We start from the raw sequence: 56,581 nt of genomic DNA on the forward strand, positions 1-56,581 counted from the left end.
CACGGGGCGCGGGACGGTCCCGGGTGCGGTGCGGTGGTCGGGTGACGGGCGGGCGGGCGCCGTCCCGGAGGGACGTCCTCGCGGGGCGGCTTCTATAGTGACCCAGATCAAGCAGGAAAAATTCCAGGGCCTCATCAGGGAGGGCGATCATGGCGACGGTGCGATCAGACGCCCCGGGCGGGCGGTACGGCCGGTCCGGTGACGAGCGCGCCGACCGGACGCTCAAGATCGTCGGCGGGGTGCTCGGCGCGCTGCTGCTCGGCACGGTCGCCTGGTTCGGTTACTCCTATGTCGCCGGTGAGGACGTCAGCGGGCGGCTGATCGGTTTCCAGGTGGTCTCCGACGATGCCGTCAAGGTCCACCTGGAGGTCCGCAAGGACAAGGACGCCACCGGGGTGTGCACGGTGCGCTCGATCGCGGAGAGCGGCGCCGAGGTGGGCCTCAAGGACTTCACCTTCGACCAGCGCTCGGAGCAGGTCGACGAGGTCGTCACGGTCCGTACCACCGAGCGGGCGACGACCGCCGAGCTGATCGACTGCAAGGCGGCCGCCGGCAGCTGACCGGACGGCCCGCCGCGCCCCGGACGGTCCGGGGCCCCGCGGGCACGCCGCGCCGTCCGGGCGCCGGGCGGACTCCGCCGCGCGCCGCGCAGCCCCCGTCATACGACGCCTCACGGCGCACCACGGCGCACCACGGAGCGATGCGCTGCCGACCGTCGCGCCGCACACCACTTCCCCGATCGATACGTCGCACTCCTCCCGCTTTGCCGTCGAAATTGTTAGGCTCGTGGTTTCGCCCGGCTTCGAAGGCGCACCCTTCTGAGTAGGGCGTTCATTTGTATTTCCCAGTACCGACGAGGAGCACCTGTGACCCAGACCAGCGAGAACGTCACCTGGCTGACCCAGGAGGCGTACGACCAGCTCAAGGCCGAGCTGGAGTACCTGTCGGGTCCCGCACGGGTCGAGATCGCGAAGAAGATCGAGGCTGCCCGCGAGGAGGGTGACCTGCGGGAGAACGGCGGGTACCACGCCGCCAAGGAGGAGCAGGGCAAGCAGGAGCTCCGCGTGCGCCAGCTGACCCAGCTCCTGCAGCACGCCAAGGTCGGCGAGGCCCCGGCGGACACCGGTGTGGTCGCCCCCGGCATGGTCGTCACCATCGCCTTCGACGGCGACCCGGACGACACCCTGAGCTTCCTGCTGGCGTCCCGGGAGTACGCGAGCTCGGACATCGAGACCTACTCGCCGCAGTCGCCGCTGGGCTCGGGCGTGAACGGCAAGAAGGTCGGCGAGGACGCCGCGTACGAGCTGCCGAACGGCAAGACCGCTTCGGTGCGCATCCTGGAGGCCAAGCCCTACCAGGGCTGACCGCCACCGGCCGGGCGCACCGGCCACCACGACGACGAATCCCCCGGCGCACCCGGCGCCGGGGGATTCCCCATGTCGTCCGCGCGTACCGCCGGCCTCCGTCGGCGCGGCGGCCGGCTCAGGCCGCGGCGGAACGGTACTTGCGCACCGCCAGCGTCCGGAAGAACGCGATGATCAGCACCGACCAGATGACCGAGGCCAGCACCGGGTGCTGCATCGGCCACGCGTCCGGCACCGGGTAGCCCTCCGGCAGGTTGCCGAACAGCTCACGGCAGGCCTGCACGGTGGTGCTGAACGGGTTCCACTCGGCGATGTGCTGAAGCGCCGCCGGCATGTTGTCCGAGGGCACGAACGCGTTGGAGACGAAGGTCAGCGGGAACAGCCAGATCAGACCGCCCGAGGTGGCCGCCTCCGGGGTGCGCACCGACAGGCCGATCAGCGCCCCGATCCAGGAGAAGGCGTAGCCCAGCAGGAGCAGCAGCGCGAAACCGGCCAGCGCGCGCGGGACGCCCTCGTGGATCCGCCAGCCGACGATGACCGCGACGACCGCCATCACCACCAGGGTCAGCGCGGTCTGCACCAGGTCCGCGAGGGTGCGCCCGGTGAGCACCGCGCCGCGCGCCATGGGCAGCGACCGGAACCGGTCGACCAGCCCCTTGTGCATGTCCTCCGCGATGCCCGCGCCCGCGCCGGCGGTGGCGAAGGTGACGGTCTGCGCGAAGATGCCCGCCATCAGGAACTCGCGGTAGGTCGACGGGTCGGTGTTGCCGCCGACGTCTATCGACCCGCCGAAGACGTAGCTGAACAGCACCACGAACATGATCGGCTGGATGAGGCCGAAGATCACCACTTCGGGGATCCGGACCATCCTGATCAGGTTCCGCCGGGCGATGACGAGCGAGTCGCGCACCGACTGCGTGATCCCGCCGCGCGGCGGCGGCGCCACCGGACCGCCGGCCACCTTGGTCTTGTCGAGCACGGTCATCGCACGGCCTCCTGCTCGGTGTCTCCCCCGGTCCGGTTCCGCCCGGAGCCGCCGCGACGGCCGTCGGCGTCCCCGCCCGGGCCGCCGCCGTTCCCCGCCTCCTCGTCCGCGCCGGTCTCGGCCCGGTGCCCGGTGAGGGAGAGGAAGACGTCGTCCAGGGTGGGCCGGCGCAGCCCGATGTCGTCGATCTCCACGCCCCGGCCGTCCAGCTCACGGATGATCTCGGCGAGGAGCTTGGCGCCGCCCACCACCGGGACGGTGACCTTCCGGGTGTGCTCCTGGACCGTCGTCTCGCCCTTGCCGAGGGCGCGCAGCACCTCCCGGGCGGTGCCGATGCGCTCCGGGTCGTGCACCACGACCTCCACCCGCTCACCGCCGGTACGGGCCTTGAGCTGGTCGGAGGTGCCGCGGGCGATGACCCGGCCGTGGTCGACCACCGCGATGTCGTGCGCGAGGTGGTCGGCCTCCTCCAGGTACTGGGTGGTGAGCAGCAGCGTGGTGCCCTGCTTCACCAGGTCCTGGATCACCTCCCACAGCGCCTGCCGGTTGCGCGGGTCCAGGCCGGTGGTCGGCTCGTCCATGAACATCACCGGCGGACTCACCACCAGGGCGGCGGCCAGGTCCAGCCGGCGCCGCATACCGCCGGAGTAGGTCTTGGCGGGACGGTCGGCGGCGGCGGCCAGGTCGAACCGCTCCAGCAGCACGCCCGCGCGCGCCTTCGCGTCACGGGCGCTCAACTGGTACAGCTGACCGACCATCTGCAGGTTCTCGCGGCCGGTGAGGTACTCGTCGACCGCCGCGAACTGGCCGGACAGCCCGATGGACCGGCGGACCTCGTTCGGGTGCTTGAGCACGTCCACCCCGGCCACGACCGCCCGGCCGCTGTCCGGTGTCAGCAGTGTCGTCAGCACGCGGACCGCCGTGGTCTTGCCTGCTCCGTTGGGGCCGAGCAGTCCGAGCACGGTTCCTTCCGGGACGTCGAGATCGACGCCGTCCAGAGCCGTTACCTCACCGAAGGTCTTCACCAGACCTTCGGCATAGATGGCGCCTGGCATGTAGTTCCCCCCAGGGGGTGTCGGGATCAGGTCGTTCAGGTGGTGCCTGGTGCTCCGTCCTCCCGTTCTACGTGCCCACGGGAGTCACGGCATCACGGTGTACCCGGCCTCGCCCAGCGCCTTGGCGACCTCGGCGCAGTGCTCCGGCCCCTTCGTCTCCAGCTGCAGCTCCACCTCCGCCTCGGTGAGCCCGAGCCGGGGGTCGGTCCGCACATGGCTCACGTCCAGCACGTTGGCGTCGACCTCCGACAGCACGCCCAGCAGGGTGGCCAGCGCGCCGGGACGGTCGGTCAGCCGCAGCCGCAGCGACAGGTAGCGGCCCGCCGCGGCCATGCCGTGCCGGAGAATCCGCTGCATCAGCAGCGGGTCCACATTGCCGCCCGACAGCACCGCCACCACCGGCCCCTGGAAGGAGTCCGGATCCGCCAGCAGCGCGGCCACCGGACTGGCCCCGGCCGGCTCGACCACCAGCTTCGCCCGCTCCAGGCACAGCAGCAGGGCGCTGGAGAGCGCATCCTCGGAGACCGTACGGACCTCGTCGACGAGATCGCCAATGATTTTGAACGGCACGTCCCCCGGCCGGCCGACCTTGATGCCGTCCGCCATCGTCGCCGGCTCGTGGATGGACACCGGGCGCCCGGCGGCGAGCGACGGCGGGTACGCCGCGGCGCCGGCCGCCTGCACACCCACGATCCGCACGTCCGGCCGCAGCGCCTTCACCGCCACCGCGATCCCGGCCGCCAGCCCGCCGCCGCCGATGCCCACCACGATGGTGCGGACCTCGGGGCACTGCTCCAGGATCTCCAGCCCCACCGTGCCCTGGCCGGCGATGACGTCGGGGTGGTCGAAGGGATGGATGAAGACCGCGCCCGTCTCCCGGGCGTACTCCTGGGCGGCCCGCAGCGTCTCGTCCACCACGTGCCCGTGCAGCCGCACCCGCGCCCCGTACTCCCGGGTCGCGGCGACCTTCGGCAGCGGCGCGCCCACCGGCATGAACACCGTGGACCGCACCCCGAGCAGCGACGCCGCCAGCGCCACGCCCTGGGCGTGGTTGCCGGCGCTCGCCGCCACCACGCCCGCCGCCCGCTCCCGCTCGGAGAGCCCGGCGATCCGCACATACGCGCCGCGCACCTTGAAGGAGCCGGTCCGCTGGAGGTTCTCGCACTTGAAGTGGACCGGTGAGCCGAGCAGCCCGGTCAGGAACCGGCTGCCCTCCAGAGCGGTCGTCCGGGACACCCCGGAGAGCATCCGCTGCGCCGCGCGGATGTCCCGCAGCGAGACGGCGGACGCGGGGATCGCCGGCGTGGCGAGAGGGGTGTCGTCCGGGGACCCGCCGGTCGGGACCCGGTTCCCGGCACCTGATGTCGGTCGTGCAGCCATGCGGCCAGTCTCGCAGCTTACGTCCCTCCCGGCGGCGGCGGCCGGACCGGAACGGCAGGTTTGTGCAGCCCTGGCACGGGGAACGCCGGGGCCGCGTACTCTGTGCCCCATTCCACAGACCACCGCACGAAGTGAGCCCCAGGCCATGCCCACCTCATCGGACATGACGACTCAACTCGACACGAACGTACTCGACGCCCTTCAGCACCAGGTCGCCCTCTTCGCCCGCCGCGCGGAACAGACCCGGCTCGGCGGCATCGGCTCCGCCCGCAATTCCATGGACCGCGCCGCGTACCTGCTGCTCAACCGGCTCGACCAGGAAGGCCCGATGGGAGTCAAGGCGCTCGCCGCCGGGATGGGCATCGACTCCTCCACCGTGACCCGCCAGGTGGCCCCGCTGGTCGACTCCGGCATGGTCAAACGGACCTCGCACCCCGAGGACGGGCGCGCCGTCGTCCTCCAGCTCTCCCCGCGCGGCAAGGCCCGCCTGGAGGAAGTACGGTCCTCCCGCCGCGACTTGATGGCGCTGGTGACCGAGGAGTGGACATCCGACGAGCGCGATGTCTTCTGCGAACTGCTGACCCGCTTCAACACCGCGCTGTCCGCCGTCCACAGCGCGCTGCCACAGGCGGCTCCCGCCTCTTGACCCCACGGCCGCGCTGACGTGTCCTGAAGACACGGGAGGCACGGTGCGGAAGCGGCGGGCAGAGCGAGAGATCCGCCGGGCCCGGGAATTCGAGACATTCGTCGCGGGCGCCGGAGGCCGACTGCTGCATGCCGCCGCGCTGCTGACCGGCGAGCCGCCCGAGCGCTGCCCGGCCGCCGAGGACCTGCTGGCCCGCGCCCTGGCCGGCACCTACGCGGCCTGGGACCGGCTGCGCGGCGAGGACCCCTACGACCGCGCCCGGCAGGAACTGGCCGCCCGCTACGCACACACCGCCTGGCGGTACCGGCCCGAACGGCCCCGCCGCCCGGGACCCACGGTCACCTCCGGTGCGGTCGGCGGCCTCGCCGCCCGGCTGCGCACGGCCCTCGCCCGACCGGTCCGCGAGGGCTCCGCGGACACCGCCCCCGGCACCCCGGACACCAGCCCCGGCGGCGGGCCCGCGGCCCGGCCCGGCGCCCGCCCCCGGGCCGCCGGCGGGGGCCTGCTGGAACCACTCGCCCCGCAGGAACGGCTGGTGCTGGTACTCCGGCTCTACGAGGGCATCGCCGAGGAACAGGCCGCCGCCACCCTCGGCCTGCCGGTGGACCGGGTACGGGCCATCTGCACCCGCGCGGTGTTCCGGCTGGTCGACGCGACCCGGTACGGAGCACCGGCCGCACGCGGCCCCCGGCCCCCGGCCCGCCCGCCTTCCGGGCACCGTCCCGGCCGGCCGGCCACGCCCGCCCCCCGGACCACCGCCGAAACCACCGCCCGCCGCGCCCCCACCACCGGCGGCCCGCCACCGCGACCGCCCCGCCCCTCCGGACCCGGGACCGCGGCCTGCGACCCGCCACCGCCACGGCCCGGCCCGTCCGGGGCCACCCGGGAGGCGGCCCCGTGAGAAGCCCGGAACGCAGGGAGGACCAGGTGCGCCGGATGCTGGACGGGCCGCCCCGCCCGGTGGTGCCCGCGCGACTGGCACTCCACGCCGCCGGCCGCGGGCACCGGATGCTGCGCCGCCGCCGCGTGGTGCGGACGATCGGCTGGTGGCTGCTGCTCGCGGCGGTGATCGCCTTCACCGTGTGGGCGGTGATCGCCGAGCCGTGGGCCACCCCGCCGATGGAGACCACCCCGCCGCTGGAAGGCTGGTGACCCGCACACCCGGACCACCCGCTCCCGGCACCGCACCCGCCGCGCGGCCACGCCGGCACCCGACGGCCCCGGCCACCACGCGGTGGCCGGGGCCGTGGCCCGCGGACCGCCGGGCGCCCGGACCGGGCACCACCCGGTCACCGGGGCCAGCCCGGCCCGTCCCCGGCCGGTCCGCGCGGGCGGGTCAGCCCAGCGCCTGCGACAGGTCCGCCAGCAGGTCGTCCACCGACTCGATACCGACCGACAGCCGCACCAGGTCGGCGGGCACCTCCAGCGCCGAACCGGCCGTCGAGGCGTGCGTCATCCGGCCCGGGTGCTCGATCAGCGACTCCACGCCGCCCAGCGACTCGCCGAGGGTGAACAGCCGGGCCCGGTTGCACACCTCGACCGCCGCCTCCTCGCCACCGGCCACCCGGAACGAGACCATGCCGCCGAAGGACCGCATCTGCTTCACCGCGGTCTCGTGGCCCGGGTGCTCCGGCAGCCCCGGGTAGTAGACCCGGGTGACCTTGGGGTGCGAGGTGAGCAGTTCGGCCACCCGGGCCGCGTTGGCGCTGTGCCGGTCCATGCGCACCGCCAGCGTCTTGATGCCGCGCAGCACCAGCCAGGCGTCGAACGGGCCGGCCACCGCGCCCATCGCGTTCTGGTGGTAGGCCAGTTCCTCCGCGAGGCCGGCGTCGGAGGTGATCAGCGCACCGCCCACCACGTCGGAGTGACCGCCCATGTACTTGGTGGTGGAGTGCACCACCACGTCCGCGCCCAGCGCCAGCGGCTGCTGGAGGTACGGGCTGGCGAAGGTGTTGTCCACCACTAGGCGGGCCCCGGCGGCCCGGGCGATCTCCGCGACGGCGGCGATGTCGGTGATGCCGAGCAGCGGGTTGGTCGGCGTCTCCACCCACACGACCCTGGTACGGGGCCGCAGCGCCGCACGCACCGACGCCGGGTCCGAGGAGTCGGCGACCGACCACTCCACACCCCAGCGCTCCAGCACCTTGGCGAAGAGCCGGAAGGTGCCGCCGTAGGCGTCACTCGGGATGACCACGTGGTCGCCGGGGACCAGCAGGGTGCGCAGCAGGCAGTCCTCGGCCGCCAGCCCGGAGGCGAAGGCGAGGCCGCGACGGCCGCCCTCCAGGGCCGCCAGATTCTCCTCCAGGGCGGTTCGCGTCGGGTTGGCCGAGCGGCTGTACTCGTAGCCGCCGCGCAGCCCGCCCACCCCGTCCTGCTTGTAGGTGGACACCTGGTAGATCGGGGGGACGACGGCGCCGGTGAGCGGATCCGCCTCCTGTCCCGCGTGGATGGCGAGCGTCTCGAAGTTCTGCGACGCGTGGCGCTGGTTGGTGTGGTCGTCGGTCATGCGCCCGAGCGTAATGCCCGCCGCCGGTCCCGGTCCGCGAGCGCCGTGCCTACGCTGTACTCCGTGGGCCGCCGCGCCAGGCGGTACCGCGGACCCGCACCAGCACACCACCACGGCACCGCAACGGGGACGGATCATGGAACTTCTCTACATCCTCATCGGCATCGTCACCATCTGCGGTGTCCTGGCGGTGCCCGCCCTGCTGCGCAAACGGAGCCGGGCGGAGTTCGAGCGCAGCGCCGGACCGGCCGAGGACACCAGCGCCTACGGCTTCCTGCCCAGGGAACGCCTCGACGTACGGCTGCCGGGCCCCGACCCGCAGCTGACCGACGCGCTCGCGGAGATCGGCCGCACCCAGGAGTGGGAGCCCGCGGCCCGGCTGCTCGCCCTCACCGACGCCACCTCCGAGCAGCGCTGGCAGCGCGTGCAGACGCTGGCCGGATCCGCCGCCCACGACCTGGCGCAGGCGCCCGGGCAGGGCGGGATGTGGCTGCGGACCTGGCGGGTGCAGGCACCCAAGGACCCCGGCGGCGCGGCCGTGCAGGCCCAGTTCCTGGTGGTCCAGGCGCTGCGCGACCCGTCCTCCCAGGACTTCCGGATGATCATGGAGGAGGCCCGGACGGTCTGCGCCGAGGCCGCGCTGCTGGCGCCGGGCGACCCGGTCCCGCACATCATCGAGCTGATCGTGGCCCGGGGGCTCGCCTACCGCCAGGCCGACTTCGAGGCGCTTTGGTCCAAGGTGAACGAGCTGGCCCCGCACCACATGGGCGCGCACCTGGCGGCGCTCCCGTACTGGTCCGAGAAGTGGCACGGCTCGCAGGACCAGGCCGAGAGCTTCGGCCGGGCCGCGGCCGCCTCCGCCCCGCAGGGAAGCCTGCTGCCCGCGCTGCCGCTGTTCGCGGTCTTCGACCACCTGCCGGAGGCGAACATGGTGCGCACCCTGTTCCAGAGCGCGGTGATCGGCGACGCGATCGAGGGCGCCCGCTACGCCGTCCACCACGCCCCGGCCGACCATCCGGTGGTCCCGCACGTGCGGCACCTGCTCTCCTGGTTCCTGGTCAACGCCGAGCGGTACGGCGAGGCGATCGAGCAGCTGCGGCTGGTGGACGGGCACGTGGGCGCGGTGCCGTGGTCGTTCCACCCGGACCCGGCGGCGGCGTACGCGGCCTACCGCACGATGGCCGTGGCCGGCTGGGAACGCCACGGCGGCACCCCGGCCCAGCTGCCGCGCTGAGGCCGGCACCCCGGTCGGCGCACCGCGCCCCGCTCCCGCCCCCGTCCGGCGGGCCCCCGCCCCGGGCCCCGTCGCCGGCCCCGTTCCGGCCCCGTTCCGGAAGGCGCCATGCCCCTCCGGAGCCGTTCGGGTGCGGAAACCGGCGCCGCCCGGAACCGGCCCCGCCGGAGTGGCCCGCCCGGAAGGACACCACCCGGAGTGGGCCCGCCCGGAATGACCCGCCGGTCCCGGGCGTTGATCCCCACGGGCCCGGCCGCCCGCACCCGGTGGCCGCCCGACGCCCCTGTCCGCCCCGCCGTCCACCGCCGTCCACCGCCGAGGAGCTCGCGATGCTGTTCAACCGGCACAAGAACCACCTCCCCACCGCCGAGGAGGCACTCGGCGGCCGCTCCGAGCCCGCGTTCTCCGTCCCGGAGCGGCACACCGTGCTCGGCAACCCGCTGTCCGGCCCGTACCCCGAGGGCCTGGCCGTGGCCGACTTCGGGCTGGGCTGCTTCTGGGGCGCGGAGCGGAAGTTCTGGCAGGTCCCTGGGGTGTGGACCACGCTCGTCGGCTACCAGGGCGGACACACCCCGAACCCGACCTACGAGGAGGTGTGCAGCGGGCTGACCGGGCACACCGAGGCGGTCCGGGTCGTGTACGACCCCGCGCTGGTCTCCTACACCGCGCTGCTCAAGGTGTTCTGGGAGTCGCACGACCCCACGCAGGGCTTCCGCCAGGGCAACGACGTCGGCACCCAGTACCGCTCCGCCGTCTACACCCACTCCGAGCGGCAGCAGCAGGAGGCGGAGGCGTCCCGCGCCGCCTACCAGTCCCGGCTCACCGGCTCCGGGTACGGCACGATCACCACGGAACTCCTCCCCGCGGGCCCGTTCTATGCGGCCGAGGCATACCACCAGCAGTACCTGGACAAGAACCCGGCGGGTTACTGCGGGATCGGCGGCACGGGGGTGTCCTGCCCGATCGGCGTCGCCCCGGCCGGAGGCTGAAGGGCCGCGTCCTCAACACGTTCGGGCGGTCGAGCCCGCACTCGATACGCTGCTCCCAGGGACCAGGATTTCGCCCATGGGAGCAGCAATGACCACCTCCAGCGCCGGGCAGCCACTCATCCCTCAGCCGCCCGCCACCGTCACGGCCCTCCGCCAGGCCGTCGCGCAGATCGCACCCGCCGCCCTGCCCGCCTTCACCCGGGAACTGGATCAGGCCGCCGACCAGTCCCGCCAGGCTTCCGACCTCTCCCCCCTCCAGCGATTCATCGCCCAGTGGGCGGTCTACATCCACATCCAGCGGCAGCCGGATCTCGCGAGGGAGTTCCGTCACTGGGAGGACACCGCCGAGACCGGCGATGCGGCGCAGGCCCGACGCGCCGCCTCCGCGATCGGCAGGATCCTTGACGACGCACACGCCGCGCTCGATCTCCCGCTGCGGTGAGCACCGACTGGCGCTGGGAGTACGACCCCGATCACGCTCACGTGGCAGGCGGTATCCCCGCTCACGTGGTGACCGAAGTGGAGCGCCTGGCCGGGCAGTTGGCCGACCTGGCCGGGATGGGGGTCGATGTCAGCGACTCCGGCAACGGCCCCCGACCGGGTGGACTGCGTCGCATGGACGCGGCAGGCGGCTGGTTCTTCTTCCTGGTGGCACCGCGAGAGCGACTGATCGTGATCGTCCGCATCATGCCACCGTTCCAGAGCCTCTAGGCGGACGCCCACCGCCGAACGCCGCAACCCGGTCACCTGGCTCGACAGCCCCGCCGGCACGGGGGTGTCCTGCCTGATCGGCATCGCCGAGGCCCCGGCGGCGGAGTAGCCCGCGGCCCGGTGACCGGCGCCGGGGCCGGGTGGGCCCGTGCGAGGTGGCGCGGCGCTGGTTGAGACACTTGCCGCATGCTCGCACAAATGATCACCGCGGCCGGTGTGCTCGCCCTGCTGACCGTGGTGCCCGGGCCGGACATGGCGGTGGTGACCAGGCGGGCGGTCGCCGCCGGGCGGGCGGACGGGCTGCGCACGGTGGCCGGGATCGCCGTCGGGCTGCTGGTCTGGGGGGCGCTCACGGTGGCCGGGCTGGCGGCGGTGCTGGCCGCTTCCGCCGAGGCGTACACGGTGGTCAAGCTGCTCGGCGCCGGGTACCTGCTGTTCCTCGGCGGGCAGGCGCTGTGGCAGAGCCGTCGGCGGGCCGCGGCGGCGGGCGGGCCGAGCGGTCCGGCGGCGCCGGTGTCGGGGAGCGCGTGGCGGACCGGGCTGGTCAGCAATCTGCTCAACCCGAAGATCGCCGTGTTCTACACCGGCCTGCTGCCGACGCTGGCTCCCGAGGGGCTGCCCCCGGCGGCGGCGATGGGGCTGCTCGTCCTGGTCCACACCGTGCTGACGCTCGGCTGGCTGGGCGGTTACGTCCATCTGCTCTCCCGGGCCAGGTCGGTGTTCGAAAGGCCGCGGGTCCGCCGGGCGCTGGACCGGGTCACCGGCGTCACGCTGATCGGCTTCGGGGCGAAGGTGGCCACCTCGGCGCGGTGACGCCCGTCCCGGGCAGCCCGGGCCCACGGCCGGCCGCCGGCCGGCCGCCCGGCGGCCCCGGGTCATCGGCGGGGCGCGCGGCACCGCGAATGGCGGCGTGCGCGCCTGCTGGAGGCGGGCGGAGCGGCGGGGGCACGGCCGCGATCCGCACGCACGGGGTGCCGCCCCCGGCCATGCCCATTTTCGGGTACGCCGGGTGACGATGCCGGGGGCCGCGCGGAGCACCGGTTTCCGGCTGGACCACCGGGAGTCGTCGCGGCTGGGCGACCGGGAGTCGCGGCCGGCGGCCGACCGGGCCACGGCGTACGTCCGCGCCGCCGGCGGTGTGGAGGCGCGGCCCGCGGCGCGGGATGACAGCGGCCGCGCGTGGCGGGACCTTCCCTCACCCCACCTCGGACTTGCCGTACTTACGTAATTACGTAATATGGAGCCATGAGCCTGGAGGAGCGCGTCGCCGCACTCGAACGGAGGCTGGCCGCACTGGAGGAGGCGGCCGGCCCCCTCGGCGAGCACCCCTCCGGCGAGCACCCCTCGGCGCCGGGCCCGGCGTCCCGCGACCAGTTCTGGGCCCTGGAGGGTCTGAAGGCGCGGCTCGGCGAGGCCGGGGCGGAGGACGGCGGGGTGCTGTTCACGGGTGCGGTGCGGCTGCCGACCGGTGAGGCGTACGAATGGCAGTACGGCCTGCCGGTCCGGGCGCTGCTGGACGACGCGTGGTCGGACGCCGCCGACGCGTTCGCCGCGCTCGGCAATCCGGTCCGGATGCGGCTGCTCCGCGAGATCCTGGGCGGCCGCCGTACCGCGGCCGAACTGGCCGACCAGGACGGCCTGGGCACCACCGGCCAGATCTACCACCACCTCCGGCAGCTGACCGCCGCCGGATGGCTGCACACGGCCGGGCGCGGACGCTACGAGGTGCCCGCGGGGCGGGTCGTCCCGCTGCTGGTGGCCCTCGCCGCGGCGCGGCCCTGACCATCCGGCGGACGCCTGTCCACGGCCGGGTGCCCGATCATTCACTAGGGGGATTTTTCATGAGTAATCCGTTTGTGCCGCTCTACCGCTGCTGCTGGGCGGTGTTCTTCGCCTACGCCGTGGCCGGCGCCGTCTTCGATCTCCCGTGGCTGTGGGGCTGGTTTCCGCTGGGCGCGGCGATGCTGCTGCAGGTCCTGGCGGAGCGGCGGCGGGCGGCCGCGGAGCGGACGGCGCCGGACCCGGCGTCCATCCCGGTGGCGGAGGGCGGCGCGGCCCCCGGGCCCGCCGCCCCGCGAGAGCCGGTCGAGGTGCTGGCACCGGTCACCGGGCGCTGGTCGGCGATGAACAGCCCGGCCGACCGGGTGCCCAGTCACGGCACGTACGTCATGGGGCAGTCGCACGCCATCGACATCGTGGCGGAACCCGCGGACGGCTCCCGGCCGCGGTTCGGCTGGTGGCCGTGGATGCGCCGCAACCGGGCGTTCCCCGCCTTCGACGCCCCGGTGCTGGCCGTCGCCGACGCCACCGTGGTCAGCGCCCGCGACACCCAGCGGGACCATCTCAGCCGCAACTCCGTACCGGCCCTGCCGTACTGGTTCGTCGAGCAGCTGGTCCGTTCCCTGGGCGGCGCCCGGCGCATCGTGGGCAACCACGTGCTGCTGGACCTGGGTGACGGGGTCTTCGCGATGTACGCGCACCTGCGGCAGGGCTCGCTCACCGTACGGCCGGGCGACCGGGTGCGCGCCGGGCAGCCCATCGCCCGGTGCGGGAACTCCGGCAACACCACCGAGCCGCATGTGCACTTCCAGTTGATGGACAGCGCCGATCTGGGGGTCGCCCGGGGTGTCCCCTTCGTCTGGCGGGGCGTCGGCGTGCCGGCGAACGGCGAGGTCTTCTCGGCGCTGGAGCCCCGCCTCGCCGGTACCGGCGGGTGACGGGACCGGCGGGTGACGGTACCGCCGCGGTGGCCGGGCCGTCCGCCGGACGCGGCCCCGGGCGACGGGACCGCCGCGGGGTGACCGGGCCGGGGTGACCGGGGCGGAGTGACGGCGCCGGAGTGACAGGTGCGACGGGGCCGCCGGGCCCGGTGGCGGTGCGGGCCGGGCCCGGCGGGGTCGCGGCGGCGGTCGGCGGGCGACCGCCGGTGACCGCTCGGGGCGGATGTCCGCCCGCCGGTGCCCGGCGGCCGGTGCCGGACGCGAGAAGCCTGGACCCGGCGGAGGCGGCCGTCAATGCGCGTGACCGGGCGGGCCGCGCGGCGCCAAGCGGCGCTTCAGAACGGGCGATACGGACGCCCGCCCCGGTGGGCCCGCGTCCGACCGGGCACTCCGTGGCACGGCCGGGACGGGCGGCCCGCGGTCCTGCCCGTCCCGTCCGGCGCCGGGCGGCCGTCACGTCCGTGCCCGCGGCCACCGGCCCGCCCCGTCAGCGGCCGGGGGACGTCCCCGGGAAGCCGCGCCGGCCGATCCGGAACCGGGCCGCCTCGGTCAGCCCGTCCAGGTCGGCGACGACGGCCAGTTCGCCGCGCGCCGCTCGTAACCACACCGTGCCGCCCCTCGGAACCGACAGCACCGGGTAGCGCAGCCCGTCGAAGGTGACCGTGTGGTCGTCGCCCACGATGGCGGGACGGCCGAGTTCCGCGGTGCGGGGGGCGTCGGGCAGCGGGTGCAGCCGCTGCCGCTCCACCGTCAGCCGGTCGTACGGCGTGCCGCCGCCCGGCGCGGCCGGGGCCGGCCGGCCCGGGGCCCCGGTGGCGCACCGGCCGCGCCACGGCCCACCGTTCACCGTGTCCCCGAAAGCGCGGCAGGCGTCCCGGAGTTCGTCCAGGGACCCGTACTCGCGGCGCAGTTCGGTGCCGGTGGGGACCAGGTCGGCGGGCGCGAGGCGCACCTCGCCCGGGCGCCCGCCGCCGGGCCGCCGCGGATCGTACGGCGCGCACACCCGGACCTGGACCCCGTAGTGCCCGGCCGCCCGGACCAGGTCGGGGTGGCGGATGCCGACGTCCCGGCGGGGGCGGGTGAGCAGATGGGTCGGCGCGCCGCCCAGTCTGCGCAGTGTGGTGTCCAGACAGCACACCAGGGTGGGCAGCGTCCGGTCCCGGCACGGGATGACCACCCGGAACCGGGACCAGGCCAGCCAGGCGCAGAACAGCGCGGTGCGGCGGCGCGTCCCGTCCGGGGCCGGCAGCAGCGGCCCGTCGGCCCAGTCGAACTGCAGCCACAGGCCGGGCTCGGCGATCCACGGGCGGTAGGTGCGCGGGTGTCCGGCGCGTCTGCGTGCCTTGGCCTCGGCGACCGCCCGCCGGGTGGTGCGTTCGCTGCCGGTGTAGCCCATGGCCAGCAGCCGCTGGTGGGCGCGGGCGGCGCTGAGGTGCCCCTCGGACCGCTCCACCCACTCCTCGATCTTCTCCATGTGGCCGTCGATCTCCCGCTCGCGCCGGGAGGGTCCGGTCACCGGCCGTCCGGCGTCGCGGGCGGCGACGTAGCGGCGCACCGTCTTCGGGTCGCAGCCGGCCACCCGGGCGGCCGAGTGTGCGCACTCGGTGGCGTCGTACGCCACCAGGATCTCGATGATTTCCTTGTCCGACTTCTTCACGCTCGCTCCAGGGAGAGGGGCGGAAAGGGTGCTGGAAAGGCCGATGCGAGGCCCGGCGTGACCGCCGCGGGAAACGGGTGCGGCGCGGGACGCGCGGGGGCGTGCGGGGTGGGGGGAGGGAGGACGGGGGGCCGTGCCGGGCAGGCGTGGCGGATGAACGTCAAGGTGCTCTGCTTCCGTGGTCGAACCGGCAGGGAAGGGCGGCGCGGCGGGCGCGCGGCCGGATCAACCCGGCAGCTCGGATACCTCGTGCGGGCGCTCGGGCAGCGGAGCACCGGCGTCCCTCGCCCGAGGACCGGCGGACCCGCCCGGGGTGGGGAAGCGGGGCGTGGAGACGGTGTGCGGGTCGAGCGTGCGCTGGGTCTGGTCGCCGCCACCCTGCCCGGCGGCGGACGTGGCGCCGGCCCCGGGCCGCGGCGGCGACGCCGGCCGGGGGCCGCCATCGGGGTCGCCCGGGCGCGCCGCCTCCGCGACATGTGGTGTGTGCGGGACCCGCGGATACGCCGCGTCGCCGGGGCGGTCCGTCTCGCGGATCCGCGCCGGGTGGCCGTGGCGGCCGTCGGACGGGGTGCCGGCCGGGGCGGCGTCCGGGTGCGGGGCGGCGGTGCCCAGGGCGGCGGACGGTCCGCCGGTGCCGGCGGGCACCGGGCCGGAGTGCCGGCCGTCTCCGGGCAGCGGGGGTCGCGTGGACGGCAGCGGGGTGCCGGCGGCGGGGAGGGACGACAGGCCGACGGGGGGCAGGGTGGGCAGCGCCCGGTCGGCGCCCCCGCGCGGCAGCGGTCGCGGCAGCCCCACCGAGGGCGGCTCCACGGCCAGTTCGGCGGACAGGACGGAGGGCAGTGCCACGGTGATCCGGAGCAGCGCGGGCGGCTCCTCGGCGGCCGCCGTGGCGCCGGGCGGGGGGCCGTCCCCCGGCTCCACCGGTCCGCCGGGTGACCCGGCCGGGGCCGGCGGCCCCCACCAGGACACCACCGCCGCGAACTCCCCGGGCGCCGGTGAACGGGGGGCGCAGGGTGCCGGTGAACGGGGTGCGCGGGGCGGCTTGTCCGCCGTGCGCGGCACGGGCGGCACCGACGCCGCTGACGGCTCGTCCGGCGCGGGCGGCTCGTCCGGCGCGGGCGGCTCGTCCGGCGCAGGTGGCTCGTCCGGCACATCGGACGGGAGAGGAACGTCCCGCGCGGGCAGCGCGCCTGGCCCGAAGGGCTCCCCCGGCGCGAACGGCGCGCCCGGCGCAACGGGCGCAACGAGTGCAACCGGCGCCAGTGGCACGGACGCGGCTGACGGCTCGACCGGCACAGGCGGCACGGGTGGTGGCGCGGACAGCTCATCTGACACGAACGGCTCGCCCGGCACGGGCGGCTCGTCGAGGACGGCGGGCGCCCTCGGTGGCGGGTCCGCCGGTAGACCAGGGGCCGCCCGGAGCGCGGCGACGGCGACGGCGACATGGGGGCGGGGCGCGGGGCCGGCGGACGGGCCGGGAGCGGACGGAGGACCGTGGGCGCCGCCGGGGCGGCCGAGTTCCGCCGCGTGCGCCCGGGTCAGCGCGGCCAGCACGAGGAGTCCGCCGAGCAGCAGCAGGACCGGCACCGCGCGCCGCGCCACGGCCGCGCACGCGCGCACGACGGTGGAAGGAGTGGCACACGCCGTCACGGTGAGGTCCCCCTTGGCTCACGTCGAACGCGCGGAGTACGCCGGTATCGAACCCGAGCCGTTCGCCGGGCGCAACCCCGCGGCCGACCGCGCACCGGGGCGCGCCGTCACCGCACCGGAACGCGCCCCATCACCACATCGGGACGCGCCACCACCGCCGACGTACCGGGACGCGCCACCGCACCGGAGTGCGCCCCGCTACCGCGCCGGGACGCGCCACCGCCGGTGCGGCGGGGGGCGGTCCGCGGTCACCGTTGTGCCGGACGTCCCGCCCGCGCGGCGTCGGCGCGCAGCTTCGCGGCCCGCTCGACGGGGTCGTAGTCGGGTCCGACGCCTTCGATGAACAGCAGGTCTCCCTCGATGTGGTCGGTGCGCAGCCGCAGGATGGCCTGGTAGGCGGGTGAGTCGTACCAGGCACGGGCCTGTTCCAGGCTCGGGAACCCGATCAGCACCATGCTGCCCGGCCACTCCCCCTCCACCACCTCCGCGGGCGGCCCGTGGATGACGAAGTGGCCGTCGAAGGGGTCGAGGGTGGCCTGGATGCGTTCCAGGTACTCGATGATGTCGTCATGGTGTCGGCGGCTGCGGAGGTGGGCGAAGCCGTAGGCGGCGGGCATGGTCGGGCTCCCTGGAGTTGCCGGTCGGGGCGGGCCGGAAGGCACCGGGGGAACGTAGCCCGGGCGTGGCCGGAGGGGCGATTACCTGGGAGGTAACGGTGTCCGCCGGTGGTCGGCACGGTCGGCCGGGCGCCGTCGGCGCGGTGCCGGGCGCGCCGCCGCAGCAGAGCTGACACTCCCTCAGTCTTACTGTGCCGCAGGCCGCTTCCGGGAAGCGGCGGCGTTCGGCGGCCGCCGCCGGTCGGCCGAAAACAGGCCCCCGCCGGGCGTCACGGACTACCGTAGGGCCGCATGGGACCAGCGCTTTTGGACACACGGACCGATCGCGCCGAGGACGTGCTCGCGCTGACCCGGCTGGCCACCGGACAGCGCGCGGTGCGGGCCATCACCCAGTGGCTGGCCCGGCGCACCGGCGGCGTGGTCGCGTTGATCGGTGCCCATGGGGATGTGCTGGTCAGCACGGTGGTGGCGGCCGGTGGCAGGGGGCCCGGCGGAGCCGGGCCGATCGTGCCCCCGGCCCGGGGCGGGACGCGACGGGACACCGGCACCGCGGACCGGGACACCGGGACCGCGGGACCGGACACCGGCACCGCGGACCGGGACACCGGGACCGCGGGACCGGACACCGGCACCGCGGACCGGGACACCGGGGCCCCGGACCGGGCTCCGGACGTCCGGCGGGCGGCCGCGGTGCCGCCGGGCCGGGCCGTGGGCGGCGAACCGGACCCGGATCCGCTCGCCGCCGCCGCGACGGCCGTGGTGGAGCTGCACCGCCGCGGCACCCCGTCGGCCGTGCTGGGCGGGGCGGCCGCCGGTGCGGACCACGCCGGGGAGGCCGCGGACACCGTCCACCTGGTCTCCCTGGGTTTGGACGGGGCCGGCGCCGAGGCGCCGTATCTGGCGGTGGTCGCGCCACGGGCCGACGAGCGGCAGCGGCTGGGGGTGCTGCTCGCCGACGCCGCCCGGACACTCGCCCTGTGCTGGCGGATCGAGGAGGCCGACCGGCACCGCCGGCAGGTGGAGTTCGCCGAGGCGCAGAGCCGGGAGGCGGTGCTGCACCTGCTGATGGTGGGCAGTGTGCCCGCCGCGCAGCGGATCGCCGGGGCGCTGGGCGGCGCGCTGCCCCCGCTGAACCGGGTGTACGTGGTGGAGTGCCCGGGGAACCGGCGGCGGGAGATCGCGGCCCGCATCTCCCGGACCGCGCGGGGCCGGGCGTGGATCGTGCCGTGCCCGGTGCGCCCGAACCATCTGATAGCCCTGGTGCCCACGGACACCGAGGCCGACCGGGACGACGAGGCGGGCCCGGCGGCTACCGGCGCGGCCCGCGCCGTCGCCGGGGCGGGCCTCGGCGGGCACCGTGCCGGCGGCGGTGGCGTGGCCGGTGACGGGGCCGGGGCCGGGCATGAGGTGCCCGCCCATCTGGACCAGCTGATCACCCGCCAGATCCCCGGCTGCCGGGTCGGGGTGAGTGCCCAGGTGCCGCTACAGGAGACGCCGGTCGGCTACGAGCAGGCGTTCCATGCGCTGGCGGTGGCGCGGAGTGCCCCCGAGGGCTGCGCGAGTTTCGGTCGGCACACCGACATCACGGCGCTGTCCACGCCGGAGGGACGGGTGTGGGCCGCGGAGTTACTGGGCCCGTGTCTGCGCCATGTGCCGCCCCGGCGGGCGGATCCCGGCGCTCAGGAACTGCTCGGCACGCTCGGTTCCTGGCTGAGCTTCGGTGGAGCGGCGACCCGGCACCTGAAGATCCACCGCAACACCCTGGCCGCCCGGCTGCGGCTGCTGGACGAGCTGCTCGGCCTGGACCTCGGCCGCAGCCTGGCGGACCAGTCCCGTGCCTGGCTGGCGCTCCAGCTCCACGCCTCCGCCCAGTGGCACGCCCCCGCGGCGCCCGACGCCACCGCCACCCTGGCGGACGTGCTGGCCACCACCGCGGCCAGGATCTGGGCGCAGGCGCAGCTGGTGCCGCTGGAGCGGTCGACGGTCACGGCCGGGCCGGAGACGGTGCGGGTCTGGCTGGCCGCCGACGCCCGGCTGCCCGCGACCGCCGCCGAGCTGGGCATCTCACTGCCCGGGGCCCGCAAGCGGCTCGCCAAGGCGGAGGAGGCGCTGGGGCGTTCCCTGCTCCGCGCGCCCAGCGCGAAGTACGAGCTGTGGCTGGCGATGCGCGCGCTGCGGCGGCTGTGAGCCCCCGTCACGGTTCGCATCGCAACCATGCGGGGCGGTCACTGTGCACAGTGTTCCTCGCCGTGCGGTACGACCCGGCATAGCGTCAGCGGTACGCCTCGGCGGGCCGTGTCGTGAGTCGACCTCGCAACCTCCCTGAGGACCGTGCGACGGACCCCCCTGTCCGCGGTCAACGGCCGACCGGTCCGCCGGGCGCACCTGATGTGCCCGTACCCGTCTCCGCAGACTCGGCAGAACAGGACCGGTGATGAGTCACCACCACGACTCGATACTCGCCCGCCAGGACCCCCGCTTGGACATCAGCGACACCTATCTGTTCCGCGGGACCCGGGGCACCGTCTTCGTCGTCAACATCAACCCGCTGTCCGGGGACGGCGGGTTCCACGACGACGAGAGCATGTACGAGATCAAGGTGGACACCGACGGCGACGCCGTGGAGGACATCACCTTCCGCTTCACCTTCTCCCCGTACACCGCGTACGGGCCGCAGCGCTGGGAGCTGCGGCGGCTGGACGGGGAGGCGGCGGCCGACCGGTTCGCCGCGGGCACCCTGGTGCTGAGCGGGACGACCGGCGAGCCGTCCGAGGGGCCGGACGGGCTGCGGGCCTGGGCGGGCGCGGCCGGTGACCCGTTCTGGATCGAGGGCACGGTGGTCACCGCGGTGAAGACCGGGATAGCGCGGGGGACGGCGCCGGAACTGGCGGACTTCGACCCCGCACGGGCGGTGAACCTGTTCGCCGACACCGATGTGCAGTCCATCGTCCTGGAGGTGCCGGACGAGGCGCTGGGCGGCCCGGGCAGCCGCATAGGGTTCTGGGCGGCGTCGGTGCTGGCCACCGACGCGGGCGGCTGGCGCCAGATCAACCGGTGCGCCAATCCGCTGCTGAACACGCTGTTCGACCTGGAGGACGCCGAGCGGGAGGTCGACTTCAACGCGACCCGCCCGGCGGAGGACCAGGACCGGTACGGGCCGGAGGTATTCGCCGCCACCGAACGCGCGGCGGCCGCCGCCGGGGCGGTGCCGGACCCGGCCGCCTACGCCTCCCACATACGGGACCTGCTGCTGCCGGACATACTCCGCTACGAGGTCGGTACCGAGGCCCGGTTCGCGGTCGACGGCCGGAACGGCCGGTCACTCACCGACTGCGCCCCCGAGGTGATGTTCGAACTGGTGCTGGGGGCGCCCGTGAAGCTGGGGCTGGACGCGAGCGCGGCCACGGGGGTGCTGCGCGGCGACTTCCCCTACCTCTCGGCCCCCAGGGCCGAGAGGTGAGCCGGCCGGTGCCCCGCTACCACCGGCCGACCTGGGCGCGCACCGCGCCGGGCTGGGTCGCGGCGGCCGCCGACGACCCGTCCCGGGTGCGCGACCTGTGGCGGGTCGATCCGGGCCGCCCGGTGGCGCTGCCCACCGGCCGCACCTTCGACGCGGTCACGGTGGATCTGCGCACCGGGATGGAGGCGGTGGACCTGCTGCGGCACGGCGGTCTGCCGGTGGCGGGGTGCCGGACCGGCGGTCCGGCCGCCCGGGGCGCGGCGCGCCGCGGCGTGGACGGGCACCCGTCCGACACCCGGCCGGTGGACGGGCGGGGAGCACCGGACGGGCACGGGGCGGCGCCGGAGCGGGCCCGGGAGGCGCGGGCGGCCGACGGCCGTCCGGCGGACCGCCGGGCCACGCTCTGCCGGGCGTGGGTGCCCGCCGGCCGGGCCCGGACCGGGCTGGCGCTCGGTGGGCTGGTCGGTGGCGGGCTGTTCCCCGCGCTGGTCGACCACGAGCGGGAGCGGATGCGGCTGCTGGTGCCGCGCGGCTCCGGCGGCTGGTTCGGCGCGCCGGCGGCGGACCGCGGCCTGGGCGCCGCCGAGTACCACGGCGACGGCGCGACGATAGCGCTGCCCGGCCCCGCCGCGGGAGCGGGTGACCGGCTGGCGTGGGCGGTGCGTCCGGGTGCCCCGGTGGACCGGATGCGGGCCCTGCTCGACCCGCTGGTCGCCGCCCTGACGGCCGCCCGGGCGACGGTGGCCTGGTGCTCCGGCTCCGGGCCCGCGCCGCTGCCGGACTGAGTCGGCCGGCGCCCCACGATCCGGTCACCGGGGCACCTGGCGGGTCCCGGTGGCCCGTCGACCGACCCGGCGGCGCGCACTCCCGCCGCTCACCGCGCGCCCCGGCCGGCCCCGGAGCGGGGCCGAGGCGGCGGGGGGTGGTCCGGCGGGAGGGACGCCCGCCGGACCACCCCCCGCGAGCGCCTGCGATCATCGGCGGCGTGCCCAGGAACGCTTCCGCCCGGCCCGCGCCCCGGTTCGCGGGCGACTTCGAGATCCATCTGACGGTGGGGGCCCGGCGGCCGGCCGGCCCGGCGGCTGCCGCCCCGGCCGCGGCCCCGCCCGGCGGCACTCCCGCCGCTCCGGGCGCTCCCGGCGCTTCCGGCGCTCCGGGCACTTCAAGGGCTCCCGGCGGGGGCCTTTCCGGAGGTGGTCACGGCCAGGACCCGGAGCTGGCCCGGTTCGCCGCCGGGCGCGGCTGGAAGTACGCGCACATCGTCCTGGACCGGGGCCGGACCCCCGCCCAGCCGATGCTGACGCTGCGGGCCTCGGGACCGCTGGCGGTGGCCGGGGCGGCCGCCGACGACGCGGCGGCCGGGCTGCGCGCGGCGGGCTTCCCGGTCCTGCGGACGAAGATCGAGGCGGCCCCCTGGGCGGCGGGGGTGCCGGGCACCGACGAGGCGGCGTACGCCCTGGGCCCGGACTACTACTTCGAGCACCATGTGAAGCTGCTGCTCGCCGCCGGGTCCGGGCCGGACGCGGTGCCGACGGCGCTCGCCGACCGGCACCGCGCGCATCTGTCCCGCAACGCCCGCCGCATCCGGCCCGACGGGCGCGCCGAACGCTTCGTCACCCAGCGCTGCCGCCTGGTCGGCGACGGCACCGCACGGGCCCGTCTGGACCTGCTCACCGCCGAGCTGCGCGCCCTCGGCCTGGAAATCGCCTCGGTGGAGCGGGAGTTCGTGGTGTACGACAGTGCCGCGTCACTGGACGCGGGCTGGATACGCGAGGAGGGGGCCGCACCATGACATCCGCGGGCACACGGGGCACACCGGACCACGAGCCGTCGTCACCGGCGGCGGAGGCGTCCACCGGTTCGGCATGGCTGCGGTTCGGCTGGGGCCCGTGGGGCGCCGACGAGCGGGTACCGCAGGAGGAACCGGACGAGGAGACCCGCGCCCGGCTCCACCTGCCGGCCACGCTGCGCCCGGTGCCCGGCGGCGACACCGTGGTGCAGCGCCCGGTGTTCGACCCGGCCGCCGTGCACCACGGCAAGGCGATGCGGCTGGGCGAACCGGAGTTCGCCGACGCGGAGACCGGGGAGCGCTGGTACCGGGCCCGCCGGCGGGCGCTGGACCTGATGCTCGCCGCCGTCGCCGGCTCCGAGTGGGCGGACCACCTGGTGCTGCGCGGCAGCGTGCTGCTCCGCGGCTGGTACGGCGAGGCGGCCCGGGAGCCCGGTGACCTGGACTTCGTCGTGGTGCCCTCCGACTGGCGGCTGCGGGACGAGCGCACCGACCGCATGCTGGAGAGCCTGGCGCGCGCGGCCGACCTGGCCGCGCGGCGGTCCGGGGACGGGGTCCGGTTGGACTCCCGGCGCGCGGTCGGCGACGAGATCTGGACCTACGAGCGGGTGCCGGGCCGCCGCCTGGTCGTGCCGTGGTCGGCCGAGGGTCTGCCGGGCGGCACCGTCCAGCTGGACTTCGTGTTCAACGAGATGCTGCCGGTGCCCGCGGTGCGCACCGTACTGCCCCCGCTGAGCGGCGCCGGTGCGCCGGTGACGCTGCTCGCGGCGACCCCGGAACTCTCCCTGGCCTGGAAGGTCATGTGGCTGGCGACGGACCGGTTCCCGGAGGGCAAGGACCTCCACGACGCCCTGCTGCTCGCCGAGTCGGGCTCGGTGCGGCTCTCCTTCGAGCTGCTGCGGAGCGTGTTCCAGGACGTGGAGGACGGCTGGTACGACCGCAATCCGGTGCTGCCGGAGCACATCGCCGCGTCCGTCCGGGAGACCGAGTGGTTCGAGTTCGCCAAGGAGTACCCGCACCTCGCGGGCGGGCGGCCGGGCCGGTCGGACGGGCCGCCGGCGGACCATGTGGACCGGCTCCTCGCCGCGCTCGCCCCCACCTACCGGGCACTCGACGACGACAGCGGGGAGGGGTCCCGGTACCTGCGGATCGCGGCCTGGATGGCGCCCACGGTCCGGCAGTGCCGTCCGCTGCTCGCCGCGGCGGGCCCGGACGCGCTGCTGGACCGCCTGTACTCCACGTATGTGCACGAGGAGGCGGCGGTGGTGGTCACCCGGGAGCTCCTCGGCCGTGCCGGGTGCACGCTGGAGCGGGCCGGTGACCTGGTGGCCGGCTACCGGGCGGCGGCGCCCGAACACCCCTCCCGGACCGGCTGGGACGCGGACCGGGTGGCCGGTGCCGTGGCGTCGCTGCGGGGCGCGCCGGCCGGTGCCGCGCCGTCGCGCCCGGAAGCCGGCACCGACGGCACCGACGACGCCGGCTGAGCCCCGGCTGAGCCCCGGCCCGCCCGGTCGGCCCGCGCGCCGCGGGGGCCGCTCGGACGGCTGCCGGACGGGCCTTCCGCCGCCGGCCGGACGGGACGGCGGCCGCCGGGCGGCGGCGGGACGGGCCGGGCCGGGCCGCCCGGAACGGGCCGGGCCGCCCGGCTACGACCCCAGGATGGTGGTGAGGAACTCGCCCGTCCAGGCGAGCAGTTCGCGGCCCACCACCGGCTTCCCGCCGACCCGGGCGGTGGTCGGACGCGGCACCAGCACCTGCTGGGCGGCGGGCTTCATGACGGTGCGCGGGTACAGCCGCTTGAGCCGCAGTTCCTGCGATTCGCGCAGCTCCACCGGCCCGAAGCGGACGTTGGAGCCCTGCAGGGTGATGTCGGCGACGCCGCAGGCCCGGGCCAGCAGCCGCAGGCCCGCCACCAGCAGCAGGTTCTCCACCGGCTCCGGCAGCTTGCCGTAGCGGTCGGTCAGCTCCTCGCGGACCGCCGCGATGTCCGCCTCGTTGTTCACCGCGGCGATCGCCCGGTAGGCCTGGAGGCGCAGCCGCTCGCCGGGGGCGTAGTCGTGCGGGACGTGCGCGTCCACCGGCAGCTCGATCTTCACCTCCAGCGGCGCCTCCTCCTCGACACCGCCTTCCAGCGAGGCACGGTAGTCGGCGACCGCCTCGCCGACCATGCGGACGTACAGGTCGAAGCCGACGCCCGCGATGTGACCGGACTGCTCGCCGCCGAGCAGGTTGCCCGCTCCGCGGATCTCCAGGTCCTTCATCGCCACGTACATGCCGGCGCCCATCTCGGTGTGTTGGGCGATGGTGGCCAGCCGCTCGTGCGCGGTCTCGGTCAGCGGCTTCTCCGGCGGGTAGAGGAAGTAGGCGTAGCCGCGCTCCCGGCCCCGGCCCACCCGGCCGCGCAGCTGGTGCAGCTGGGAGAGGCCGAAGTTGTCGCCGCGCTCCACGATGAGGGTGTTGGCGTTGGAGATGTCGATGCCCGACTCCACGATCGTCGTCGAGACCAGGACGTCGAACTTCTTCTCCCAGAAGTCGACCACCACCTGCTCCAGCGCGGTCTCCGACATCTGGCCGTGGGCGGTGGCGATCCGCGCCTCCGGCACCACCTCGCGCAGCCGCGCGGCGGCCCGGTCGATGGACTCCACCCGGTTGTGGATGTAGAAGACCTGGCCCTCGCGGAGGAGTTCGCGGCGGATCGCGGCGCCGATCTGCTTCTGCTCGTAGGGGCCGACGAAGGTCAGCACCGGGTGGCGCTCCTCCGGCGGGGTGGTGATGGTGGACATCTCGCGGATGCCGGTGACCGCCATCTCCAGGGTGCGCGGGATGGGCGTCGCGGACATGGTGAGCACGTCGACGTTGGCGCGGAGCTTCTTCAGCTGCTCCTTGTGCTCGACGCCGAACCGCTGCTCCTCGTCGACGATGACCAGGCCCAGGTCCTTGAACTTCGTCTCGGACGAGAACAGCCGGTGGGTGCCGATGACGACGTCGACCGAGCCGTCCCGCAGCCCTTCCAGGACCGCCTTGGCCTCGGTGTCGGTCTGGAACCGCGACAGCGCCTTGACCACCACCGGGAACTGCGAGTAGCGCTCGGAGAAGGTGCCGAAGTGCTGCTGGACCAGCAGGGTGGTGGGGACGAGGACGGCGACCTGCTTGCCGTCCTGGACGGCCTTGAAGGCGGCCCGCACCGCGATCTCGGTCTTGCCGTAACCGACGTCGCCGCAGATCAGCCGGTCCATCGGGACCGACTTCTCCATGTCCTCCTTGACCTCCGCGATGGTGGTGAGCTGGTCCGGGGTCTCCGCGTACGGGAAGGCGTCCTCCAGCTCCCGCTGCCACGGGGTGTCCCCGCCGAAGGGGTGGCCGGGGGCCGCCATCCGCGCCGAGTACAGCTTGATCAGGTCGGCGGCGATCTCCTTGACCGCCTTCTTGGCGCGGGCCTTGGTCTTGGTCCAGTCGGCGCCGCCGAGCCGGTGCAGGGTGGGCGCCTCGCCGCCCACGTACTTGGTGACCTGCTCCAGCTGGTCGGTGGGGATGTACAGCCGGTCCCCGGGCTGGCCGCGCTTGGCCGGGGCGTACTCCACCAGCAGGTACTCGCGGGTGGCGCCCTGCACGGTGCGCTGCACCATCTCGATGTAGCGGCCCACGCCGTGCTGCTCGTGCACGATGAAGTCGCCGGGCTGGAGGGTCAGCGGGTCGATGGTCTTGCGGCGGCGGGCCGGCATCCGGGCCGCCTCGCGGCCGGCGGCCTTCTGGCCGGACAGGTCGGTCTCGGTGAGGACGGCCAGCTTGCGGCCCGGGTCGACGAAGCCGTGGTCGATGGAGCCGCGGGCGACGTGCACCACGGCCGGGGTCAGCTCGGTCAGGTCCGGGTCGAGCCGGGCCGGGATGCCCTCGCCGCCGAGCACCTCGGCGTAGCGGGCGGCCGGGCCGTGCGCCTCGGTGACGTAGACGGTGCGCCAGCCGTCGGCGAGCCAGCCCTTGGTGTCGGCGAGCGCCCGGGCGGTGTCCCCGCGGTAGGTCTCGGGGGCCTGCATGGCCAGCTTGAGGGTGTCGGCGCCGCCCTCCGCGTCGAGGGCGGAGGCCAGGGTCTCGTCGGCCGCGAAGGGCGAGACCGACCACCACATCATGCCGAGCTCCCGGGCCCGGTCGCGGATGTCCGCGATGCCCCACAGCGAGGCCGCGCCGACGTCGATCGGCGCTTCTCCTCCCCCGGCGGTGGCCGCCCAGGAGGCCTGGAGGAACTCCTGGCTGGTGGCGACGAGGTCGGCGGCCCTGGTGCGGACCCGCTCGGGGTCGCAGACCACGGCCATGGCGCCGGCCGGCAGCACGTCCAGCAGCAGCTCCATCTCGTCGACCAGGACCGGCGCGAGGGACTCCATGCCCTCCACGGCGATCCCCTCGGCGATCTTGCCGAGCAGTTCGCCCAGCTCGGGGTGGGCCTCGGCCAGCGCCGCGGCCCGCTCCCGGACCTGGTCGGTGAGGAGCAGCTCACGGCACGGCGGCGCCCACAGGCCGTGTTCGGCGACCTCCAGGGAGCGCTGGTCGGCGACCTTGAAGTAGCGGATCTCCTCGACGTCGTCGCCCCAGAACTCCACCCGCAGCGGGTGTTCCTCGGTGGGCGGGAAGACGTCCAGGATGCCGCCGCGCACGGCGAACTCGCCGCGCTTCTCGACCAGCTCCACGCGGGAGTAGGCGGCGGCCGCCAGCCCGTCCACGACGGCGCCCAGGTCAGCGGTCTGCCCGCTGCGCAGACTGACCGGTTCCAGCTCGCCCAGCCCCTTGACCTGCGGCTGGAGTACCGAGCGCACCGGGGCGACGACCACCGAGACGGGGCCCGCGGCGGGGTCGTCGGCACGGGGGTGGGCGAGCCTGCGCAGCACCGCCAGCCGCCGCCCGACCGTGTCCGACCGCGGCGACAGCCGCTCGTGCGGCAGCGTCTCCCAGGCCGGGTACTCCACCACCCCGTCCGGCGGCAGCAGGGTGCGCAGGGCGGCGGCGAGGTCCTCCGCCTCGCGGCCGGTGGCGGTGACCGCCAGGACCGTCCGTCCGGCGTCGCCGGGGCCGCCCCGGCCGGCGGCCGCCGACGCGAGGGCCGCGACCGCGAAGGGGCGGGCGGCCGGCGGGCCCACCAGGTCGACATGGCGCCGGTGGCCGTCGGCGGCCGCCCGCACCGCCTCGGCCAGCGCGGGGTCTTCGATGACGGCGTCGAGCAGACCGTGCAGGCTCATGAGGCAGCTTTCCGTCCCGGGGTGGACAACGCGAATCACCCGACACGTGGGACGGGCCGGGTCATCCCAGCCTACGACGCCCCACCGACAACCGCGGCCGGTGCGGCCCGGCACCGGCCGCGGCGCGCTCGCGGCGGACGACGGCGGCGGGCCCGGCCCGGTGCGCCCCCCGTGGCGCTCCGGTCCGGGCCCGCCGTCGCGGCGGATTCCCGCCTAGTCGGTGGCGATGGCCTTCAGGACGTTCATCCGGCCGGCCCGGAAGGCCGGGACCAGGGCGGCGATCAGGCCCACCACCGCCGAGCCGATGAAGACCCCGATGATCGTCGGCCAGGGGATCTCCAGGACCTTCAGGCCCTCCAGGGCCAGCAGCCGCTGCGCCGTGGTGCCCCAGCCCATGCCCAGCCCGAGGCCGAGCAGTGCGCCGAACAGGGCGATGACGACCGACTCCAGGCGGATCATGCGCCGCATCTGGCGGCGGGAGAGCCCGATGGCCCGCATCAGGCCGATCTCCCGGGTGCGCTCCACCACCGACAGCGCGAGGGTGTTCACCACGCCGAGCACCGCCACGATGATCGCCAGGCCGAGCAGGCCGTAGACCATGTTGAGCATCTGGCCCATCTGGTCCTCCAGCAGCTCCTTGTAGTCCGCCTGGTTGCGGACCTCGATCTGCGGGAAGGGGTCCAGGGCCGTCTTGAGCGCGGTGTACGCGGCCTCTTCCTGGCCGTCCACGGCGGCGGCGAACATGACCTCGATCGGGGGCATCTTGTCGGCCGGTACGTACTGCCGGGCGGTGGCGATGCTCAGGTACATCGCGCCCTTGTCGAAGACGGTGTCGTCGGAGGTGACGGCGCGCACGGTCAGCTTCGCGGTGCCGCCCTCGGCGAACTTCACGGTGAGCCGGTCGCCGACCTTGACGCCGTAGTCCTCGGCGAAGCCCTCGTTGACCGACATGGAGTTCTCGGCATAGGCGTCGGACAGCTCACCGGCGACCGTCTCGGAGCGCAGGTCCTCGGCGTAGGTCGGGTCCGCGGCGGTCAGGCCCCGGGACGCGGTCCGGCCGTCCGGCGTGGTGAGCCGGGCGTCGCCCAGGTCCCGGTTGACGGTGACGTGCTCCAGGCCCTCGACGGACTTGATCTTCCGCTCGATCTGCGGGGTGATGGTGCTGCTGCCCGCCTCGATGATGTAGTCCGCGCCGACCGAGCTCTCCAGCTGCTCGTCCGCCGAGGCGACCAGCGAGGAGCCGACCACCGACAGGCAGGCGACCAGCGCGAGGCCGATCATCAGGGCCGCGCCGGTGGCGCCGGTCCGGCGCGGGTTGCGCAGCGCGTTCCGCTCGGCCATCCGGCCGACCGGGCCGAAGATCCGCAGCACCAGGGCGGAGATCACCCGGACCACGAACCCGGCGAGTACCGGGCCGATCACGATGAAGCCGACGAGGGTGAGCAGGATGCCGGCGCCCAGGGCCATCGAACCGTCCGCGGCCTTGTCGGCGTTGGCGGCCATGACCAGGCCGGCCGCGCCGGCCGCGGTCAGCAGCAGGCCGATGGCCGCCCGCACCCGGCCGGACCTGGCGCTCGCCGGGGTGCCGGCGTCGCGCAGCGCCGCCATCGGGGAGATCCTGCCGGCGCGCCGGGCGGGGATGTACGCGGCGATCACGGTGACCACGATGCCGATGGTGAGGCCGATGACCGGCGTGCTGGTCTTGATGGTCAGCTCGGAGGTGTCGAGCCGCAGGCCGGCGCCCTCCATGAGCTTCATCAGGCCGACGGCCAGCCCGATGCCGCCGAAGATGCCCAGGACCGAGCCGACGACGCCCAGCAGCAGCGCCTCGACCAGCACCGAGCGGTTGATCTGCTTGCGGCTGGATCCGATGGCCCGCATCAGGCCGATCTCGCGGGTGCGCTGGGCGACCAGCATGGAGAAGGTGTTGACGATGAGGAAGATGCCGACGAGCACGGCGACCCCGGCGAAGCCGAGCATCACGTACTTCAGGATGTCGAGTTCGCTGCTGAGCTCTTCCTGGTTGTTCTTGGCGGCCTCGTCCTGGGTGCGGACCTCGTAGTCGGAGCCGACCGCGGCGACCACCTTCGCCTTGAGTTCCTCGTGGGAGACGCCGGAGTCGGCGGCGAGCGCGATGGCGGTGAACCGGTCCTTGGTGGCGAGGAGTTCCCGCTGGGCGGTGGCGTCGTCGAAGTAGACGAGGGTCGAACCGGGGTTGGTGACCTGGAAGGTCGCGATGCCGCTGATCTTCGACCGGAACTCGCCGTGGACCGTGATGACCCGCAGCTCGTCGCCGATCTCCAGCTCCTTGGCGTCCGCGGTGTCCGCGTCGACCATCATCTCGGTGGGCCCGCGGGGCGCGTGGCCGGAGGTGATCTCGACCGCCTTGAGCTCGTTCTCGTCCCAGTTGGTGGCGATGGTGGGGGCGCCGGAGCTGGGGCCGATGTTGTCGTTGTTGCGGTCGACGACGGTCACCGCCTCGACGTTGACGTCGCCGTTGGCCGTCTTGACGCCGTCGATCCCGGCCAGCTTCGCCACCTGGGAGGCGGGGAGCGTCGGCGGGGTCCCGGCCCGGCGCAGCTTCTCGTCGTCCCCGTCCTTCGGGCTGACGGTGACGTCGGCGGCGGTGGCCTGGAAGATCCGGTCGAAGGTGGCGTTGGCGGTGTCGGTGAAGACGAGGGTGCCGGAGACGAAGGCCACCGACAGCAGGACGGCGATGGCGGAGAGCGCCATCCGGCCCTTGTGCGCGAGGAAGTTGCGCATCGAGGTCTTGAGGACGGTCATGACACCCGCCCGCGCGCGTCGAAGTGCTTCATCCGGTCCAGCACCTGGTCGGCGGTGGGGTGGTGCATCTCGTCGACGATCCGGCCGTCGGCCAGGTACAGCACCCGGTTGGCGTAGGAGGCGGCGACCGGGTCGTGGGTGACCATCACGATGGTCTGGCCCAGCTCGTCCACCGAGCGCCGCAGGAAGCCGAGGACCTCGGCGCCGGCCCGGGAGTCCAGGTTGCCGGTCGGCTCGTCACCGAAGATGATCTCGGGCCGGGCGGCGAGCGCACGGGCCACCGCGACCCGCTGCTGCTGGCCGCCGGAGAGCTGGTTCGGCCGGTGCTTGAGCCGCCCGGCCAGGCCCACGGTCTCCACCACCCGGTCCAGCCACGCCCGGTCGGGCTTGCGGCCGGCGATGTCCATGGGGAGCGTGATGTTCTCGATGGCGTTGAGGGTGGGGAGCAGGTTGAACGCCTGGAAGATGAAGCCGATCCGGTCCCGGCGCAGCTTGGTGAGCTTCTTGTCCTTCAGCCCGGTGATCTCGGTCTCGTCGAGGTAGATGTGTCCGGCGCTGACGGTGTCGAGCCCGGCGAGGCAGTGCATCAGGGTGGACTTGCCCGAGCCCGACGGGCCCATGATGGCGGTGAACTGACCCCGCGCTATGTCCACGTCGACGTGGTCCAGGGCGACCACGCGGGTCTCGCCGGAGCCGTAGGCCTTGACCACCTGGCGTGCCCGCGCGGCGACGGCCGTACGTCCTCCACTGCCCCCGGTCCTGGGAATCGATACAGCCGATGTCACGGTGCTTCTCCTTGGTCGGTTTCCACCGCGATCGCGCGTTCGCCGATCGCAGGAACAGCGTGCTGGAACGGAAGGGTGTGCCGCATTGGTGCACGGCTCCGTATTGATGCGGGGGCTAGCCCCACCCCCGGGGTACCGCCATCCGTACCGGGACGCTTCAACGGTAGGGACCGGGCACCGGCCCCCTCCTCCTCCACCGGGACGAACCGCGGGCCCGGGGAACCTCGGCATCCCCCCTAGGGGAAGGGGGGCCGGGACGGCCCGCGGCCTCAGGGTCGCCGTCGCCGCGGGCCCGCCGCGGCACCCCGTTCCGGCATGCGGTTCGCGGCTTCCCCCACCCGGGACCGCATGGAATGGTGTTCGGTACAACTTTCCCGGCGGAGGGAGCATCCACGGTGGGCGGCACCGCGCGGCGGGGCACTGGCCCGGACCCGGCACCCCAGGCCCGCCCGTCCCCGGCGGCCGACCGCCGCGGCGCGGTGGTCGCGGCCCTGATGCTCGGCATGGCCCTCGCCGCGCTGGACGCCACGGTCATCTCCACCGCGGTGCCGCAGATCGTCGGCGACCTGGGCGGCTTCTCGGTCTTCTCCTGGCTGTTCTCCGGCTACCTGCTCGCCGTCACGGTGACGCTCCCGGTGTACGGCAAGCTCTCCGACACCTTCGGCCGCAAGCCGGTGCTGATCGCCGGGATCGTGGTGTTCCTCGCCGGGTCCCTGCTCTGCGCGGCGGCCTGGAACATGGCGGCGCTGATCGCCTTCCGGATCGTGCAGGGGCTGGGCGGCGGGGCGCTGCAGGGCACCGTGCAGACCATCGCCGCCGACCTGTACCCGCTCAAGGAGCGCCCCCGGATACAGGCCCGGCTGTCCTCGGTGTGGGCGCTGTCCTCGGTGGCGGGCCCGGCCCTCGGCGGTCTGCTCGCCGGGTACGCCGACTGGCGGTGGATCTTCCTGATCAACGTGCCGGTCGGGCTGCTGGCGCTGTGGCTGATCGCCCGTCACCTCCGGGAACCGGCCCGCCCGGAGCGGGCCGCCGGGCAGTGGCCGCGGGTGGACTGGGCGGGCGCGCTGGGGATCTTCCTGTCCGGCGGGCTGCTGCTGACCGCGCTGGTGCAGGGCGGGGTGGCCTGGCCGTGGCTCTCGGCCCCGTCGCTGGCGCTGCTGGCCGCGGCCGCGGCGGGCGTGGCGCTGACGGTCCGCATCGAACGCCGGGCGGCCGAGCCGATCATCCCCGGCTGGGTATGGCGCCGGCGGACGATCGCGGCCGTCAACCTGTCGCTGGGCGCCCTCGGGCTGCTGATGATCGCGCCGACGGTGTTCCTGCCCACCTACGCCCAGTCCGTGCTGGGGCTCGGCCCGATCGCGGCCGGTTTCGTGCTGTCCGCGATGACGCTGAGCTGGCCGATCACCGCCGCGCTGAGCAACCGCGTGTACAACCGCGTCGGCTTCCGCCGCTGCGCGGTACTCGGCATCTCGGGCGCCGCACTGGTGCTGCTCGCGTTCCCGCTCCTGCCCTACCCGGGCGCCGCCTGGCAGCCGGCGCTGCTGATGCTGGCGCTGGGCGCGGCGCTGGGCCTCTTCCAGCTCCCCCTGATCATCGGCGTGCAGTCCTCCGTCGGGTGGGCCGAGCGCGGCACCGCGACCGCCTCGATCCTCTTCTGCCGCCAGGTCGGCCAGAGCCTGGGCGCGGCCCTGTTCGGCGCGGTCGCCAACCTGACCCTGGCGGACCGGCTGGACCGCGCGCCGGAGGAGATCCGGCCGGGGCTGCCGGACGACCTGGACTCGGTGTCGCACGCGCTGGAGGACCAGGACGCGCTGGACGACCGGGCCGCGGACTATCTGCGCCGGGCCGTGGACGCCGTCACCGACCACGTCTACCTGGGCGCGGCGGCCGCCGCGGTGCTCGCGCTGCTGGCCCTGCTGCTGCTCGCGCCGCGCCGGTTCCCGGTGCGGCAGGAGGGCGCGGACGCCGAGGAGGGCGGCGGGCCGGCGCGGGACGCGGAGGGCGGCGGGCCGCCGGGGGCCGGGCAGGACGGGACGGGGACCGCACGGGCCGGGGAGGGCGCGACGGCCACCGGGCCGGACCGGCCGGGGCCGGCCGGGCCGGACTGACCGCCGCCGGGGCCGGGCCGGCCGCCGCCCGGGCGCCGCGCCCGGCGCTCAGTCCTGTTCGCCGGAGGCCGGCCCGGGGACCCGCCCGGTGGGGGGCGCCGGGCGGTCCGCCCCGGCGGACGCCGGCGGCGAGGAGACCGGCCCGGGCGGCGGCCCGCCGGTGAAGCCGGTGCTCTGCGGCGGCCCGGCCGGAGCGCCGTCCGGCCCGGGGCCCGGCTCCGGGACCACGGCCCGGTCCGGCTCCTGGTGCTGCGGCGGCTCCGGTTCGCCGGCCGCCACCGGCCGGCCGGTCACCGACGCCAGCCCGGCCCGGACGTGGTTCAGGTGCGCCCGCAGCTCCTCCGCCCGCTCGGCGTGCTCGCGCAGCGCGCGCTCGGTCTCCCGCTCCACCCGCTGCTGCTGGACGCGGGCCTGGGCGACGATCTCCGCGCCCTGCGCCTCGGCCTCCTCCAGCTGGTGCCGGGCCGCCTCACCGGCCGCGGTGAAGGCCCGCTCGGACTCGGCGAGGGTGCGCCGCACCGCCTCCTCCCACTCGGCGAGCCGGGCCGCGGCCTCCGCCTCCCGGGCGGCGATCTCCCGCTCGGCCGCCTCCCGCTGCTCGGCCTGCTCCCGCTCCTGGGCGGCGAGCAGGGCGGCGGTGCGCTCGCGCGCCTCCCGCAGCCGGGCCAGCGCCTCGCCACGTGTCTCCTTGGCCTCGCGGCGGGAGACGACGCGCAGTTCCGTCACGGCGGCGTGCGCCTCCTCCAGGACCCGCCGCTCCCACTCCGCCGCCTCCGTGCGCAGCCGGTCGGCCTCGGTCGCCGCCGCCTTCCGCACCTCGCCGGCGGCCGCCTCGGCGCTCTCCCGCACCGCCCTGGCGTCCTGCTCGGCTCCGGCGCGCAGTTCGGCGGCTTCCTCCTGCACGACCGTGAGGATCAGCCGGGCGCGGTCGCCGAGCGTCTCGTAGGTCTGCGGGGGGAGCTGGGCGACGGCCTCCCGCAGCCGGTTGAGCTCGGCGGTCATCTCGTTGGCCAGGACGGTCAGCCGGGCGGCACGCTCCCACGCCTCGTCGCGCTCCCGCGAGACCTCCGCCACCCGGCGGTCGACCGGCTCGGGACGGTAACCACGACTGCCCCGTCCGACGACGGAGAAGCCATGAGGTGACACCGACGGACTCATCCTTCAGACCCCTTTGGTACGGCGGCAACGGGTACGACCCAAACCCAACGCAGTCCGGCGCATATCTTGATGGATCAGAGTGAATCGCCCATAACGCGACACTCCGCATTCCACTTCGGTCAAGGATGCGTCATTTGAGATCAGAAGTCGGAATCAGCCTGTTCGGGCGCTTGTCCCACGTGCCGCGGGGCCGGTCGGGCGGCTCCGGCCGCAACGGAAAGGCGCCCGACCGGTTCCACCGGTCGGGCGCCTTCCGCCCACCTTCCCGCGCACCGGGAGCACCGTCCGCGCGGTCACTCCCCGGGCGCCGCGGCCCGTCTCAGAGCAGCCCGTCCCACATCTGCTCCAGCAGTACCGCCCACCAGTTGTCCGGTGCCCCGAGCGCCGCCGGGTCCAGGGCCGCGAGCTGCGCCTGGAAGTCCACCGTCCAGCGCCCGGCCTGTTCCGGCGTCAGCCCGTACCGCAGCCGCCACATCCGGCCCAGCAGCGCCATGCACCGCACGAACTCGGGCAGCCCGGTGTTCACGAACTGCGGCGGCACCGGCTGGCCGCCCGGCCCGGCCTCGACCGGGACGGCCACGATGTTCGCCGTGCCGTACTGCACGCACAGCTGCCGGCCGAAGTCGCTGCCCATGACCAGGTAGGAACCGGCGTCCGAGGCCGGCTGCACGCCCCGCTCCGCGGCCAGCTCGGCGAGCGTCGGCACCGGACGGCCCGGCTGGGCCTGGGCCCAGAAGAACGGCCCGAAGTCCAGCGGCAGCCCCACCCAGACCAGCGTCTGGGCGACGACCTCCGGAACCCCCATCCGGGACACCGCCCGCTGGTCGAAGCGGAAGACGCCCTGCGGGCCGAACGCGCCGACCAGTTCCTGCGCCACCGCCTCCACCGGGGCCGGCGGCACCCGCTGCACCTGGCTGGGGTGCGGCAGCGGCACCCGGTTCGGCGCCGGCCGCGCGGGGCCGTCCGCCACCTGGTGCAACTCGCCCTGGTGCTCGATGAGATGGCGTACGCCCTGCTGGCGGGTGGCGTGGTCCCGGCCGTACGGCGCGGTGTGGCTGATCCGCACCTGGGGCCAGGACTCCCGGATCATCCGCGCGCAGTAACCGCCGGGCAGGTCGCAGGACTCCAGCTCGGTGTGGAGCTCCAGCACCTGCTGCGGCGGCACGTTCATCGCCCGCAGCTCGTGCAGGATCTGCCACTCGGGGTGCGGGGTGCCCGGCGCGGAGCGGCGGATGAGCTGCTGCTCGGAACCGTCCTGCGCGCGGTAGCGGAGCACCGCCATGTAGCCCGGGCCGACCGTGGGCAGCCCGGACGGCGCCTGCGGATAGCCGTACGGCTGGCCGCCCGGGGCGCCGGGCATCCCCGGGCCGCCGGCCATTCCGGGACCGGGCTGACCGGGCACCCCCGGCGCGCCCGGCATCCCGGGCGCGGGCATGCCCGGCTGCCCCGGGACGCCGGGCATCCCCGGGGCCATCGGCGCGCCCGGCGCACCCGGGGCGCCGGCCAGCATCGTCGCCGCGGCATGCATACCGGGCGGCGGCGTGCCGGGCGGGACCAGCGGCGGGGTGTGCGGGCCGGGGTTCACCGGACCGGGCGCGCCGGGCGGCTGGGCACCGCCGGGCATCCCGGGGCCACCGGGGGCGCCCGGCATCCCGGGGGCGCCGGCCAGCATCGTGGCGGCGGCGTGCACCCCGCCGGGGGCACCGGGAGCGCCGGGCGGCGGGGCGCCGGGCACACCGGCGCCGTGGCCGGCGGGCGGCTGCGGGCCCTGGCCGGGCACTCCGGGCATGCCGGGCGCCCCCGGGCCACCCGGTGCGCCGGGGGCGTTCGGCGGCAGCGGGCCGAGCTGACCGGACTGGCCGGGCCCGGCGAGCATGGTGGCCGCCGCGTGCACCCCGCCGCCGGGGGCCGCGGGCGGCGGCGCGTCCGGACCCGGGGCGCCGGGCAGCGGCACCCCGCCCAGGCTCTCCGCGTCCAGCGCCGAGACCAGCTGGGTGGGGACGTATCCGCCCGCGGGCGCACCGGGCGCGCCGGGTCCGGAGGGCGGCGCCGGGTTCGGGCCGGCGCCGCCGGGGGCGCCGGGCGGTCCGGGAGGGCCGGGCGGACCCGGGACCCCGGGGGTGCGGGGGGCGGCCGCGCCGGGCACCCCGGGGGCACCGGGCGGCGCGGGCACCCCGGCACCACCGGGCGCGCCGGGGGCGCCGGGCGGGGCCGGGACACCGGGGGCGGGCGGCACGGCGGCCGCGCCGGGGGCTCCGGGCGGCCCCGGCATCCCCGGGCCGCCGGGCATTCCCGGAGCGCCGGGCATTCCCGGGGCGCCGGGCGGCACCGGCCCGCCGGGGGCCTGGTTCGCCGGGCCCCCCGATGTGTCAGGGGCCTCGCCGCCGGCGCCGGACAGACCGAACGCGGGGGCGATGGCGGTGGGAGGCAGGGCGCTGCCCGCCGACATCAGCTCCGTCTTGGCGTCCGGCCGCACGCCCGGAGCCGGGGTGTCCTCGTCGTCGGAGCCGGCGAGCGGCGGGGCGAAGACGGTGGCGGGCGGCGCGACCGAGCGGTCGCCGTCGCCCCCACCGGTGTTGGCGTCGGTCCAGGGGGTCGCGCCGACCGGCGCGGCGGGCGGGGTGGCGCCCGTCGCGTCGGACGCCGGGTCAGGCGTGCCGGGCGGCGCGAAGGGCTTCTCCCAGGCGGCCCGGCCGCCGCTGGAGCCGTCCGGCCCCGGCGCTCCGCCCGGTGCGCCCGCGCCGGTGGAGCCGGCGAGGTCCGCGGCGGGCGCCGGTGGGGCCCAGGGGCTGCTCTCCTCGGGCCCGGCGCTCTGCCCGCGGGAGCCCTGGCCGGTCGCGAAGGGGTCGCCGGCGCCCGGCGCGAAGGAGTGGCCGGCCTCCGGGCCGCCCTCCGGCGCACCGCCGTAGCCCGCAGCGGCGCCCGACGGCTCGTCCGCGCTCCCGGCGCCGGGCGCACCGGCCGGCCGGCCGTCCCCCCGCGGGCCGGCGGTGTCCGCGGCCCCGGACCGCCGGTCCGGGATGCCCATCGCGTCCGCGGCCTCCTGCAGCCACTCCGGCGGCGTCAGCAGGAAGGAGGTGGCGTTGAGGTCGATGCGCTGCGGCGGGGCGTCGGCCGGGCCCTCCTCGGACTCGTCGACCGCCCCGTACACCTCCTCGTAGCGGCGGATCACCTCACCGACCGGCAGCGCCGGCCACAGCGTGGTCTCCCCGCCGTCCCGGGCGATCACCAGGCGGGCGCCCTCGGCCGGGTGGTCCGAGACCGGGCCGCCCTCGCGGTCCGCGGCCCAGGCCACGAAGCCCAGGTCGAACTCCCGGACCCGGACCTCGCGCTGCTGGTAGCCGGGCACGTCGCCGTTGATCCACAGCTCCGCGCGCTCCTGCGCCTGCGCGAACGTCACCATCGCGCTCATCCCTCCACCGGGACGGCGTACGCGAAGCCGCCGTCCACCATCAGATGCGCCACGGTCTCCAGCTCCGGGGGGTTGCCCGCGAGCCGCAGCAGAAAGGCGTCGAAGTCGTCGCCGCACGGCAGCATCAGGTGCTCGACCCGGTCGTGCACCGTCCAGCCGTCGCGGTCCCGGGCGTCGTCGTAGGCGCAGAACCACACCGAGCCGATCGCGTCGCCCTTCACCTTGACCGCGATCACACCCCCCTGCACGAAGCCGACCCCGAGGTAGTCCTTGGTGAAGTGGTCGCGCAGGCACTTGTTGACGTAGACCAGGTCGTTGACCGCCGCCTCGTCCCGCACCGTGAAGAAGGGCTGGTCGACCAGGAGTCCGAGCTCCGGGTCGAGCGCGGCGCCGACCGGGGCGCAGCCGCCCGCGGCCTTGAGGAAGGACCGGTAGGAGCTGGGCAGCCGGTAGCCGAGGTCCTCCTCGACCCCCGCCACCTGGTCCTCGGTGACCGGGATGCCGCGCTTGGGGAGGCCGAAGTGCACCGGCCGGGTCTCCTGGAGCGGACGGGTGCCGCGCTTGTCCTGGTCCACCTGGGCGGTGGCCAGCCCGCCGTGGTGCCGCAGCAGCGCCTTGACCTCGACCGGGATCAGCTCCATCCGGCGCGTCCCGGCCACGTGGTGCCAGGTCCAGCCGTGCGGGGTGGCGACGGAGGACAGGCCGTCCCAGAGTTCGTGGCCGACGGAGTGCAGGGCGGCGTTGGCCGACACGAAGTCGGTCAGCCGGAGTTCGTCCACTCCGAACCCCTCGGGGGGTTCGGCGATCTCCGCCGCCGCCCGGGCATAGGGGGAGAAGTCCGGGAAGCCGCTTTCGTCCACGCGGACCCCGCGGGGGTGCCGGGCGGCCCGCACCGGGTCCGGGAAGTGCACGACCTGCCCGGCGTAGGCCGTGTTCGGCGGCGCGGAGTATCCCCCGCCCTGGCTACTGGGAGGTGTCCCCAGCCCTGGCCGACCTGTCGTCATGGCGGTTTTGCCCCCTGCTCCTGCTGGCTACTACGGACAGACTATGCGGTGCCGCAACACCCGACCCCGCCCCGGCACCCACAGTGACGGCACCCGCGGCCACGACGCGCCGGAGGCGACCTGACTTCCGCACCACCCGCCCCATTTGGCAGGCTGACCCCCGCAACAGGGGGATTGCGCGCAGAATGCGCAGGGAGGGAAGCAGGGCATGGACATTACGGAGGGTCGCGGCGCAGCCGTACCCGCCCAAGCCGGGGGCGACCCCCGGCTCAGCTGGAGCGGCTCGGACGGCGCGGCGGGGCCGCCCGCGCTGCTGCACCGCCGGGACGGCATCCTGCCCACCGTCGCGGCCGCGCTCTCCGTCCGCGGTGAGACGCTGACCTGCACCGCCGGCCGGGGTGACCAGCCGCCCGTCCTCCACCCCCTGGTGCAGGACTTCTTCGACACGCTCGGCAGCGCGCAGCGGGAGCGGTTCACCGGCCGCTGCCCGGAGGCGGTGCTCCTCTCCCGCCATCTGCACACGGTGGAGAGCGGCCGCAGCAAGCGGGCGGCCCGCAAGCCGCTGAGCCAGGGCGAGGCGAGACGCGCGTTGAAGCAGGCCCGGATCACCGCGCGGCGCATCCGCGAGGACGGCGACCCCGAGCACGGCGGTTACGCCCCGCCCTGCCGGTCCTGCTCGGCGCTGCTGGCGCACTTCGGGGTGCACAGCGTCACCGGCTTCGAGGCCGCCCCGGACAGGGGCTGATCGATGCGCGCATTCGACCGAACCGCCGCCACCCGCTTCCCGGTCGCCGTGGACGCCGCGCTGCGCGACGCCGGCTGGCAGCCCGGCCGCTGGGACATAAGGCAGGCCGAGGTCTGGGCGGACGCCCTGCGGGCCCACGAGTCACCGGCCGGCCACCGGCACAGCGTCTTCCCGTCGGCGGTGGAGGCATGGGCCGAGTTCGGCGGGCTCCGGGTGCGGCCGTCGGGCACCGGGCGGCAGATCGCCCCCACCCCGTTCCTGATCGACCCGACGAGCGGACTCCATCTCGCCCGCACACTGTCGGACCTCGGGCGGGCGCTGGGCACCGAGTTCTGCCCGCTGGGCGAGGAGGCGGACGGGCAGGCGCTGCTGGCCATCGACACCGAGGGCCGGGTCTACAGCCTGGACCACACCGGCGACTGGTTCCTGGGGCCCGACATCGACACGGCGCTGGCGGCCCTGATCACCGGGGCCCTCCCGACCCGGCTGGCCCGCGTCTGACGTGCCGACCGGGAGCGGCGCCGCCCGCCGCTCCCGGCCGGACCGCCACTCCCAGGCCGTCCGCCGTTCCCGGACGGCCCGCCACTCCTGGTCGGCCCGCCGCTCCGGGCCGACCGCCGCCCGGCCGGTCCGCTGCTCCCAGCCGGTCCGCGGCCGATCATCGGGGCCCGCATCCGGTCTTCGTCCGGTCTTCGTCCGGTCTTCGTCCGGTCTTCGTCCGGGCAATCGACCCGCGTCCCGTCGTGCCGGCCCGGGCCCGGTCACCCGCTCCGCGTCCGGTCATCCGGCCCGCATCCGGTCGACCGGCCCCCCTCGGGATGCCCGCCGTGCCCGGCGGCGGCCCTCCGGGCTGCCGCCGCCCGGATCCGCGCCCGGCGGGCGCGCGCTCCCGTGGGTTCCGGCCGCCCGCCGGGTCAGCGCCCGCCGACCGCCGCCGCCCGGTCGGGGATCACCGCCGAGACCCGGAAGCCTCCGGTGTCGGTCGGGCCGGAGACGAAGCCGCCGCCCAGCAGGGAGACCCGCTCCTTCATCCCGACCAGCCCGTTGCCGCCGCTGGGCAGCCCGGCGCCGGCCGCCCCCCGCTCCGACGGGCCGTTCTCCACCAGCACCGCCACCTCCGAGCTGCGGCGGGCCAGCCGGACCCGGGTACGGGCGCCGGGCGCGTGCTTGTGCACATTGGTCAGCGCCTCCTGCACCACCCGGTAGGCGGTCTGCTCCACCCGCGGCGGGTAGCTGCGCTCGTCCCCTTCCACGGACAGTTCGACCACCATCCCCGCGGTGCGCGACTGGCCGACCAGCGCCTCCAGCTCGGTCAGCCGGGGGCCGCCGGCGGCCTCGTCGGCGGCGGCCGAGGCGGCGGCGGCCACCGACGCGAGCGGGGCGGGGCCGGCGTGCCGGACCGCGCCGGGTGCGCCGCCGGACGGGGCCGCCCCGTCGTCGGCGCGGAGCACGCCCAGCATGGTGCGCAGCTCGGTCAGCGCCTGCCGGCCCATGTCACCCACCAGGCCGGCGTTCCTCGACGCCTTCTCCGGGTCCTTCAGCGCCACCGCCTGGAGCGCCGCGGCGTGCACCACCATCAGGCTGACCCGGTGCGCGACCACGTCGTGCATCTCCCGGGCGATGCGGGTGCGCTCCTCGTTGCGGGCCCACTCGGCGCGCTCCTCGGCCCGCTCGGCGAGCAGGGAGAGTTCGCGTTCCAGGCCGTCGGCGCGCTCCCGCAGGCTCTCCACCAGGCGCCGCCGGGCGCCGACGTACAGGCCGAGCAGCACCGGCGGGGCGGTGAGGCCGATGGCCATCAGCAGCGAGACCACCGGGGCCACCCACACCGGGGGCTCCCAGCCGTCGCGCTCCATGTCCCGGTGGAAGCTGACCATGGTGATGATCAGGGTGGCGGTGACCGACATGCCGGCCAGCACCGCGGTGATCCGGCGCGGCACCTCCGAGGCGGCCAGGGTGTACAGGCCGACGATGGTCAGCAGGAAGCCCATCTCGGCGGGGGTGATGGCCACCGAGACCAGCACCACGGCGATCGGCCAGCGGCGCCGCACCAGCAGGGTGAGGCCGACGACGATGCCCAGTGCCACCCCGAAGGCCACCGGGACCCGCGCCTCGCGGGCGAACGGGATGCCCTCCAGCGCGCACTCGACGGCGGAGATCACCGCCAGACTCGTGTCGAGCACCGCGCTGCGCCGCCGCGGCCACCACCAAACCCGTCCCGACGTGCGCGGCACGCCCTGGTCGACGGCTTCCCCCGTTCCGCTCATACGCACCAGCCTACGGGCGGGCGCCAGGGGTTTTCCCGGGCGTGCCGGTGCGCTCGCGTGTCCCCGCGGGCGCGCCCCGGTCACGGGACGGGGCGGGGGCGCCGCCTTTCGACTATCGTCGCGCCGGAGGCCGATGGTGCGGCATAGTGTGGGGGGTCGGCCCGACAGCCTGGCCACAATGTCCGATTGGCGGACTTTACTGTCCCCTGTGGTGTAATCGGCAGCACAGCGGCCTTTGGAGCCGTTTGTCAAGGTTCGAGTCCTTGCAGGGGAGCCCTTCATCCGGGTCCTGACCTCCCAGGTCAGGACCCGCGCTCATTACCGCCGCACTACGCACCGGTATCCTGCGGGTGTCCACCCCCGAAGCCGAAGGGCACACCCGTGAGCGCCAACCTTCCCCTCGTTCTCGGCTCCGCTCGAACGGGGGAGACCCCGCTGGCAGCCGTCGTCGTCCTCGCAGCGGGTGAGGGTACCCGCATGAAGTCGGCCACGCCCAAGGTCCTGCACTCCATCTGCGGCCGCTCCCTGGTCGGCCATGTGGTCACGGCCGCGCGCGCGCTCGACCCGGAGCACCTGGTGGTGGTCGTGGGCCACGCCCGGGAGCAGGTCTCCGCGCACCTCGCCGAGATCGACCCCGGCGTCCGCACCGCCGTCCAGCACGAGCAGAACGGCACCGGCCACGCGGTCCGGATGGGCCTGGAGCAGCTGCGCGACACCGGCGCCGCGCTCGACGGCACGGTGATCGTGGTCTGCGGCGACACCCCGCTGCTCACCGGCGACACGCTCGCCGCGCTCGCCGGGACGCACCACACCGACGGCAACGCGGTGACGGTCCTCACCGCCGAGGTACCGGACTCCACCGGCTACGGCCGGATCGTGCGCGGCGCGGACGGCGCGGTCACCGCGATCGTCGAGCACAAGGACGCCACCGCCGCCCAGCGCGCGATCCGCGAGATCAACTCCGGGGTGTTCGCCTTCGACGCCCAGCTGCTCACCGACGCGCTCGGCAAGGTGCGCACCGACAACAGCCAGGGCGAGGAGTACCTCACCGACGTGCTGGGCATCCTGCGCGAGTCCGGCCACCGGGTCGGCGCGGCGGTGGCGGCGGACCACCGGGAGATCCTGGGCATCAACAACCGGGTGCAGCTGGCCGAGGCCCGCAGGCTGCTCAACGAGCGGCTGCTGCGGGAGGCCATGCTGGCCGGCGTGACCGTCGTCGACCCGGCCACCACCTGGCTGGACGTCACCGTCACCGTCGAGCCGGACGCGACCGTCCACCCCGGCACCCAACTGCTGGGCGCCACCCACCTCGGCTCCGGCGCCGAGGTGGGCCCGCAGTCCCGGCTCACGGACACCACCGTCGGCGAGGGCGCCACGGTCAGCTTCACGGTCGCCGACGGCGCCGTGATCGGGGCGGCCGCGAGCGTCGGCCCGTACGCCTACCTCCGCCCCGGCACCCGGCTCGGCACCAAGGCCAAGGCCGGTACCTACGTGGAGATGAAGAACGCCGACATCGGCGACGGCACCAAGGTGCCGCACCTGTCCTACGTGGGCGACGCGACGATCGGCGAGTACACCAACATCGGCGCCGCGAGCGTCTTCGTGAACTACGACGGCGAGGCCAAGCACCACACGACGGTGGGCTCGCACTGCAAGACGGGCTCGGACAACATGTTTGTGGCTCCTGTCACGATCGGGGACGGCGCCTACACCGCCGCCGGCTCCGTCATCACCAAGGACGTGCCCCCGGGTTCGCTCGCTGTCGCCCGAGGCCAGCAGCGGAATATCGAGGGCTGGGTGGACCGCAAGCGCCCCGGCAGCGCCGCGGCACAGGCCGCCCAGGCCGCCCGTCGCGAAGGCGACGAGCGGGCGTGACGTGCGCGCGGTGCGCTGTGCGGGGCGTACCGTTGGGAAGCGCATCAAATAGCACATGAAGTGACATCCAAGGAGACTGTGCTGTGACCGGGATCAAGACGACCGGCGAGAAGAAGCTGATGCTCTTCTCCGGCCGCGCCCACCCCGAGCTGGCCGAGGAGGTCGCCCATCAGCTGGGCGTCAGCTTGGTCCCGACCAAGGCCTTCGACTTCGCCAACGGCGAGATCTACGTGCGCTTCGAGGAGTCCGCGCGCGGTGCGGACTGCTTCCTGATCCAGAGCCACACGGCTCCGATCAACAAGTGGATCATGGAACAGCTGATCATGATCGATGCGCTGAAGCGGGCCTCCGCCCGGAGCATCACCGTGATCGTGCCGTTCTACGGCTACGCCCGGCAGGACAAGAAGCACCGCGGCCGCGAGCCGATCTCGGCGCGCCTCATCGCCGATCTGCTCAAGTCGTCGGGCGCCGACCGGATCCTCACCGTCGACCTCCACACCGACCAGATCCAGGGCTTCTTCGACGGCCCGGTGGACCACCTGTTCGCGCTGCCGATCCTCGCCGACTACGTGGGCGCCAAGGTGGACCGCTCCAAGCTCACCGTGGTCTCCCCGGACGCCGGCCGGGTCCGGGTGGCCGACCGCTGGTGCGACCGGCTCGGCGCCCCGCTGGCCATCGTGCACAAGCGGCGCGACCCGGACGTCGCCAACCAGGTGACCGTGCACGAGGTCGTCGGTGACGTGAAGGGCCGCGTCTGCGTGCTGGTCGACGACATGATCGACACCGGTGGCACCATCTGCGCCGCCGCTGACGCGCTGTTCGCGAACGGTGCGGAGGACGTCATCGTCACCGCGACGCACGGCGTGCTGTCCGGCCCGGCCGGCGACCGGCTGAAGAACTCCAAGGTGAGCGAGTTCGTCTTCACCAACACGCTGCCGACCCCCAACGAGATCGAGCTGGACAAGGTGACGGTGCTGTCGATGGCGCCGACCATCGCCCGCGCGGTCCGCGAGGTCTTCGAGGACGGCTCGGTGACGAGCCTGTTCGACGAGTAGGGGCGACCGAGTTGTCCGGCTTACGGCACGGATCACCGCGCCGCGCGACCCGGGAGGGCGAACCCGCCGCCCCGGCCGCGACACGCGCACGGGTCCGGATCACCGACACCCGCTGAGGCCATCCCCGTCGAGGGGATGGCCTCAGTCGTGTGCGGCGGCCCGCAGCGCGTCGACGGCGATCCGCGCCGTGGTGCCGATCACCGCGTCGGCGGTGGGCAGCGTCGCGGCGGTCGACGCGGACCGGGTGAACACCGCGACCGCGTACCGCCCGCCGTCCGGGTACTCCACCACGCCCGCCTCGTGACGCAGGGTCGGCAGCGTTCCGGTCTTCCCCGAGACCCGGACGTCGTCGAAGGGGAAGCCGGAGGCCAGCCGGTGGCTCCAGGTCTGCAAGCCCAGCGTGGCGCGCAGGGCCGCGCCGGTGGGACCGCCGCACACCTCGTCGCGCCAGACGGCGGCCAGCAGCGCGGCGATCTCCCGCGGGGTGCTGCGGTTGGTGTGCCGGGGGTCGAGCACCCTCAGCCGGGCCACCACCGCCGGGTCGACCAGCGCGGCCGGGCCGCCGCTCCCCACGTCCTCGGCCATCCGCGCGTACAGGTCGCGCATCGGGTGCGCGGCCACGGTGCGGGTGAGGCCCAGTTCGGCCATGGTGGCGTTGACGGTGTCCAGCCCGAGGCGGTCCCACAGCACGTCCGCGGCGGCGCTGTCGCTGACCGCGATGGTCAGCGCGGCGAGGTCGCGCAGCGACATCCGGGCCGCGTCGTGCATCACCGACAGGCCGGTGGCCCCCGGGGTGCGGCCGGCGGGCGGGATCTCGACCGGCTCGGACAGCTCCAGGCGGCCCTGGGCGGCGTGCCGGTAGAGGGTGGCCACCACGCAGAGCTTGTGGACGCTCGCGGTGCTCACCTCGGTGTCCGCGCCGAGGCCCAGCTCCGCGCCGCGGTCGATGTCCACGGCGTACAGCCGGCCCGTCACCCCGGCGGCGGCGAAGGCCGCGCGGATGCGGTCCAGGGGGGTCGGGGGCGTCACAGCGGGAACTCCGATGCCGGGCGGGGGAAGACGGGGCGGGGGGCCGGCGGGGGCGCCGCGCGGTGCGGCGCGGGCGGCCCGGCGGGGCCGGTGGCGGCGCCGGACCGGCCGGCGCGCATTCCGGCGTGCTCGCGCAGCACCTCGTGGGCGGTACGGGCGAACAGCCGCACCGCCGGCCCGTCCCGGCCCTGCGGCCAGGCGACGGAGGTGCGCCAGGCCAGTGGGGCGCCTGCCAGCGGCCGCCAGACGGCGCCCGGCCCGGGCGGGGCGTACGGGACGAGGGCGACGGCGGCGCCGGAGAGCACCAGGGCCCGGGTGAAGTCGTCACCGGCGGCTTCGTGGACCGCCGAGGGGGTGCAGCCGTGCCGGGCACAGGCGGTGAGGGTCTCGTCGTGCAGCGCGGGCGCGCTGTCGCGGGGGAAGAGCACCAGTTCACGGCCGGTGAGCCGGGCCAGGGACACCTCCTCGCCGGCGGCCAGCGGCTCGTCCTCGGCGAGCAGCACGCCGAGCGGCTGGTGGAGCGCGGGGCCGAAGTCGAGTCCGTCGGTGTGGCAGGGGTGGCGGACGATCCCGGCCTCCAGGGTGCCGGCGGTGAGCTCGCCGACCTGGGCGGTGGTGGTGAGTTCCCGCAAGACCAGGTGGCCACCGGGGGACTCCTCGCGGAAGCCGGTGATCAGGGCGGCGACCGCGGCGCCGCCGAGCCCGGGGGGTACCGCGGCGCGCAGCGCCCCGGCGGCGCCGTCGCGGATCCGGGCGACCGCGGCGGTGAGCCGGTCGGCCGAGGCCAGCAGGGCGTGCGTCTCGCGCAGCACCAGCCGGCCGGCGGGGGTGAGGGTGACGCCCCGGCTGGTGCGGTCGAACAGGCGGACCCCGAGTTCGCGTTCCAGGCGCTGGATGCGCTGGGAGAGCGAGGGCTGCGCGATGCGCAGCAGCTCGGCCGCGCGGCCGACGTGCTGCTCTTCGGCCACCGCGCGGAAGTAGCGAAGGTGCCGCAGCAGGTCCATGGGAAGGCGATCATAGGCAATGGGCTAGAATTGTCGGGTTGCTCGGCGAGGGAGGCAGTGTTCCGTCCGGAACATCGCTCATCCGTTATCGACGCGCTCTTCGTAGCAGGTCTGTCGTGGGCCGGGTGACGGCCACCAGATCGGTTTCTTCCTACGAGGAGTGCTCATGGCTGAGGTCAAGATCTCCGCTGAGATCCGCAACGAGTTCGGCAAGGGTGCGGCGCGCCGCGTCCGTCGTGCCGCCAAGGTTCCCGCCGTCATCTACGGTCACGGCACCGACCCGGTGCACGTGGTGCTCCCGGGCCACGAGCTGATGATGGCGCTGAAGACCGCGAACGTGCTCATCGGCCTCGACATCGAGGGCAAGAACGAGCTCGTCATCCCCAAGGCCGTGCAGCGCGACCCGCTGAAGGGCTTCATCGAGCACGTCGACCTGCTGCTGGTCAAGCGCGGCGAGAAGGTCACCGTCGAGGTGCCGGTGCAGACCGAGGGCGAGCTGGCCCCGGGCGGCAACCTGCTGGAGCACATCCTGAACGCGCTGCCGGTCGAGGCCGAGGCCACCCACATCCCGGAGTCGGTCACCGTCTCCATCGAGGGCCTGGACGCCGGTCACTCCATCCTCGCCGGCGACATCGAGCTGCCGAAGGGCACCTCGCTGGCCATCGAGGCGGACAGCGTGGTGCTGCAGGTCGTCGCCGCCCAGGCCGAGGCTCCGGCCGAGGGTGAGGGCGAGGCCGCCGAGGGCGCCGAGGGCTGATCGCCCCGCGTTCCGGGCACCGTTCCGGTCGATGCCGCCGCCCCGCTCCTGCCTGGAGCGGGGCGGCGGTCGTGTATGTCTGTAGCAGCGGCGAGGGCCGCAGCGGCAGCGATCCCGTGTGATCCCAGGGCAGGAGACTGAAGGACAATGAGCGAGCCGGACAGCCCGTGGCTGATCGTGGGGCTGGGCAACCCCGGACCGGAGTACGCCGCCAATCGCCACAACGTGGGGTTCATGGTGGCCGAGCTGCTCGCGGAGCGGATGGGGGGACGCTTCAAGTCCCACAAGGCGCGCGCCCAGGTGGTCGAGGGCCGGGTCGGGGCGCCGGGCCCGGCGAGCCGCCGGGTGGTGGTCGCCAAGCCGATGTCGTTCATGAACCTGTCGGGCGGGCCGACCACGGCGCTGCGCGACTTCTACAAGGTGCCGGTGGGGCAGGTCATCGCGATCCATGACGAGCTGGACATCGACTATGGCGCACTGCGACTGAAGCTGGGCGGTGGGGACAACGGGCACAACGGCCTGAAGTCGATCACCAAGTCGCTGGGGCCGGACTACTTCCGGGTGCGTTTCGGCATCGGTCGCCCGCCGGGCCGGATGGACGTGGCCGCGTTCGTACTGAAGGACTTCTCCGGCTCCGAACGCAAGGAACTGGACTACTTCGTGGACCGGGCCGCCGACGCGGTGGAGACGCTGATCGTGGACGGTCTGGAACGCGCCCAAGGCACCTACAACTCCTGAATCGTGCCAGGTGGGACATGGCTCACAGGGGCCCGCGAACCGTACTCGGAGGTTGACCGGGCGCTGACCCATGGCCAAGGATCGCCGCCATGCCTTCCACCACCGGCGCCCTTCCGGTCCGGCGCAGCCGTACGCGTCGCATGGGCGAGAGCGCGTACGGCCTCATGTTGCTCGCCAAGCAGGTCGCGGTGGCGCTGATCGCGCTCATCGTGCTGGCCGCGGGGGTCTGGGCGTCCTGGGGGACCGCGCAGCACGCGATGCTCACCAAGGGGCGGGAGCAGGGCACGTTCCGGGTGGAGTCCTGCGGTGACGACTGGTGCACCGGGGTCTTCGTGCCCTCCGGGCGCCCGTCGGAGTCCCGGTCGGGGATGCGGCTGGACGCCGCGGTCGCCGACGGCAAGGGCGACCGGCTGCCGGTGGTGGTGAAGCCCGGCACCCGCCAGACGGTGCGGACCGGCTGGGCCGGGGTGCTGCACGCCTGGGTGCCGCTCGGCGGCTCGCTGCTGCTCGCCGCGGTGATCGTGGCCGGCGGCATGCGCTTCCGCCGCACCGGATGGGTGCTCGGCGGCCTGGGCGCGGTGCTGCTCGGCGCCTCGTTCGCCACCCTGCTCTGACCCCCTCTGGACCCTCTGGACCCTCTGGCCCTCGGGCGCGCGGGCGGCTCGCGGACCGCCGCCCGCCGCGCGCGGACCGCTCGGCGCGGGTGGATGGCGAGCCGCCGCCCACCCGCGGCCACCGCGGTCCTGCCGCCCACCCGCCGCGCCGGCGGGAGCCGGCCGCCGGCACACGGCCCCGTCCGGACCTCGCCGCGTCCTTCCGGGCTCTCACCGTGCCCTGCCCGGGCCGTCGCCGCGCCTGCCGGACCGTCGCCGCGCCCTACCGAACCCTCGCCGCGCTCTGTCCGATTCCTTCCTGACCCCGCTCTGACCTGGACGATCATGAGCGGAATCCCTCATTCACCGGATCGTTACCCAAGGTAATGTGGATAGCCCACCACTCATGCCGCATATCGGGTGCAACCTCCGTTGACCAGCCGCGCGGGCTGTCGGAAGCTGAGCCGCCACCCCCCGGCTCCCCGTAGCTCGACATCGAAGTTGGTAGCTCATGCGCACCTCCCCCCTCGCGTGCGCGGCCGTGGTCGCTGTGACCCCCGTGTTGCTCGCGCCGGCCGCCCACGCCTCCCCCACCGGTCACCAGAGCACCGTCACCGTGCGGCTCCACGCGTCCGGCCCGGCGGCCCCCTCCGCGGCCACCGAGCCGGGCGCCTCGCCGCTCGCCGCCCCCGCCGCCTCGTCGTCCACGGCCACCACCACCGTCGCGGCGGAGAGCGGCCTCGCCGACACCGGCGTGGGCGCCATCGGCTGGATCATCGGCGCCGCGGTGACCGTCCTGGTGGTCGGCGGACTGCTGGTCCGCCGCATGTCGCGCGACTGACGGCGGGGAAACGGCGCGGCCGGTGGCCACTCCTCCAGGGAGCGGCCACCGGCCGGATGCGTTCGCCGTCGCGGGATCAGCCCGTGTTGCGGAGCCCCGCGGCCACCCCGTTGACGGTCAGCAGCAGCGCCCGGGCGATCAGCGGGTCCGGCTCCTCGCCGCGCTCGCGGGCCGAGCGCTGCCGGTCCAGGAGCGCCACCTGGAGGTAGGAGATCGGGTCGAGGTAGGCGTCGCGGACGTGGAAGGTCTGCTTGAGCACCGGGCTGCCGTCCAGCAGGTCCGCCTCCCCGGTGATCCGCAGCACCTCGCGCACGGTGAGCGCGTGCTCGGCCTCGATCGTCGCGAAGACGTGCCGCAGTTCGCTCGGCACCAGGGTCTCCACGTAGTGCCGGGCGATCCGCAGGTCGGTCTTGGCCAGGGTCATCTCGACGTTGGACAGGAAGTTGCGGAAGAAGTGCCAGTGCTGGTGCATCTCGTCCAGCACCGTGTCCAGCCCCGCCTCGCGGGCCGCCTTCAGCCCGGACCCGACGCCGAACCAGCCGGGCACGATCTGCCGGGACTGCGTCCACCCGAACACCCACGGGATGGCGCGGAGCCCGTCGAGGCCGGCGCCGGAGTCGGGGCGGCGGGACGGCCGGGAGCCCAGGTGCAGCTCGGCCAGCTGGTCCACCGGGGTGGAGGCGAAGAAGTAGGCGGGCAGGTCCGGATCCTCGACCAGCCGCCGGTACGCGGAGTGCGCGGCCTCCGAGACGGTCTCCATCGCCGCGTCCCAGCGGGCCAGCGCCTCGCCGGACTGGCGCGGGGCGGTGTGCAGGGCGGACGCCTGGAGCGTCGCGGCCACCGTGAGTTCGAGGTTCTCCCGGGCCAGCGACGGCACCAGGTACTTGTCGGAGATGACCTCACCCTGCTCGGTGACCTTGATCTCGCCCTCCAGGGTGCCCCAGGGCTGGGCCAGGATCGCGTCGTGCGAGGGGCCGCCGCCCCGGCCGACGGTGCCGCCGCGGCCGTGGAAGAGCCGCAGCCGGACGCCGTGCCGGTGCGCCACGTCGCGGAGCAGCCGCTGGGCGCGGTGGATCTCCCACTGGGAGGTGGTGATGCCACCGAACTTGGAGGAGTCGGAGTAGCCGAGCATGACCTCCTGCACGTCCCCCCGGAGCGCGACCAGCCGCCGGTAGGAGGGGTCGGCGAGCATCTCGTCGAGCAGCCGGTCGGCGATCCTCAGCTCGTCGGTGGTCTCCAGCAGCGGCACGATGCCGATCTTGGCCCAGCCGGCGTGCAGATCGATCAGGCCGGCCTCCCGGGCCAGCACCGCGGCGGCGAAGACGTCGTCCGAGCCCTGGCACATGGAGATGATGTACGACTCGACGATCTCCGGGCCGAACCGCTCGAAGGCCTCCCGGACGGTGCGGAAGACGCCGAGCGTCTTGGCCCCGGCGGCGTCCAGCGGGGCCGGCGAGGGGGCCAGCGGCCGCCGGGAGCGCAGCTCCTTCGCGAGCAGCTTCCGCCGGTAGTCGCGCGGCATGTCGGCGTACCGCCAGGACTCCTCGCCGAGCCGGTCGAAGAGCTGGCCGAGGGCGTGGTGGTGGGCGTCGGCGTGCTCGCGTACGTCCATGGTGGCGAGCTGGAGACCGAAGGCCGCGAGGGTGCGGATGGTGCGCTCCACGCGCCCGTCGGCGATCAGTTCGCCGCGGTGGGCGCGGAGCGACTCCTGGGCGAGCTGGAGGTCGTCGAGGAGTTCCGAGGTGCCCAGGTAGTCGCGGCCCGGCTGGTGCGGGGTGCCGGCCGCGAGCCGGTCCTTGGTGTTGATCAGCTTCTGCCGGATGCAGGTGGCCTTGAGCCGGTACGGCTCCTCGGCGTTGAGCCGCTTGTAGCGGGGGCTGATCTCCGGCAGCGCGTCCAGGTCGCGCTGGAGGGAGGCGAGGAGTTCCTCGGTGGCGCCGCTGTTGCGGATGGAGTTGGACAGCGCGGAGCGCAGGTCGTCGATGAGCTCGATGGCGTCGTTGATGCCGTGCTCGTGCTGGAGGATCAGCACGTCCCAGGTCACCGCGGGGGTGACGTTGGGGTTGCCGTCCCGGTCGCCGCCGATCCAGGTGCCGAAGGTGAGCGGGCGGGTGCCGGCGGGCAGCGGGGCGCCGACCCGCTCCAGCTCGGCGGCGAGCTCCTCCAGGACGTCGCCGACGGCGCCCACGTACAGCTCGTCCAGGTAGTAGATGGCGTTGCGCGCCTCGTCGGCGGGCTCCGGGCGGGCGACCCGCAGCTCATCGGTCTGCCAGAGCAGGTCGATGTTCTCGGCGAGCCGCAGGTCCACCCGGCGCGAGTCCTCGCCGGCCGCGAGCCGGTCCAGCAGGACGGCGATCCGCCGCAGCTTGTTCAGCACGCTCCGGCGGGCGGCCTCGGTGGGGTGGGCGGTGAAGACGGGGCGGACGTTGAGGTGCTCGACGGTCTGCTTCAGATGGGCCGGGTCGGCGTCCTTCAGCTGGTCGGCGGTGCGGGCGAGGATGCCGCCCTCGGCGGTGCGCCGGGCGCGCAGCTCGCGTCCGCGGTGCACCTGTTCGGTGACGTTCGCCAGGTGGAAATAGGTGGAGAAGGCGCGGACGAGCTTGGCCGCGGTCTCCAGGTCGGTGGAGCCCAGGAGCTCCGCGGCCGCCTCACCATCCGTACGGGTGAGGGCGCGAACGCGTTCGACGAGTTCGAGGAGGTCAGGGCCTTCCTGGCGGACCAGGGTCTCGCCGAGCAGGTCGCCCAGCCGGCGGATGTCGGCTCGCAGAGCGGCACTGCGCCGCGCTGCGCCTTCGCTAGTCTTCTCGTCCTCGGGTGCGAAGCTGTTGTGGTCGGCACTGCTCACAGGTGCGGCTCCTTGCGATGAATGAGCACGTCTGGCGGGGTGCGGACCGCGCTGTCCGACGCCCCCAAGGATAGGCGGCCGACGGCCCGCGGGGGGCAACAGCCCTCTTGCCGGTACTTGTCGCCCTGCCATACTTACGAAGCCGTAGGTTACGGATCCGTTTTTCGTCCCCCGAGCCCCCCGAGGGAACCCATGAGTGCAAGCCCCGACGTGGTCGAAGACCCGCCGAAGGCCCCGGAATCACCGCTGCCCTCCGCCACCCTGGGCGGGGACAGCAAGAGGTCCATCGAACAGATCACCCTCCTGCTCTTCATCATCGTCCCCTTCATCGCCCTGCTGGCGGCGATCCCGCTGGCCTGGGGCTGGGGGGTGAGCTGGCTGGACCTCGCGCTGATGGTGGTCATGTACTACATCGGCTGCCATGGCATCACCATCGGTTTTCACCGCTACTTCACCCATGGCTCCTTCAAGGCGAAGCGGCCGCTGCGGATCGCGCTGGCCATCGCCGGTTCGCTGGCGGTGGAAGGCCCGCTGGTGCGCTGGGTCGCCGACCACCGCAAGCACCACAAGTTCTCCGACGCCGAGGGCGACCCGCACTCCCCGTGGCGGTTCGGCGAGACGGTTCCGGCCCTGATGAAGGGCCTGTGGTGGGCGCACATCGGCTGGATGTTCGACGAGGAGCAGACCCCGCAGCAGAAGTACGCCCCGGACCTGATCAAGGACGACGCGACCCGCAGGGTCTCCCGGCAGTTCGTGCTGTGGACCGTGGTCTCGCTCGCCATCCCGCCGCTGGTGGGCGGTCTGGTCACCTGGTCCTGGCAGGGTGCGGTGACCGCGTTCTTCTGGGGGTCACTCGTTCGGGTGGCGCTGTTGCACCATGTGACCTGGTCGATCAACTCGATCTGCCACGCGGTGGGCAAGCGCCCGTTCAAGTCGCGTGACCGTTCCGGGAACGTCTGGTGGCTGGCCGTGCTCTCCTGCGGCGAGTCCTGGCACAACCTCCACCACGCGGACCCGACCTCTGCCCGGCACGGCGTGCTGCGCGGACAACTGGACTCCAGCGCACGGATCATCCGCTGGTTCGAGAAGCTCGGCTGGGCGTACGACGTCCGCTGGCCGGACCAGAACCGCATCGAGGCCCGCCGCAAGGAGGCCGCCTCCGCATAGGGGGATCACCCGGCTCCGGCCGGGGAAGGCATGATGGAGGCGTGGCGATCGACAGCGGACGTAGCAGTACCAGCAAGGAACGGGAACGGTCATCCGGGGGCCGGCGCGCCCGCCGGGTCCGGATGACCGGGGCGGAGCGCCGGGAACAACTGCTGGACGTCGGTCGCACCCTCTTCGCCGAGCGTGGTTTCGAGGGCACGTCGGTGGAGGAGATCGCGGCCAAGGCCGGGGTCTCCAAGCCGGTGGTGTACGAGCACTTCGGCGGCAAGGAGGGGCTGTACGCGGTCGTGGTGGACCGCGAGATGCGCCAGCTCCTCGACATGGTGACGGGCGCGCTGACCGCCGGCCACCCGCGGGAACTGCTGGAGCAGGCCGCGTTCGCGCTGCTGGACTACATCGACGAGTACACCGACGGGTTCCGCATCCTGGTGCGGGACTCCCCCGTCGCCCAGTCCACCGGCACCTTCGCCTCGTTGATCAGCGACATCGCCACCCAGGTCGAGGACATCCTCGGTCTGGAGTTCAAGGCGCGCGGCTTCGACGCCAAGCTGGCCCCGCTCTACGCGCAGGCGCTGGTCGGCATGGTGGCGCTGACCGGCCAGTGGTGGCTGGACGTGCGCAAGCCCAAGAAGTCCGAGGTCGCGGCGCACCTGGTGAACCTGGCCTGGCACGGGCTGGACGGCCTGGAGCCCAAGCCCCGGCTGATCGGGCACCGGCGCAGCTGAGCCGGCCGGAGCGCCCCCGGCCGGCCGCGCCCCGCGCCCCCGCCCCGCGTTCCGCCCGCGTCTCATCTCCCGCCCCGCGCTCCGCCCGCGTCTCGTCCCCCGCCCCGCGCTCCGTCCCCGGGTCCGTTCTCGTCGCGGCTGCTGCGCCGGCGCCCCGGCGGCCGGCCGGCCCCGGCGCCGCGGGCTCGCCCGGGCCCTGCCGAACCGATCCTTCCGGCTCCATACTGGCCGCGGACGCGTCGACTGGGGGGCCACGATGCACGAGGCTTGGATCGTGGCGGCCGTACTGGCCGCCTTCCCGCTGCTGGTGGAGGTGGTCCGCCGCTGGGCGCGGGCCGCGGAACCGGCCGGCCCGCCGGACCCGCCGGACGACCCGTGGGAGATCGCCTACCTGACCGGCGGCGCCGGCCGGGTCGCGGATCTCGCGCTGTTCCTCGGCCACCAGTCCGGCAACCTCCGACTGGACGGGAGCGGGGTGCGTCCGGCGGACCGGACCGCTCCCGTCGCCGCGAAGTCCGGTGGCGCCCCGCCGGCCGGAGTCCGGCCGACCGGCCCCCGCGAGCAGTCACTGCTCGCCTGCTTGGAGCCGGGACCGCGCGACGTCTCCCTCGCGCGCGCCGAGCTGATGGCGCACCCCATGGTGAACGCGATCGACAAGCGGCTCATCGCGTCCGGAGCGCTGCGCTCCCCGGTGCGCTGGTCCCTGTGGCGGACCGCCGCCATCTGGGCGGCACTGGCCTCCCTGGCCGCCGGCCTCTGCGTGATCTTCGCGGACTGGCCGGTCACCGGCCTCGCCGGCCGCCTCGCGCTGGGCGGACTCGCCCTGGTGGTACTCGTCGTGTGCCTGGCGATGTCCCCGGAGCCCGGGCGGCTGACCCCCTCGGGCGAGAAGGCCCGGCTGCGCCTGACGTCGGAGCACCCCTGCCGGAACGTCCCGGAGTGGGACGCCGCGGCGGGGCCGGCCGGGCCCGCCACGACCTTCTGGGCCACCCCCGTGCAGCTGACCGCGGCCGTGCTGTTCGCCCTGTACGGCACCGAGGTGCTCGCCGGATCGGCACTGCAGTCGGTGCTGGCGGCGCCGGCGGCCGAGGACGCCAAGGACTCGGGGGGCGGCTGCGGAGGCGGCTGTGGAGGCGGCTGTGGCGGATGCGGCTGCGGCGGCTGACCGCGGGCCGGGTCAGCCGTCCACCCTCCGGGCCACCGCGAAGATCCGCCGGAACGGGAACGGGGTGCCGTACGGGCCGGCCGGATAGGCCTTGCGCAGCAGGTCGCGGTATTCGGCGAGGAACTCCTCGGTGGCGTGCGGATCGTCCCGGAGCGCGGTGAGGACCGGCCGCAGCGCGGTGCCCTTGACCCAGTCGAGCACCGGGTCCTGCCCTTCGAGGACCTGCACGTAGGTGGTCTCCCAGACGTCCACCGCGCAGCCGAGCGCCATCAGCCGCTCCAGGTAGTCCGCCGGGGCGAGCACGTGCACGAAGCGGCGGCCGAGTCCGGCGAGGCGGTCCCGCCAGGGCGGGGAGTCGCAGAGTTCGCCGAGCAGTGCGTGGCTGGGCGAGGTGAAGTTGCCGGGGACCTGGAAGGCGAGGACACCACCGCGGGGCAGCGCGTCCACCCAGCGCGGGAAGGCGTCCGGGTGGCCGGGGACCCACTGCAGCGCGGCGTTGGAGACGATGAGGTCGTACGCCCGGTCGGGGGTCCAGT

The 56,581-nt window shown here is 74.8% G+C and carries 47 protein-coding genes and 1 tRNA gene (1 of these 48 only partly in view); 30 read left to right on the forward strand and 18 right to left on the reverse strand.

The window, feature by feature from the left end; genetic code table 11:
• Nucleotides 1-149 precede the first annotated feature (149 nt).
• Nucleotides 150-560, forward strand: coding sequence for a DUF4307 domain-containing protein (locus tag ACH4B3_RS03505; protein ID WP_398461040.1), 411 nt, complete (start codon nt 150-152; stop codon nt 558-560).
• 306 nt (nt 561-866) lie between these two features.
• Nucleotides 867-1,364, forward strand: coding sequence for a transcription elongation factor GreA (greA, locus tag ACH4B3_RS03510; protein ID WP_398461041.1), 498 nt, complete (start codon nt 867-869; stop codon nt 1,362-1,364).
• A gap of 118 nt (nt 1,365-1,482) precedes the next feature.
• Here greA and ACH4B3_RS03515 read toward each other — a convergent pair whose 3' ends face one another.
• From ACH4B3_RS03515 to ilvA, 3 genes are all read right to left on the reverse strand, one after another.
• Nucleotides 1,483-2,349, reverse strand: a complete 867-nt coding sequence (locus tag ACH4B3_RS03515) for an ABC transporter permease (protein WP_398461042.1) — start codon at nt 2,347-2,349, stop codon at nt 1,483-1,485.
• Nucleotides 2,346-3,404, reverse strand: a complete 1,059-nt coding sequence (locus tag ACH4B3_RS03520) for an ATP-binding cassette domain-containing protein (protein WP_398461043.1) — start codon at nt 3,402-3,404, stop codon at nt 2,346-2,348. The genes ACH4B3_RS03515 and ACH4B3_RS03520 overlap by 4 nt, the downstream gene beginning before the upstream one ends.
• A gap of 84 nt (nt 3,405-3,488) precedes the next feature.
• Nucleotides 3,489-4,652, reverse strand: a complete 1,164-nt coding sequence (gene ilvA / locus ACH4B3_RS03525; RefSeq protein ID WP_398461569.1) for a threonine ammonia-lyase — start codon at nt 4,650-4,652, stop codon at nt 3,489-3,491.
• Nucleotides 4,653-4,929: 277 nt separating this feature from the next.
• Here ilvA and ACH4B3_RS03530 point away from each other — a divergent pair, with 277 nt between their 5' ends.
• From ACH4B3_RS03530 to ACH4B3_RS03540, 3 genes are read left to right on the forward strand one after another with little or no spacing between them, the layout of a single operon-like run.
• Nucleotides 4,930-5,430, forward strand: a complete 501-nt coding sequence (locus ACH4B3_RS03530) for a MarR family winged helix-turn-helix transcriptional regulator (protein ID WP_398461044.1) — start codon at nt 4,930-4,932, stop codon at nt 5,428-5,430.
• A gap of 43 nt (nt 5,431-5,473) precedes the next feature.
• The gene (locus ACH4B3_RS03535; RefSeq protein ID WP_398461045.1) at nt 5,474-6,331 is read left to right on the forward strand and encodes a sigma factor-like helix-turn-helix DNA-binding protein; all 858 of its coding nucleotides are present in this window, start codon (nt 5,474-5,476) and stop codon (nt 6,329-6,331) included.
• Nucleotides 6,328-6,582, forward strand: a complete 255-nt coding sequence (locus ACH4B3_RS03540; protein ID WP_398461046.1) for a hypothetical protein — start codon at nt 6,328-6,330, stop codon at nt 6,580-6,582. Before ACH4B3_RS03535 ends, ACH4B3_RS03540 begins: the two co-directional genes overlap by 4 nt.
• A gap of 184 nt (nt 6,583-6,766) precedes the next feature.
• Here the strand turns inward: ACH4B3_RS03540 and ACH4B3_RS03545 are convergent, their stop codons facing one another.
• Nucleotides 6,767-7,936, reverse strand: a complete 1,170-nt coding sequence (locus tag ACH4B3_RS03545; RefSeq protein WP_398461047.1) for a cystathionine gamma-synthase — start codon at nt 7,934-7,936, stop codon at nt 6,767-6,769.
• Nucleotides 7,937-8,072: 136 nt separating this feature from the next.
• Here ACH4B3_RS03545 and ACH4B3_RS03550 point away from each other — a divergent pair, with 136 nt between their 5' ends.
• The 7 genes from ACH4B3_RS03550 to ACH4B3_RS03580 all read left to right on the forward strand — a co-directional run bounded on the left by ACH4B3_RS03550 (nt 8,073) and on the right by ACH4B3_RS03580 (nt 13,587).
• Nucleotides 8,073-9,170, forward strand: coding sequence for a hypothetical protein (locus ACH4B3_RS03550; protein ID WP_398461048.1), 1,098 nt, complete (start codon nt 8,073-8,075; stop codon nt 9,168-9,170).
• Between the two features lie 329 nt (nt 9,171-9,499).
• On the forward strand, nt 9,500-10,159 hold the full coding sequence (gene msrA, locus ACH4B3_RS03555; protein ID WP_398461049.1) for a peptide-methionine (S)-S-oxide reductase MsrA: 660 nt from the start codon (nt 9,500-9,502) through the stop codon (nt 10,157-10,159).
• Nucleotides 10,160-10,247: 88 nt separating this feature from the next.
• Nucleotides 10,248-10,601, forward strand: a complete 354-nt coding sequence (locus ACH4B3_RS03560; protein WP_398461570.1) for a hypothetical protein — start codon at nt 10,248-10,250, stop codon at nt 10,599-10,601.
• A complete protein-coding gene (locus ACH4B3_RS03565) occupies nt 10,598-10,870 on the forward strand; it encodes a hypothetical protein (RefSeq protein WP_398461050.1) in 273 nt (90 codons plus the stop codon). Before ACH4B3_RS03560 ends, ACH4B3_RS03565 begins: the two co-directional genes overlap by 4 nt.
• Nucleotides 10,871-11,056: 186 nt before the next feature.
• On the forward strand, nt 11,057-11,683 hold the full coding sequence (locus tag ACH4B3_RS03570) for a LysE family translocator (protein ID WP_398461051.1): 627 nt from the start codon (nt 11,057-11,059) through the stop codon (nt 11,681-11,683).
• A gap of 432 nt (nt 11,684-12,115) precedes the next feature.
• A complete protein-coding gene (locus ACH4B3_RS03575; protein WP_398461052.1) occupies nt 12,116-12,652 on the forward strand; it encodes a helix-turn-helix domain-containing protein in 537 nt (178 codons plus the stop codon).
• Nucleotides 12,653-12,711: 59 nt separating this feature from the next.
• Nucleotides 12,712-13,587 (forward strand): M23 family metallopeptidase, encoded by an 876-nt coding sequence (locus ACH4B3_RS03580; RefSeq protein WP_398461053.1) that lies wholly within the window; start codon nt 12,712-12,714, stop codon nt 13,585-13,587.
• A 490-nt stretch (nt 13,588-14,077) separates the two neighbouring features.
• Here ACH4B3_RS03580 and ACH4B3_RS03585 read toward each other — a convergent pair whose 3' ends face one another.
• The 3 genes from ACH4B3_RS03585 to ACH4B3_RS03595 all read right to left on the reverse strand — a co-directional run bounded on the left by ACH4B3_RS03585 (nt 14,078) and on the right by ACH4B3_RS03595 (nt 17,514).
• A complete protein-coding gene (locus ACH4B3_RS03585; RefSeq protein ID WP_398461054.1) occupies nt 14,078-15,247 on the reverse strand; it encodes an IS21 family transposase in 1,170 nt (389 codons plus the stop codon).
• A 225-nt stretch (nt 15,248-15,472) separates the two neighbouring features.
• Entirely contained in the window at nt 15,473-16,219 is a 747-nt protein-coding gene (locus ACH4B3_RS03590) for a hypothetical protein (protein WP_398461055.1), read from the reverse strand.
• A gap of 926 nt (nt 16,220-17,145) precedes the next feature.
• Complete coding sequence (locus tag ACH4B3_RS03595; RefSeq protein WP_398461056.1) at nt 17,146-17,514, reverse strand: DUF1330 domain-containing protein; 369 nt, start codon at nt 17,512-17,514, stop codon at nt 17,146-17,148.
• Between the two features lie 291 nt (nt 17,515-17,805).
• On the opposite strand from ACH4B3_RS03595, the gene ACH4B3_RS03600 reads away from it, so the two are divergent.
• From ACH4B3_RS03600 to ACH4B3_RS03620, 5 genes are all read left to right on the forward strand, one after another.
• On the forward strand, nt 17,806-19,701 hold the full coding sequence (locus ACH4B3_RS03600) for a helix-turn-helix domain-containing protein (protein WP_398461057.1): 1,896 nt from the start codon (nt 17,806-17,808) through the stop codon (nt 19,699-19,701).
• A gap of 247 nt (nt 19,702-19,948) precedes the next feature.
• Nucleotides 19,949-20,974 carry a DUF4331 family protein gene (locus ACH4B3_RS03605; RefSeq protein ID WP_398461058.1) on the forward strand — a complete coding sequence of 342 codons (1,026 nt, stop codon included), beginning with the start codon at nt 19,949-19,951 and terminating at the stop codon, nt 20,972-20,974.
• 8 nt (nt 20,975-20,982) lie between these two features.
• A complete protein-coding gene (locus ACH4B3_RS03610) occupies nt 20,983-21,759 on the forward strand; it encodes a hypothetical protein (RefSeq protein WP_398461059.1) in 777 nt (258 codons plus the stop codon).
• A 200-nt stretch (nt 21,760-21,959) separates the two neighbouring features.
• Entirely contained in the window at nt 21,960-22,766 is an 807-nt protein-coding gene (locus ACH4B3_RS03615; RefSeq protein WP_398461060.1) for a hypothetical protein, read from the forward strand.
• Entirely contained in the window at nt 22,763-24,247 is a 1,485-nt protein-coding gene (locus tag ACH4B3_RS03620; RefSeq protein ID WP_398461061.1) for a nucleotidyl transferase AbiEii/AbiGii toxin family protein, read from the forward strand. Before ACH4B3_RS03615 ends, ACH4B3_RS03620 begins: the two co-directional genes overlap by 4 nt.
• Before the next feature lie 162 nt (nt 24,248-24,409).
• Here ACH4B3_RS03620 and mfd read toward each other — a convergent pair whose 3' ends face one another.
• The 3 genes from mfd to ACH4B3_RS03635 form a co-directional block, all read right to left on the reverse strand.
• Nucleotides 24,410-27,991, reverse strand: a complete 3,582-nt coding sequence (gene mfd, locus ACH4B3_RS03625; RefSeq protein ID WP_398461062.1) for a transcription-repair coupling factor — start codon at nt 27,989-27,991, stop codon at nt 24,410-24,412.
• 213 nt (nt 27,992-28,204) lie between these two features.
• Nucleotides 28,205-30,775 carry an ABC transporter permease gene (locus tag ACH4B3_RS03630; protein ID WP_398461063.1) on the reverse strand — a complete coding sequence of 857 codons (2,571 nt, stop codon included), beginning with the start codon at nt 30,773-30,775 and terminating at the stop codon, nt 28,205-28,207.
• Nucleotides 30,772-31,560: an ABC transporter ATP-binding protein gene (locus tag ACH4B3_RS03635; RefSeq protein WP_398461064.1), complete on the reverse strand. Its 789-nt coding sequence runs from the start codon at nt 31,558-31,560 to the stop codon at nt 30,772-30,774. Before ACH4B3_RS03635 ends, ACH4B3_RS03630 begins: the two co-directional genes overlap by 4 nt.
• A 395-nt stretch (nt 31,561-31,955) precedes the next feature.
• On the opposite strand from ACH4B3_RS03635, the gene ACH4B3_RS03640 reads away from it, so the two are divergent.
• Entirely contained in the window at nt 31,956-33,668 is a 1,713-nt protein-coding gene (locus ACH4B3_RS03640) for an MFS transporter (RefSeq protein ID WP_398461065.1), read from the forward strand.
• Nucleotides 33,669-33,716: 48 nt separating this feature from the next.
• Here the strand turns inward: ACH4B3_RS03640 and ACH4B3_RS03645 are convergent, their stop codons facing one another.
• The 3 genes from ACH4B3_RS03645 to ACH4B3_RS03655 form a co-directional block, all read right to left on the reverse strand.
• On the reverse strand, nt 33,717-34,814 hold the full coding sequence (locus tag ACH4B3_RS03645) for a cellulose-binding protein (RefSeq protein ID WP_398461066.1): 1,098 nt from the start codon (nt 34,812-34,814) through the stop codon (nt 33,717-33,719).
• A gap of 331 nt (nt 34,815-35,145) precedes the next feature.
• Nucleotides 35,146-38,229, reverse strand: a complete 3,084-nt coding sequence (locus ACH4B3_RS03650; RefSeq protein ID WP_398461571.1) for an SUKH-4 family immunity protein — start codon at nt 38,227-38,229, stop codon at nt 35,146-35,148.
• 5 nt (nt 38,230-38,234) lie between these two features.
• Nucleotides 38,235-39,242, reverse strand: coding sequence for an SMI1/KNR4 family protein (locus ACH4B3_RS03655; RefSeq protein ID WP_398461067.1), 1,008 nt, complete (start codon nt 39,240-39,242; stop codon nt 38,235-38,237).
• Nucleotides 39,243-39,450: 208 nt separating this feature from the next.
• Here ACH4B3_RS03655 and ACH4B3_RS03660 point away from each other — a divergent pair, with 208 nt between their 5' ends.
• Both ACH4B3_RS03660 and ACH4B3_RS03665 read left to right on the forward strand, forming a co-directional pair.
• A complete protein-coding gene (locus ACH4B3_RS03660) occupies nt 39,451-39,987 on the forward strand; it encodes a YwqJ-related putative deaminase (protein WP_398461068.1) in 537 nt (178 codons plus the stop codon).
• A 3-nt stretch (nt 39,988-39,990) separates the two neighbouring features.
• Nucleotides 39,991-40,488: an SUKH-3 domain-containing protein gene (locus ACH4B3_RS03665; RefSeq protein ID WP_398461069.1), complete on the forward strand. Its 498-nt coding sequence runs from the start codon at nt 39,991-39,993 to the stop codon at nt 40,486-40,488.
• 413 nt (nt 40,489-40,901) lie between these two features.
• Here ACH4B3_RS03665 and ACH4B3_RS03670 read toward each other — a convergent pair whose 3' ends face one another.
• On the reverse strand, nt 40,902-42,251 hold the full coding sequence (locus ACH4B3_RS03670; protein WP_398461070.1) for a histidine kinase: 1,350 nt from the start codon (nt 42,249-42,251) through the stop codon (nt 40,902-40,904).
• Nucleotides 42,252-42,453: 202 nt separating this feature from the next.
• Between ACH4B3_RS03670 and ACH4B3_RS03675 the strand changes: the two genes are divergently transcribed.
• The 3 genes from ACH4B3_RS03675 (at nt 42,454) to ACH4B3_RS03685 (ending at nt 45,181) form a co-directional block, all read left to right on the forward strand.
• Nucleotides 42,454-42,525 (forward strand) — tRNA-Gln (locus tag ACH4B3_RS03675).
• A 161-nt stretch (nt 42,526-42,686) separates the two neighbouring features.
• Nucleotides 42,687-44,126 carry a bifunctional UDP-N-acetylglucosamine diphosphorylase/glucosamine-1-phosphate N-acetyltransferase GlmU gene (gene glmU / locus ACH4B3_RS03680; RefSeq protein ID WP_398461572.1) on the forward strand — a complete coding sequence of 480 codons (1,440 nt, stop codon included), beginning with the start codon at nt 42,687-42,689 and terminating at the stop codon, nt 44,124-44,126.
• A gap of 83 nt (nt 44,127-44,209) precedes the next feature.
• Nucleotides 44,210-45,181 carry a ribose-phosphate diphosphokinase gene (locus ACH4B3_RS03685; protein WP_398461071.1) on the forward strand — a complete coding sequence of 324 codons (972 nt, stop codon included), beginning with the start codon at nt 44,210-44,212 and terminating at the stop codon, nt 45,179-45,181.
• A gap of 141 nt (nt 45,182-45,322) precedes the next feature.
• Here the strand turns inward: ACH4B3_RS03685 and ACH4B3_RS03690 are convergent, their stop codons facing one another.
• A complete protein-coding gene (locus ACH4B3_RS03690) occupies nt 45,323-46,210 on the reverse strand; it encodes a serine hydrolase (protein WP_398461072.1) in 888 nt (295 codons plus the stop codon).
• Nucleotides 46,207-47,214 carry a LysR family transcriptional regulator gene (locus ACH4B3_RS03695; protein ID WP_398461073.1) on the reverse strand — a complete coding sequence of 336 codons (1,008 nt, stop codon included), beginning with the start codon at nt 47,212-47,214 and terminating at the stop codon, nt 46,207-46,209. The genes ACH4B3_RS03690 and ACH4B3_RS03695 overlap by 4 nt, the downstream gene beginning before the upstream one ends.
• Nucleotides 47,215-47,380: 166 nt before the next feature.
• On the opposite strand from ACH4B3_RS03695, the gene ACH4B3_RS03700 reads away from it, so the two are divergent.
• The 4 genes from ACH4B3_RS03700 to ACH4B3_RS03715 all read left to right on the forward strand — a co-directional run bounded on the left by ACH4B3_RS03700 (nt 47,381) and on the right by ACH4B3_RS03715 (nt 50,143).
• Nucleotides 47,381-47,971 carry a 50S ribosomal protein L25/general stress protein Ctc gene (locus ACH4B3_RS03700; protein ID WP_398461074.1) on the forward strand — a complete coding sequence of 197 codons (591 nt, stop codon included), beginning with the start codon at nt 47,381-47,383 and terminating at the stop codon, nt 47,969-47,971.
• A gap of 147 nt (nt 47,972-48,118) precedes the next feature.
• Entirely contained in the window at nt 48,119-48,709 is a 591-nt protein-coding gene (gene pth, locus ACH4B3_RS03705; protein ID WP_398461075.1) for an aminoacyl-tRNA hydrolase, read from the forward strand.
• An 89-nt stretch (nt 48,710-48,798) separates the two neighbouring features.
• Nucleotides 48,799-49,323: a hypothetical protein gene (locus ACH4B3_RS03710; RefSeq protein ID WP_398461076.1), complete on the forward strand. Its 525-nt coding sequence runs from the start codon at nt 48,799-48,801 to the stop codon at nt 49,321-49,323.
• Nucleotides 49,324-49,813: 490 nt separating this feature from the next.
• On the forward strand, nt 49,814-50,143 hold the full coding sequence (locus ACH4B3_RS03715; RefSeq protein ID WP_398461077.1) for a hypothetical protein: 330 nt from the start codon (nt 49,814-49,816) through the stop codon (nt 50,141-50,143).
• 76 nt (nt 50,144-50,219) lie between these two features.
• On the opposite strand, the gene ppc is transcribed toward ACH4B3_RS03715, so the two are convergent.
• A complete protein-coding gene (gene ppc, locus ACH4B3_RS03720) occupies nt 50,220-52,910 on the reverse strand; it encodes a phosphoenolpyruvate carboxylase (RefSeq protein ID WP_398461573.1) in 2,691 nt (896 codons plus the stop codon).
• A 270-nt stretch (nt 52,911-53,180) separates the two neighbouring features.
• Here ppc and ACH4B3_RS03725 point away from each other — a divergent pair, with 270 nt between their 5' ends.
• From ACH4B3_RS03725 to ACH4B3_RS03735, 3 genes are all read left to right on the forward strand, one after another.
• Nucleotides 53,181-54,155 carry an acyl-CoA desaturase gene (locus ACH4B3_RS03725; RefSeq protein WP_398461078.1) on the forward strand — a complete coding sequence of 325 codons (975 nt, stop codon included), beginning with the start codon at nt 53,181-53,183 and terminating at the stop codon, nt 54,153-54,155.
• 41 nt (nt 54,156-54,196) lie between these two features.
• Nucleotides 54,197-54,880 carry a TetR/AcrR family transcriptional regulator gene (locus tag ACH4B3_RS03730; RefSeq protein ID WP_398461079.1) on the forward strand — a complete coding sequence of 228 codons (684 nt, stop codon included), beginning with the start codon at nt 54,197-54,199 and terminating at the stop codon, nt 54,878-54,880.
• Nucleotides 54,881-55,136: 256 nt separating this feature from the next.
• Nucleotides 55,137-56,045 carry a TIGR04222 domain-containing membrane protein gene (locus ACH4B3_RS03735; RefSeq protein WP_398461080.1) on the forward strand — a complete coding sequence of 303 codons (909 nt, stop codon included), beginning with the start codon at nt 55,137-55,139 and terminating at the stop codon, nt 56,043-56,045.
• Between the two features lie 12 nt (nt 56,046-56,057).
• Here the strand turns inward: ACH4B3_RS03735 and ACH4B3_RS03740 are convergent, their stop codons facing one another.
• Nucleotides 56,058-56,581, reverse strand: the 3' portion of a protein-coding gene (locus ACH4B3_RS03740) for a trans-aconitate 2-methyltransferase (RefSeq protein WP_398461081.1). 298 nt of this gene lie beyond the right edge of the window; only the last 524 of its 822 coding nucleotides appear in the window; its start codon lies off the right edge, out of view; its stop codon occupies nt 56,058-56,060.

Origin of the sequence: Streptomyces sp. NPDC018031, assembly GCF_044327625.1 — a bacterium.
Taxonomy (GTDB): Bacteria; Actinomycetota; Actinomycetes; order Streptomycetales; family Streptomycetaceae; genus Streptomyces.

Excerpts from the sequence above, each read along its gene's own strand:
- ACH4B3_RS03505 (WP_398461040.1), top strand. The coding sequence starts at position 150 with ATGGCGACGGTGCGATCAGACGCCCCGGGCGGGCGGTACGGCCGGTCC.
- ACH4B3_RS03515 (WP_398461042.1), bottom strand. The coding sequence starts at position 2,349 with ATGACCGTGCTCGACAAGACCAAGGTGGCCGGCGGTCCGGTGGCGCCG.
- ACH4B3_RS03520 (WP_398461043.1), bottom strand. The coding sequence starts at position 3,404 with ATGCCAGGCGCCATCTATGCCGAAGGTCTGGTGAAGACCTTCGGTGAG.
- ilvA (WP_398461569.1), bottom strand. The coding sequence starts at position 4,652 with ATGCTCTCCGGGGTGTCCCGGACGACCGCTCTGGAGGGCAGCCGGTTC.
- ACH4B3_RS03530 (WP_398461044.1), top strand. The coding sequence starts at position 4,930 with ATGCCCACCTCATCGGACATGACGACTCAACTCGACACGAACGTACTC.
- ACH4B3_RS03545 (WP_398461047.1), bottom strand. The coding sequence starts at position 7,936 with ATGACCGACGACCACACCAACCAGCGCCACGCGTCGCAGAACTTCGAG.
- ACH4B3_RS03550 (WP_398461048.1), top strand. The coding sequence starts at position 8,073 with ATGGAACTTCTCTACATCCTCATCGGCATCGTCACCATCTGCGGTGTC.
- msrA (WP_398461049.1), top strand. The coding sequence starts at position 9,500 with ATGCTGTTCAACCGGCACAAGAACCACCTCCCCACCGCCGAGGAGGCA.
- ACH4B3_RS03560 (WP_398461570.1), top strand. The coding sequence starts at position 10,248 with ATGACCACCTCCAGCGCCGGGCAGCCACTCATCCCTCAGCCGCCCGCC.
- ACH4B3_RS03570 (WP_398461051.1), top strand. The coding sequence starts at position 11,057 with ATGCTCGCACAAATGATCACCGCGGCCGGTGTGCTCGCCCTGCTGACC.
- ACH4B3_RS03575 (WP_398461052.1), top strand. The coding sequence starts at position 12,116 with ATGAGCCTGGAGGAGCGCGTCGCCGCACTCGAACGGAGGCTGGCCGCA.
- ACH4B3_RS03580 (WP_398461053.1), top strand. The coding sequence starts at position 12,712 with ATGAGTAATCCGTTTGTGCCGCTCTACCGCTGCTGCTGGGCGGTGTTC.
- ACH4B3_RS03595 (WP_398461056.1), bottom strand. The coding sequence starts at position 17,514 with ATGCCCGCCGCCTACGGCTTCGCCCACCTCCGCAGCCGCCGACACCAT.
- ACH4B3_RS03600 (WP_398461057.1), top strand. The coding sequence starts at position 17,806 with ATGGGACCAGCGCTTTTGGACACACGGACCGATCGCGCCGAGGACGTG.
- ACH4B3_RS03605 (WP_398461058.1), top strand. The coding sequence starts at position 19,949 with ATGAGTCACCACCACGACTCGATACTCGCCCGCCAGGACCCCCGCTTG.
- ACH4B3_RS03620 (WP_398461061.1), top strand. The coding sequence starts at position 22,763 with ATGACATCCGCGGGCACACGGGGCACACCGGACCACGAGCCGTCGTCA.
- mfd (WP_398461062.1), bottom strand. The coding sequence starts at position 27,991 with ATGAGCCTGCACGGTCTGCTCGACGCCGTCATCGAAGACCCCGCGCTG.
- ACH4B3_RS03630 (WP_398461063.1), bottom strand. The coding sequence starts at position 30,775 with ATGACCGTCCTCAAGACCTCGATGCGCAACTTCCTCGCGCACAAGGGC.
- ACH4B3_RS03650 (WP_398461571.1), bottom strand. The coding sequence starts at position 38,229 with ATGGTGACGTTCGCGCAGGCGCAGGAGCGCGCGGAGCTGTGGATCAAC.
- ACH4B3_RS03655 (WP_398461067.1), bottom strand. The coding sequence starts at position 39,242 with ATGACGACAGGTCGGCCAGGGCTGGGGACACCTCCCAGTAGCCAGGGC.
- ACH4B3_RS03660 (WP_398461068.1), top strand. The coding sequence starts at position 39,451 with ATGGACATTACGGAGGGTCGCGGCGCAGCCGTACCCGCCCAAGCCGGG.
- ACH4B3_RS03665 (WP_398461069.1), top strand. The coding sequence starts at position 39,991 with ATGCGCGCATTCGACCGAACCGCCGCCACCCGCTTCCCGGTCGCCGTG.
- ACH4B3_RS03670 (WP_398461070.1), bottom strand. The coding sequence starts at position 42,251 with ATGAGCGGAACGGGGGAAGCCGTCGACCAGGGCGTGCCGCGCACGTCG.
- ACH4B3_RS03695 (WP_398461073.1), bottom strand. The coding sequence starts at position 47,214 with ATGGACCTGCTGCGGCACCTTCGCTACTTCCGCGCGGTGGCCGAAGAG.
- ACH4B3_RS03700 (WP_398461074.1), top strand. The coding sequence starts at position 47,381 with ATGGCTGAGGTCAAGATCTCCGCTGAGATCCGCAACGAGTTCGGCAAG.
- pth (WP_398461075.1), top strand. The coding sequence starts at position 48,119 with ATGAGCGAGCCGGACAGCCCGTGGCTGATCGTGGGGCTGGGCAACCCC.
- ACH4B3_RS03710 (WP_398461076.1), top strand. The coding sequence starts at position 48,799 with ATGCCTTCCACCACCGGCGCCCTTCCGGTCCGGCGCAGCCGTACGCGT.
- ACH4B3_RS03715 (WP_398461077.1), top strand. The coding sequence starts at position 49,814 with ATGCGCACCTCCCCCCTCGCGTGCGCGGCCGTGGTCGCTGTGACCCCC.
- ACH4B3_RS03725 (WP_398461078.1), top strand. The coding sequence starts at position 53,181 with ATGAGTGCAAGCCCCGACGTGGTCGAAGACCCGCCGAAGGCCCCGGAA.
- ACH4B3_RS03735 (WP_398461080.1), top strand. The coding sequence starts at position 55,137 with ATGCACGAGGCTTGGATCGTGGCGGCCGTACTGGCCGCCTTCCCGCTG.